The 55,411-nt window shown below is 69.2% G+C and carries 51 protein-coding genes and 1 pseudogene; 35 read left to right on the forward strand and 17 right to left on the reverse strand.

Annotation, left to right across the window (positions count from 1 at the left end):
- Window positions 1–428: 428 nt before the first annotated feature.
- Complete coding sequence (locus tag ACFPN1_RS12980; RefSeq protein WP_386755525.1) at window positions 429–1,556, forward strand: serine hydrolase domain-containing protein; 1,128 nt, start codon at window positions 429–431, stop codon at window positions 1,554–1,556.
- 224 nt (window positions 1,557–1,780) lie between these two features.
- Here ACFPN1_RS12980 and ACFPN1_RS12985 read toward each other — a convergent pair whose 3' ends face one another.
- Window positions 1,781–2,587, reverse strand: coding sequence for a S1 family peptidase (locus tag ACFPN1_RS12985; RefSeq protein ID WP_386755526.1), 807 nt, complete (start codon window positions 2,585–2,587; stop codon window positions 1,781–1,783).
- Window positions 2,588–2,697: 110 nt separating this feature from the next.
- Between ACFPN1_RS12985 and ACFPN1_RS12990 the strand changes: the two genes are divergently transcribed.
- On the forward strand, window positions 2,698–3,309 hold the full coding sequence (locus ACFPN1_RS12990) for a GyrI-like domain-containing protein (RefSeq protein ID WP_386755528.1): 612 nt from the start codon (window positions 2,698–2,700) through the stop codon (window positions 3,307–3,309).
- 47 nt (window positions 3,310–3,356) lie between these two features.
- Here the strand turns inward: ACFPN1_RS12990 and ACFPN1_RS12995 are convergent, their stop codons facing one another.
- Window positions 3,357–4,079 (reverse strand): glycoside hydrolase family 25 protein, encoded by a 723-nt coding sequence (locus ACFPN1_RS12995; protein WP_386755529.1) that lies wholly within the window; start codon window positions 4,077–4,079, stop codon window positions 3,357–3,359.
- A gap of 237 nt (window positions 4,080–4,316) precedes the next feature.
- On the opposite strand from ACFPN1_RS12995, the gene ACFPN1_RS13000 reads away from it, so the two are divergent.
- The 7 genes from ACFPN1_RS13000 to ACFPN1_RS13030 all read left to right on the forward strand — a co-directional run bounded on the left by ACFPN1_RS13000 (window position 4,317) and on the right by ACFPN1_RS13030 (window position 8,934).
- Window positions 4,317–5,348 (forward strand): NADP-dependent oxidoreductase, encoded by a 1,032-nt coding sequence (locus ACFPN1_RS13000; RefSeq protein WP_386755530.1) that lies wholly within the window; start codon window positions 4,317–4,319, stop codon window positions 5,346–5,348.
- 62 nt (window positions 5,349–5,410) lie between these two features.
- Window positions 5,411–6,052 carry a hypothetical protein gene (locus tag ACFPN1_RS13005; RefSeq protein ID WP_386755532.1) on the forward strand — a complete coding sequence of 214 codons (642 nt, stop codon included), beginning with the start codon at window positions 5,411–5,413 and terminating at the stop codon, window positions 6,050–6,052.
- A gap of 5 nt (window positions 6,053–6,057) precedes the next feature.
- A complete protein-coding gene (locus tag ACFPN1_RS13010) occupies window positions 6,058–6,516 on the forward strand; it encodes an Hsp20/alpha crystallin family protein (RefSeq protein ID WP_386755723.1) in 459 nt (152 codons plus the stop codon).
- 56 nt (window positions 6,517–6,572) lie between these two features.
- A complete protein-coding gene (locus ACFPN1_RS13015; protein WP_386755533.1) occupies window positions 6,573–6,839 on the forward strand; it encodes a hypothetical protein in 267 nt (88 codons plus the stop codon).
- 242 nt (window positions 6,840–7,081) lie between these two features.
- Complete coding sequence (locus ACFPN1_RS13020) at window positions 7,082–7,960, forward strand: CPBP family intramembrane glutamic endopeptidase (protein ID WP_386755534.1); 879 nt, start codon at window positions 7,082–7,084, stop codon at window positions 7,958–7,960.
- Window positions 7,961–8,080: 120 nt separating this feature from the next.
- The gene (locus ACFPN1_RS13025) at window positions 8,081–8,377 is read left to right on the forward strand and encodes a hypothetical protein (protein WP_386755536.1); all 297 of its coding nucleotides are present in this window, start codon (window positions 8,081–8,083) and stop codon (window positions 8,375–8,377) included.
- Window positions 8,378–8,553: 176 nt separating this feature from the next.
- The gene (locus ACFPN1_RS13030; protein ID WP_386755537.1) at window positions 8,554–8,934 is read left to right on the forward strand and encodes a VOC family protein; all 381 of its coding nucleotides are present in this window, start codon (window positions 8,554–8,556) and stop codon (window positions 8,932–8,934) included.
- A gap of 114 nt (window positions 8,935–9,048) precedes the next feature.
- Here the strand turns inward: ACFPN1_RS13030 and ACFPN1_RS13035 are convergent, their stop codons facing one another.
- Window positions 9,049–9,312 carry a hypothetical protein gene (locus tag ACFPN1_RS13035; protein ID WP_386755538.1) on the reverse strand — a complete coding sequence of 88 codons (264 nt, stop codon included), beginning with the start codon at window positions 9,310–9,312 and terminating at the stop codon, window positions 9,049–9,051.
- 380 nt (window positions 9,313–9,692) lie between these two features.
- Here ACFPN1_RS13035 and ACFPN1_RS13040 point away from each other — a divergent pair, with 380 nt between their 5' ends.
- From ACFPN1_RS13040 to ACFPN1_RS13050, 3 genes are all read left to right on the forward strand, one after another.
- Window positions 9,693–10,580, forward strand: a complete 888-nt coding sequence (locus ACFPN1_RS13040; RefSeq protein WP_386755540.1) for a metal-dependent hydrolase — start codon at window positions 9,693–9,695, stop codon at window positions 10,578–10,580.
- 324 nt (window positions 10,581–10,904) lie between these two features.
- Complete coding sequence (locus ACFPN1_RS13045) at window positions 10,905–12,494, forward strand: hypothetical protein (protein WP_386755541.1); 1,590 nt, start codon at window positions 10,905–10,907, stop codon at window positions 12,492–12,494.
- 249 nt (window positions 12,495–12,743) lie between these two features.
- Window positions 12,744–14,435 carry a tetratricopeptide repeat protein gene (locus ACFPN1_RS13050; protein WP_386755542.1) on the forward strand — a complete coding sequence of 564 codons (1,692 nt, stop codon included), beginning with the start codon at window positions 12,744–12,746 and terminating at the stop codon, window positions 14,433–14,435.
- 127 nt (window positions 14,436–14,562) lie between these two features.
- On the opposite strand, the gene ACFPN1_RS13055 is transcribed toward ACFPN1_RS13050, so the two are convergent.
- A complete protein-coding gene (locus ACFPN1_RS13055; RefSeq protein ID WP_386755544.1) occupies window positions 14,563–15,729 on the reverse strand; it encodes a c-type cytochrome in 1,167 nt (388 codons plus the stop codon).
- 653 nt (window positions 15,730–16,382) lie between these two features.
- Between ACFPN1_RS13055 and ACFPN1_RS13060 the strand changes: the two genes are divergently transcribed.
- Together ACFPN1_RS13060 and ACFPN1_RS13065 are read left to right on the forward strand one after the other, a co-directional pair.
- Entirely contained in the window at window positions 16,383–17,018 is a 636-nt protein-coding gene (locus ACFPN1_RS13060) for a hypothetical protein (RefSeq protein WP_386755545.1), read from the forward strand.
- A gap of 8 nt (window positions 17,019–17,026) precedes the next feature.
- Complete coding sequence (locus ACFPN1_RS13065; RefSeq protein ID WP_386755546.1) at window positions 17,027–17,728, forward strand: helix-turn-helix transcriptional regulator; 702 nt, start codon at window positions 17,027–17,029, stop codon at window positions 17,726–17,728.
- Between the two features lie 112 nt (window positions 17,729–17,840).
- On the opposite strand, the gene ACFPN1_RS13070 is transcribed toward ACFPN1_RS13065, so the two are convergent.
- Window positions 17,841–18,311: a BON domain-containing protein gene (locus ACFPN1_RS13070; protein ID WP_386755548.1), complete on the reverse strand. Its 471-nt coding sequence runs from the start codon at window positions 18,309–18,311 to the stop codon at window positions 17,841–17,843.
- Window positions 18,312–18,556: 245 nt separating this feature from the next.
- Here ACFPN1_RS13070 and msrB point away from each other — a divergent pair, with 245 nt between their 5' ends.
- From msrB to ACFPN1_RS13095, 5 genes and pseudogenes are all read left to right on the forward strand, one after another.
- Window positions 18,557–19,006: a peptide-methionine (R)-S-oxide reductase MsrB gene (gene msrB / locus ACFPN1_RS13075; RefSeq protein WP_386755549.1), complete on the forward strand. Its 450-nt coding sequence runs from the start codon at window positions 18,557–18,559 to the stop codon at window positions 19,004–19,006.
- A complete protein-coding gene (gene msrA / locus ACFPN1_RS13080) occupies window positions 19,003–19,524 on the forward strand; it encodes a peptide-methionine (S)-S-oxide reductase MsrA (protein ID WP_386755550.1) in 522 nt (173 codons plus the stop codon). The genes msrB and msrA overlap by 4 nt, the downstream gene beginning before the upstream one ends.
- A gap of 304 nt (window positions 19,525–19,828) precedes the next feature.
- Entirely contained in the window at window positions 19,829–20,149 is a 321-nt protein-coding gene (locus tag ACFPN1_RS13085) for a hypothetical protein (protein WP_386755552.1), read from the forward strand.
- Window positions 20,150–20,247: 98 nt separating this feature from the next.
- Window positions 20,248–21,231 (forward strand): annotated as a pseudogene (gene cysK, locus ACFPN1_RS13090) (cysteine synthase A); the annotation flags it as partial.
- Window positions 21,232–21,240: 9 nt separating this feature from the next.
- A complete protein-coding gene (locus ACFPN1_RS13095) occupies window positions 21,241–21,756 on the forward strand; it encodes a glutaredoxin domain-containing protein (RefSeq protein ID WP_386755724.1) in 516 nt (171 codons plus the stop codon).
- 108 nt (window positions 21,757–21,864) lie between these two features.
- On the opposite strand, the gene ACFPN1_RS13100 is transcribed toward ACFPN1_RS13095, so the two are convergent.
- The gene (locus ACFPN1_RS13100; RefSeq protein ID WP_386755553.1) at window positions 21,865–22,134 is read right to left on the reverse strand and encodes a hypothetical protein; all 270 of its coding nucleotides are present in this window, start codon (window positions 22,132–22,134) and stop codon (window positions 21,865–21,867) included.
- Window positions 22,135–22,306: 172 nt separating this feature from the next.
- Window positions 22,307–22,717 (reverse strand): RcnB family protein, encoded by a 411-nt coding sequence (locus ACFPN1_RS13105; RefSeq protein ID WP_386755554.1) that lies wholly within the window; start codon window positions 22,715–22,717, stop codon window positions 22,307–22,309.
- A 286-nt stretch (window positions 22,718–23,003) separates the two neighbouring features.
- On the opposite strand from ACFPN1_RS13105, the gene ACFPN1_RS13110 reads away from it, so the two are divergent.
- Window positions 23,004–24,251 (forward strand): RCC1 domain-containing protein, encoded by a 1,248-nt coding sequence (locus ACFPN1_RS13110; protein WP_386755555.1) that lies wholly within the window; start codon window positions 23,004–23,006, stop codon window positions 24,249–24,251.
- 42 nt (window positions 24,252–24,293) lie between these two features.
- Here the strand turns inward: ACFPN1_RS13110 and ACFPN1_RS13115 are convergent, their stop codons facing one another.
- Genes ACFPN1_RS13115 through ACFPN1_RS13125 form a run of 3 tightly spaced genes read right to left on the reverse strand, consistent with a single transcriptional unit; the run spans window position 24,294 to window position 27,135 of the window.
- On the reverse strand, window positions 24,294–24,683 hold the full coding sequence (locus tag ACFPN1_RS13115; protein ID WP_386755556.1) for an STAS domain-containing protein: 390 nt from the start codon (window positions 24,681–24,683) through the stop codon (window positions 24,294–24,296).
- Between the two features lie 18 nt (window positions 24,684–24,701).
- Window positions 24,702–25,124, reverse strand: coding sequence for an ATP-binding protein (locus tag ACFPN1_RS13120; RefSeq protein ID WP_386755557.1), 423 nt, complete (start codon window positions 25,122–25,124; stop codon window positions 24,702–24,704).
- A 4-nt stretch (window positions 25,125–25,128) separates the two neighbouring features.
- The gene (locus tag ACFPN1_RS13125; RefSeq protein WP_386755559.1) at window positions 25,129–27,135 is read right to left on the reverse strand and encodes a SpoIIE family protein phosphatase; all 2,007 of its coding nucleotides are present in this window, start codon (window positions 27,133–27,135) and stop codon (window positions 25,129–25,131) included.
- A 193-nt stretch (window positions 27,136–27,328) separates the two neighbouring features.
- Here ACFPN1_RS13125 and ACFPN1_RS13130 point away from each other — a divergent pair, with 193 nt between their 5' ends.
- On the forward strand, window positions 27,329–28,447 hold the full coding sequence (locus ACFPN1_RS13130) for a GGDEF domain-containing protein (RefSeq protein ID WP_386755560.1): 1,119 nt from the start codon (window positions 27,329–27,331) through the stop codon (window positions 28,445–28,447).
- Here the strand turns inward: ACFPN1_RS13130 and ACFPN1_RS13135 are convergent.
- Window positions 28,444–28,854: a YciI family protein gene (locus ACFPN1_RS13135; protein ID WP_386755561.1), complete on the reverse strand. Its 411-nt coding sequence runs from the start codon at window positions 28,852–28,854 to the stop codon at window positions 28,444–28,446. The genes ACFPN1_RS13130 and ACFPN1_RS13135 overlap by 4 nt on opposite strands.
- Before the next feature lie 174 nt (window positions 28,855–29,028).
- On the opposite strand from ACFPN1_RS13135, the gene ACFPN1_RS13140 reads away from it, so the two are divergent.
- Both ACFPN1_RS13140 and ACFPN1_RS13145 read left to right on the forward strand, forming a co-directional pair.
- Entirely contained in the window at window positions 29,029–29,499 is a 471-nt protein-coding gene (locus tag ACFPN1_RS13140) for a hypothetical protein (RefSeq protein ID WP_386755563.1), read from the forward strand.
- Between the two features lie 111 nt (window positions 29,500–29,610).
- Window positions 29,611–31,005, forward strand: coding sequence for a M20/M25/M40 family metallo-hydrolase (locus ACFPN1_RS13145; RefSeq protein WP_386755564.1), 1,395 nt, complete (start codon window positions 29,611–29,613; stop codon window positions 31,003–31,005).
- 932 nt (window positions 31,006–31,937) lie between these two features.
- Here ACFPN1_RS13145 and ACFPN1_RS13150 read toward each other — a convergent pair.
- Complete coding sequence (locus tag ACFPN1_RS13150) at window positions 31,938–32,477, reverse strand: DUF6630 family protein (protein WP_386755565.1); 540 nt, start codon at window positions 32,475–32,477, stop codon at window positions 31,938–31,940.
- Between the two features lie 134 nt (window positions 32,478–32,611).
- Here ACFPN1_RS13150 and ltaE point away from each other — a divergent pair, with 134 nt between their 5' ends.
- The 7 genes from ltaE (at window position 32,612) to ACFPN1_RS13185 (ending at window position 46,793) form a co-directional block, all read left to right on the forward strand.
- Entirely contained in the window at window positions 32,612–33,628 is a 1,017-nt protein-coding gene (gene ltaE, locus ACFPN1_RS13155) for a low-specificity L-threonine aldolase (RefSeq protein ID WP_386755566.1), read from the forward strand.
- Window positions 33,629–33,956: 328 nt separating this feature from the next.
- Window positions 33,957–35,504 (forward strand): M4 family metallopeptidase, encoded by a 1,548-nt coding sequence (locus ACFPN1_RS13160; protein ID WP_386755567.1) that lies wholly within the window; start codon window positions 33,957–33,959, stop codon window positions 35,502–35,504.
- A gap of 82 nt (window positions 35,505–35,586) precedes the next feature.
- Entirely contained in the window at window positions 35,587–41,754 is a 6,168-nt protein-coding gene (locus tag ACFPN1_RS13165; RefSeq protein ID WP_386755569.1) for a hypothetical protein, read from the forward strand.
- Window positions 41,755–41,907: 153 nt separating this feature from the next.
- Window positions 41,908–43,110 (forward strand): TIGR03032 family protein, encoded by a 1,203-nt coding sequence (locus tag ACFPN1_RS13170; protein WP_386755570.1) that lies wholly within the window; start codon window positions 41,908–41,910, stop codon window positions 43,108–43,110.
- Window positions 43,107–43,553: an EF-hand domain-containing protein gene (locus ACFPN1_RS13175; RefSeq protein WP_386755571.1), complete on the forward strand. Its 447-nt coding sequence runs from the start codon at window positions 43,107–43,109 to the stop codon at window positions 43,551–43,553. The genes ACFPN1_RS13170 and ACFPN1_RS13175 overlap by 4 nt, the downstream gene beginning before the upstream one ends.
- A 37-nt stretch (window positions 43,554–43,590) precedes the next feature.
- Window positions 43,591–44,121, forward strand: coding sequence for a hypothetical protein (locus ACFPN1_RS13180; RefSeq protein WP_386755573.1), 531 nt, complete (start codon window positions 43,591–43,593; stop codon window positions 44,119–44,121).
- A gap of 56 nt (window positions 44,122–44,177) precedes the next feature.
- Complete coding sequence (locus ACFPN1_RS13185) at window positions 44,178–46,793, forward strand: winged helix-turn-helix domain-containing protein (RefSeq protein ID WP_386755574.1); 2,616 nt, start codon at window positions 44,178–44,180, stop codon at window positions 46,791–46,793.
- A 163-nt stretch (window positions 46,794–46,956) separates the two neighbouring features.
- On the opposite strand, the gene ACFPN1_RS13190 is transcribed toward ACFPN1_RS13185, so the two are convergent.
- Window positions 46,957–47,364, reverse strand: coding sequence for a hypothetical protein (locus tag ACFPN1_RS13190; RefSeq protein WP_386755575.1), 408 nt, complete (start codon window positions 47,362–47,364; stop codon window positions 46,957–46,959).
- 269 nt (window positions 47,365–47,633) lie between these two features.
- On the opposite strand from ACFPN1_RS13190, the gene ACFPN1_RS13195 reads away from it, so the two are divergent.
- Both ACFPN1_RS13195 and ACFPN1_RS13200 read left to right on the forward strand, forming a co-directional pair.
- Window positions 47,634–49,319 (forward strand): M28 family metallopeptidase, encoded by a 1,686-nt coding sequence (locus ACFPN1_RS13195; protein WP_386755577.1) that lies wholly within the window; start codon window positions 47,634–47,636, stop codon window positions 49,317–49,319.
- A 214-nt stretch (window positions 49,320–49,533) separates the two neighbouring features.
- Window positions 49,534–50,796, forward strand: a complete 1,263-nt coding sequence (locus ACFPN1_RS13200) for an aminopeptidase (RefSeq protein WP_386755578.1) — start codon at window positions 49,534–49,536, stop codon at window positions 50,794–50,796.
- A gap of 71 nt (window positions 50,797–50,867) precedes the next feature.
- On the opposite strand, the gene ACFPN1_RS13205 is transcribed toward ACFPN1_RS13200, so the two are convergent.
- Complete coding sequence (locus ACFPN1_RS13205) at window positions 50,868–51,455, reverse strand: DUF3016 domain-containing protein (RefSeq protein WP_386755579.1); 588 nt, start codon at window positions 51,453–51,455, stop codon at window positions 50,868–50,870.
- 216 nt (window positions 51,456–51,671) lie between these two features.
- Between ACFPN1_RS13205 and ACFPN1_RS13210 the strand changes: the two genes are divergently transcribed.
- On the forward strand, window positions 51,672–52,190 hold the full coding sequence (locus ACFPN1_RS13210; RefSeq protein WP_386755580.1) for an EF-hand domain-containing protein: 519 nt from the start codon (window positions 51,672–51,674) through the stop codon (window positions 52,188–52,190).
- Between the two features lie 624 nt (window positions 52,191–52,814).
- Window positions 52,815–53,321, forward strand: coding sequence for a DUF1993 domain-containing protein (locus tag ACFPN1_RS13215; protein ID WP_386755581.1), 507 nt, complete (start codon window positions 52,815–52,817; stop codon window positions 53,319–53,321).
- Between the two features lie 43 nt (window positions 53,322–53,364).
- Here the strand turns inward: ACFPN1_RS13215 and ACFPN1_RS13220 are convergent, their stop codons facing one another.
- Window positions 53,365–53,907: a hypothetical protein gene (locus tag ACFPN1_RS13220; RefSeq protein WP_386755582.1), complete on the reverse strand. Its 543-nt coding sequence runs from the start codon at window positions 53,905–53,907 to the stop codon at window positions 53,365–53,367.
- Between the two features lie 207 nt (window positions 53,908–54,114).
- On the opposite strand from ACFPN1_RS13220, the gene ACFPN1_RS13225 reads away from it, so the two are divergent.
- The gene (locus tag ACFPN1_RS13225; RefSeq protein ID WP_386755584.1) at window positions 54,115–54,567 is read left to right on the forward strand and encodes a PepSY domain-containing protein; all 453 of its coding nucleotides are present in this window, start codon (window positions 54,115–54,117) and stop codon (window positions 54,565–54,567) included.
- Window positions 54,568–54,670: 103 nt separating this feature from the next.
- On the opposite strand, the gene ACFPN1_RS13230 is transcribed toward ACFPN1_RS13225, so the two are convergent.
- Together ACFPN1_RS13230 and ACFPN1_RS13235 are read right to left on the reverse strand one after the other, a co-directional pair.
- The gene (locus ACFPN1_RS13230; RefSeq protein WP_386755585.1) at window positions 54,671–55,024 is read right to left on the reverse strand and encodes an RcnB family protein; all 354 of its coding nucleotides are present in this window, start codon (window positions 55,022–55,024) and stop codon (window positions 54,671–54,673) included.
- 62 nt (window positions 55,025–55,086) lie between these two features.
- Window positions 55,087–55,401, reverse strand: a complete 315-nt coding sequence (locus tag ACFPN1_RS13235; protein ID WP_386755586.1) for an RcnB family protein — start codon at window positions 55,399–55,401, stop codon at window positions 55,087–55,089.
- Window positions 55,402–55,411 lie beyond the last annotated feature (10 nt).

Genomic DNA, 55,411 nt, shown 5'->3' on the forward strand with positions numbered 1-55,411 from the left:
GGTGTTCTACAACCGCGTTCGCCTGCATTCGGGGTTGGGTTATCGATCACCGATGCAGGCCGAGCGGGAGTATCAATCGGTCAGGGCTGTATCCTGACTACCTGTCTGTGGAATGCGGGGCAGTCCAACCTGACCCTATTTCCACTTATTTCCAAAAGTGAACTACTTCCTCGCGTGAGCCGCACGAACTGGGAACAAGGGCGGAACAAGGGAACAAGAGGGAACAAGGGGGCGGAGGCAATTAACTCGGATCAACAAAAGGGACGGAAGTAATTGATCCCCATCCCGCCGGTGAAACCTCCATTCCCCTAACAGCATCGCCATTGCACCGCAATGTGCAAAACCGCAGTGGCCGTCGAAGTGCCCGAATGGGCAAATTGCACGGGTATCCGCGCTCAATTCCGAGGCGCGTCCAGATGGGGTGGTCGATGCGTTTACGTGTTCGTGTGGCTTGTGCGGGCCTGCTGCTGGCGACTTTCGCGACGACCTCGGCGGTCGCCGGTGAACTCGATGCGGTGCTGGCCCGCGCGATGGACGGGAGCCGCACGCCGGCGGTGGGCGTGGCGGTGATCCGCGACGGCAAGGTGGCCGATGTCGCCGTGCGCGGCGTCCGTCGCAACGACGCGGCGGAAGCGGTGACGCCCGGGGATGTCTGGCTCATCGGTTCGACCAGCAAGCCGATGACGACGGCGCTGATCGCGAAGCTGGTCGAGCGCGGCACGCTGTCGTGGGACGCGCCCTTGTCGTCGATGCTGCCCGAACTGGCCGCGTCGATGCGCGAGGACTATCGCGCCGTGACGCTCGTGCAGTTGCTGTCGCATGGCGCGGGTTTGCCGGAGAACCTGCGCGATCTGAGCCATGTCGATCGCTACTTCACCGACACGCGGCCGCTGCCGGAGCAGCGCCTGGCCTACATCACCGAGGCGCTGCAGGATGCGCCGGTGGCCAGGGAAGACGCGGCGTTCTCCTACAGCAACACCGGCTTCCTGATTGCCGCCGTCATCGCCGAGCGCGCCACCGGCAAGCCGTTCGAGACGCTGATGCGCGAGGAAGTGTTCGTGCCGCTGGGCATGGACAGCGCCGGCTTCGGACCGACGAGCGATGGACAGATCCGCGGCCATCGCGATGGCAAGCCCGTCACCGTGCTCGCCCGATCGGACGACGGCGTGCCGATGCTGTTTACCGCCGCGGGCAACATGCACATGAGCCTGCGCGACTGGGCGCGGTTCTGCATCGACCAGCTGGCCGGTGGCCGCGGCAACGGCACGTTGCTCAAGCCCGAGTCCTACCGTCTGATGCAGACGGCCCGACCCGGCAGGCCCGCCGGGCTCGACTGGGGCGTGCAGCCCACCATCGCGGGACGCCGCGGCCCGGTGCTGGCGCACGGCGGCTCCGACGGCAACTGGCTGGCGTGGGTTGCGCTGTTCCCGCGCGAGAACAGCGGCGTACTGGTCGTCGCCAATGCAGCCGATGACATGGATGGCGACAAGGTCACGCACGCCGCGTTGGCGGAACTGCTTCCGACCTTGAGCCCGGCCGACAAGAAGCCGGACTAAGCCCTGCTCAGTCCGCGCATAAGGGCGCGCACAAAGGGAGTGGGTTCATTTGCTCGCTCGGGCAAATGAATCTGCTCCCCTTCGCCAACACACCAGACATTTGCGCTGACCAGCTCGAAGGCGGCAGCGCAGCCGGCCGTGAACGCGCACCCCAGACGCCGCGAGGGCATCGTGGACTTTCCTGCAGCAGAGGGACTGCTCCGGACCCCAGACCGCCGCTGCACTTACGACTGCGCCGAGATGACCCCTTCGATCCAGTCCCGGTAATGGCTCAAGCGCACATTGCAGCTGACCTGACCATAGCGCCCCGGCACCCGGACGGTGCTTTGCGGATCCGACCATGACGTCAGTCCGGCGAGCAGCCAATCCTTTCCGGTCCGGATCAGGACAGGGCCGCCGCTGTCGCCGCTGCCGGATCCGCCTTCGAGCGGTTGGGCGTCCGAGTCCTTGTCGAACAGGTAACACAGCCAGTGGCCATCGGCGCTGGTGACTTTGTTGTACGCGCGGCGCAATTCCGTGCGGTGCGGGTCGCTGAATTGGTACCCGTCGACGCCGTTACCCGTGGCACCTTTGCCGATGATCTCGACGACCTGGCCGAACTCGTCGTCGCTCGTATTGATCGCGACCGGCGGGATGTCGGTCACCGGTTGCGCCAGCTTGAGGAGCGCAATGTCATCCGAGGAGGCGAGCAGCACCCGGAAAAGCGTCCAGTCCCAGGTGTCCAATGCGTGATCGAGCAACGCTTGCGGCGGCTTCCTGTAGCCGGGATGGATCACGACACGCTCGACATCCCGGGACACGCCGCCGATCGTGATCTGCCTGATTTCAGGTTGCCAGGTGATGGCATGCGCGGCGGTGACCACCCACTGCGGTGCAATCAGCACGCCATGGCCTTCGCCGGGCATGTCGGCCAGAGCCGGAAACCCGGACGCCGGAACGCGATACTGCGCATCGGCGACGTCATCCCGAACGACGATCGCGCTGGCACTGAAGGAGACGAGCAGCAGTGCGAGCAACAAGAGGCGGGTCATCTGAAGTTCCTTTGGCGGCGTCTTCGCGAAGGATAAGGGCTCAGGTCGGCGACCGCCCTGGTCCACGACTAGAATGCCCCGCTGCCGGAAGGGCGAACGTGGGCAACCGCATGAAGAAGATCGATCTGAAGCAGGAGCTCAGGCATCTGTACCGCCCGACCGCGCGCGAGGTCGTCCGGGTGGACGTGCCGGCGTTGCGCTTCCTCATGATCGATGGCGCCGGCGATCCCAATACGTCGCCGGCGTATGCGCGTGCGGTGGAGGCGTTGTTCTCCGTTTCCTACACGGCGAAGTTCAAGGTGAAGAAGGCGCGGGGCATCGACTACGCGGTGATGCCGCTGGAGGGGCTGTGGTGGTCCGATGACATGTCGGCCTTCCTCACCAACGACCGCGCGCAGTGGCAGTGGACGATGATGATCCTGCAGCCGGACTTCGTCGCCGCGCAGACCATCGCGGACGCCATCGAAGAGGTGCGCAGGAAGAAGGCCAATCCCGCGGTGGACACGCTGCGGCTGGAGACCTTCACGGAAGGCCCGTGCGCGCAGACCCTGCACGTGGGCCCGTTCGACCAGGAAGGCCCGACGATCCAGCGTGTGCATGCGTTCATCGCGGCCCGCTCCGCGCTGGCGGGAAGGCATCACGAGATCTACCTGAGCGACATCCGCCGCGCGCACCCGAGCCGGTGGAAGACGATCATTCGACAGCCGATGCAGCGGGACTGAATCTGCGAGCGTTCGGTCTTTCTGCTCGCTACGCTTTGCCGCCCGCCTCACGCCCCCGGCGGCGCGTCTTCCTTCGCGTCGGCCGTTGCCGCAGGCAGGCGCAAGGCCTCCAGTCCCGCGCCGTCGCCGTTGAACACGCTGCCGTCGATCGGTGCGGCGGTGCCCGGGGGTTGCCAGGTTTCGGTGTACTGCCAGAAGGTCCATGCGGACCAGCCGTCGGGCACGGTCGGCGCAGGGACCTCGTACTGCGCAACCCACAGCGGGCGGCCGGGAAAGTGCTCGCGCATCGCGTGGTCCCAGAAGTTGGGGCCGGTGTAGATGATGGCCGGCCGCCCGTAGTGCGCTTCGAGCGCAGCGAGGAAGGCCTCGAACTGGACGTGCAGATCGCCGTCGACGGGCTCCTTGATCCGTTCGATGTCCACCACAGGCGGCAGGTCGCCCGGTTGCAGGTCGACGTTCCTGATGAACCACGCCGCCTGCGCCGAACCGTCGTCGTTGGTTTCGTAGAAGTGGTAGGCGCCGCGCAGCAGTCCGGCATCCTTCGCAGCCTGGAAGGTGTCGGCGAACGCCGGATCCAGGTAGTCCAGTCCGTCGGTCGCCTTGATGAAGACGAAGCGCACGTCGCTCGCGGACAGCGTCTTCCAGTCCACCGCGGCGTTGTGGTGCGAGGTGTCGACGCCGCGTGGTCGATCCGGCGGCGTCGCGTCGCCGGCGTTCGCCTGGAATGCGCAGAGCGTGGTGGCCAACAGCAGCATGCGTAACGTTGTCATCCGGACATCCCCGTTTCTTCCGTGGCGCCGGACGGTAGCACCGGCGGCGGCGTGCCGACAATGCGGAATTGCGGCGGCGAGGCGATCGACTGAACGCGACGTACGAACGGCGGCGCCTGGTTGTCCCGGATGACGGATGCTTTTTCCCGGCAACGCGGCCTTATCGCGGGGGCGTTGCGCACACACCATGACGGCATCGACGGCGCTTGCACGCCGGATTCATTGAGGAGCAGATCGATGTCGCAACACAGCCAGGTCAATCGCCGCGTGGTGCTTGCCGCGCGCCCGCAGGGTTTGCCGAAGCCGCAGGATTTCCGGCTCGACCAGACCGACATCCCGAAGGCCGGCGAGGGCCAGGTGCTGCTGCGCACGCTGTACCTCTCGCTGGATCCGTACATGCGCAATCTGATGGACGAGATTCCTCCGGCGTACGCGCCCTCGGTGGCCCTGGGCGAACCGATGGTGGGCGGCACGGTCAGCCGTGTCGTGGCATCGCAGCATCCGAACTTCCGTGTCGGCGAGCTGGTGCTGGGCAACGCGGGCTGGCAGGACTACGCGGTGTCGACGGGCGAGGACCTCACGGCGCTGGGCGATCTGGTGCAACCGTCGCTGGCTTTGGGCGGTTTGGGGATGCCGGCTTTCACCGCTTACGTCGGCCTGCTCGACATCGGCCAACCCAAGCCGGGCGAAACCGTGGTCGTCGCCGCAGCGACGGGCGCCGTCGGTTCGGTGGTGGGCCAGATCGCGAAGCTCAAGGGTGCGCGCGTGGTCGGCATCGTCAGCGGCGTCGACAAGTGCCGTTACGCCGTGGAGGAACTCGGCTTCGACGCCTGCCTGGATCGTCGCGATCCGCAACTGGCGCAGCAACTGGCGGCCGCGTGCCCCGCGGGCATCGACGTGTATTTCGAGAATGTGGGCGGCGAAGTGTTCGATGCCGTGCTGCCGCTGCTCAACGTCGGCGCGCGCGTGCCGGTGTGCGGCGTGATCGCCCATTACAACGATGCCGCGCCACCGGCCGGACCGGATCGTTTGCCGGGCACGATGACCACCGTGTTGCAGAAGCGCATCCGCGTGCAGGGCTTCGTCATCCTCGACCACTACGCCGAACGCTTCGACGCCTTCCGTCGCGACATGCAGGCGTGGCTGGCCGCGGGCCGGATCAAGCTGCGCGAACACCGCGTGGACGGATTGGAGAGCGCCCCGGAGGCGATGATCGGCCTGCTCGAGGGCCGCAACTTCGGCAAGGTGGTGGTGCGCGTGGGCGAATGAGCGAGGGGCGTAGGCGGGTTTCAACCCGCGGCCTTCAAATCGCCCGGCTCCCGCAACGGTCATTGCGGACCGCAGGAGCGGATGGCGCCTGCGGCATCGTTGCGGCTGGCCGGCGGCAAGGCGCACGCGCCGATGCAACGATCGCCGACTCCTTCGCCGCGGCGTCGTTCTCGTTCACCACGCGCATCTTCATCAGCACGCTGGCCTACAACCGCAACGACACCACCTCGCAGTGCAATGGCGCGATGAACACGCCGAGCGGACTGCAATTGGTCAGCACGATTGTCAGCGGCAATACCTGCAGCCTGGGCGACGATCGCGATATCCGGGGGCTCACCACCGACGTGCAGGGCGATCACAACCTGATCGGTCGGGCCAACGTGCCGGTGCCGGCCGACACCATCGCCGCGACCGATCCGCGCCTGGCGCCGCTGGCCGAGAACGGCGGGCCGACGCGCACGCGCCTGCCGCTGGCCGACGGCCCTGGGGCAACGGCTGCATCAAAAAGCCGTTCGGGTGTGATGCTCCGGCTGCGCGAAAGGGGCAGGTGTGCGTCGCATCTCGACATCCGCTCCACATCCCTGAATCGATTTTCAACGCGGGGACGTCGCGCGCCATGCGCTCTTGAAAACGCGTCGGGAAAACCTACTCAAGCGGCCGGACGGAATCGACCGTCCCCTGCCAATTGGAGACACCAGCCATGAACGAAATGGTTCGCTATCCCCAGTGGCCCGCACAGGGTTCGATCAAGGATCCGGTCAAGCAGATCTTCGACCGACTGTTCGAGGGGAACCTGTTCCAGAACGCCGACGAGTCGTCGGTGGTGACCAGCCAGTGGGTGCCGCGCGTCGACATCCGCGAAGACGCCGATCGCTTCCTGTTGTACGCCGACCTGCCGGGCGTCGATCCGGACGACATCGACGTGCAGATGGACAAGGGTCTGCTGACGATCAAGGGCGAGCGCCGCCAGGAAGGCGGTGCCGACGAGCGCTATTCCCGCATCGAACGCCGGCACGGCGTGTTCCATCGCCGCTTCGCGCTGCCCGACAGCGCCGATCCCGAGGGCATTTCCGCTTCGGGCCACAACGGTGTGCTCACCATCACCATCCCCAAACGCCCGGAGTCCACGCCGCGCCGCATCCAGGTCGGCACGGTGGTCAACAACTGACCTCGCGCGCTGCCAGGCCATCTGGCAGCCTTCGTCTGTTGCGATGGAGGAGTGGGATGGACCAGAACACCGAAGAAGCCATCTGCGGTCTGCAGGCGCAACTGCATATCCAGCGCGTGATGCTGCGCGCGCTGATCGCCACGCACCCGCATCCCGAACGGTTGCTGGCGGCATGGCGCGAGCAACTGACGGAAGCGGAGGCCGCCGGATCGGCGACGGATGCGCGCCGCAGCGATTACCTGGCCGAGTACTGCCGTCTGTACGCGGAAGACTGGACTGCGGAACTGGCCGAGCTGGCAGTGCCGATGCCCAGCGTGGAGTGAAGGCCGCGCCGCTGCCGGAACCCGAGGTTCCCGGCAGCGGCGCCTGCCGTTGCGCGACGGCGCCGACCGCTACGCGCAGGCGGTTGCCGGGTTCAGAAGCCTCCAGTCGCGCGCAACCGCGTGCATGCGTGCCTGGCGAAAGTGGCGCCGCCTGCGTCGTGGTTGCAATGACCTCCTGCACATTCCGGCGCAGCGAGAGCGCCAGCGACAATGCGCGGGAATCCGCTGGCATGGAGCGCGTCTTGAGACAGATCTTCTTCGATCGCGGGCACCGCCTGCGCAATGGCTGGTGGGTGCTGTTGTTCCTGGGTCTCGTATTCGTCACGCGTTTCGCGTACACGCCGCTGTCGCACTCCCTGCAGGGCCTGGGGGTTGGCAAGCCGTGGCTGGAGCCGCTGGGGTTCGTATTCCTCCTGCTGGTCACGTGGATCTGCACGCGGCTGCGCAAGGAGCCCTTGTCCAGCGTGGGCTTCCGCCTCGATCGGCGCTGGGCGAAGGAAGCCGTCGCGGGCGTGCTGCTGGGTGTCGTGTCGATGCTGCTCGTGGTGGCGATGATGTGGGCATCGGGCGCGGTGACGCTGCAACTGGATCCGGCGCGTAGCCTCGGCGCGCTCGGCAAGGGGCTGTACCTGTTCGCGGCGGTGGCGTTGTTCGAGGAGACGCTGTTCCGCGGCTTCATGTTCCAGCGCCTGGTGGATGGCACGGGCGTGTGGTTCGCGCAGATCGCACTCGCGCTGCTGTTCGCCGTCGCGCACTGGGGCAATCCGGACATGCACGGCGCGACCAAGGTGTGGGCGTCGCTCGACATCGCGCTCGCGGCGGCGATGCTCGGCATGGCCTGGCTGCGCACGCGCAGCCTGGCGCTGCCGGTGGGCATGCACCTGGGCTGGAACTGGATGCAGGGCCACGTGCTCGGCTTCGACGTCAGCGGCGTGGATCTGCCGGGCTGGTTCTTGCCGCAACTGCTGGACCGGCCGGCGTGGATGACGGGCGGCGGTTTCGGTCCGGAGTCGACGGTGTTCGCGGTGGTCGTGGACCTGGCGACGCTGGTGCTGCTGTGGAAGTGGAAGGGCAGCGCCGCGGCGGCACCGGAGAACGGATTGCGCCTGCAGCCGGCGTAAGCGCGGCGAGCTCGCGCCGGCGATGGCGAGTTGCTCGCCGCTGCGCGCGGTGCGGCACAATCACCGCGCCGGAGCCCTGCGACGCACGGGCTCCCGCTTCCATCCGCTGCCGGAGACCGCATGAAAAAGCCCGCCGTCGTTGCGCTGCTGGTCCTGGCGCTGATCGTCCCGGTCGCGTTGTTCTGGTGGCTGTCGATGCGCTACGCGTTGGGCGCGGCAGCTGCGATCGCGGTTGCCGCAGGCTGGGCGCTGAACATCGCCTGGGCGTTCGCCGCGCAGGCGCCGGCAGCCGCGGGCCCGGCGCAGGCGCAGGACAACACGCGCGCGATCGCGGCGCGTTTCGGCTGGGTGTGCCCGACGGTGCTGGTGCTGCTGACGTGGCTGGTGTGCCGTTTCGTGCTGCCCGTGGCGGCGTGAGGGACGCAATCGGGCGGTGGTGTCGCGGCGTGCGTCGCGGGCATGACCCGCTCCTACCGGCTCGACCGATCCCGCCATTCCCGTAGGAGCGCCCCATGGGCGCGACCGCCGGATCCATGCACCCTGCGCAGGCGCGCCGCGCGCGACGACCTTTTCGATCACAACCGGAGCACACCATGAAGCGAGTCACGGGCATCGGCGGCATCTTCTTCAAGGCGGACGATCCCGCGGCGCTCGCCGCGTGGTACCGCGATCACCTGGGGCTCGACGTGACCGGCTGGAACGGCGCGATCTTCAACTGGGGCGGGGATGGCAGTCCGGCGGGCATGACCATCTGGAGTCCGTTCGCCGCCGACACGACCTACATGGCGCCGAGTACCGCGTCCTTCATGATCAATTTCCGCGTCGCCGACCTCGACGCGCTGCTCGCCGCATTGCGCGACGAGGGCTGCAACGTGCTCGATCGCACCGAAACCTCCGAGCAGGGCAAGTTCGGCTGGGTGCTCGATCCGGAAGGCAACAAGGTCGAACTGTGGGAGCCGCCGGCGGGGCAGTGAGTCGTTCGCGCGATCGGCAACCGCACGCACGCATGCGGGCCTGATGGCTCGCGAAGACTGCACCCGCGCGTTGGTCGCGCCCGTGGGGCGCTCCTGCGAAAGCAAGTGGCGTGATCAGCCGAAGCCGATGGCGCCGGCTTCCGCGTGCCAGCCGCTGTCGAGGAAGTCGACCAGATCGTCCCAGCGGTAGGGGACGCGGCCGAGGAAGGATTCCAGCTGCGATCCCACCATGCGCCGGTTGTCGTCGTTGAGATCCAGCAGGCGCAGGCGCAGGTATTCGTCTATGAAGAAATCGACGTCGTGCACTTCACGCAGGGAGACGTACACGCGGTCGATCGGTCCTTGGTAGTGCTTGCTCGCACCGCTGTTCCAACTCATGGGCGCACCTCGGGGCGGGGGACGGACAGCGGCGTGCACGCTACACCGCCGCGTCCGCGGTGGCTGCATATAACGCTGTGGACAACCGGTGCACAGCCGCGCGGACGCGGGATTTTCGGGGAAATTGCCGCTTGCGGATGCGGCCTCACCCGTTCGGGGGGCGGGCCGGCACGGCGGCTTGTTGCAGCGCGGCGCGCGCGCTGCGTGTGGCGCCGACGGCTGCGACACCGTCCTGGCAGTCGCCGCATCGCATGTTCCTGGCGATCCGCCCGCGGTTGCGCGCATTCGCTCGGGCTCTTGCCCCGCGCGACCAAGGCGAGTAGATACGCAACTGGCGCGTGGCCGATGGTCCCCGTTCCTCTTCTTCAAGGACGAAGCGCATGGCACGACAGGAAATCCAGCCCAGAACCTTCGTGGCCACCTTTTCGCAACGCACCCCGCGGCACTGGTGCGGCGGCGACGCGGCGCTGACCCACATCCTCAACACCTACACGCTGGTGGTTCCCGGCAACGAGGGCTACTACATCCGCACGCTGCGACGCTGCCTGCCGCGCCTGGACGACCGCGAGGCGATCGCGATGGTGTCGCGCTTCCTGCAGCAGGAAGGCCAGCACGGCGCGGGGCATCATCGTTACTGGAGCGTGCTCGAACTGCAGGGGTATCGCTTCCGCCGCTTCGTGCGCGGCGTCGATGCGCTGCTGTACCGTTTCCTCGAGCCGATCACGCCGCTGCCGGTGCGGTTGTCGATGGTCGCCTGCGTCGAACACGTCAACGCCTATCTCGGTCACGAGTTCCTCGCGCAGCGCATCCTCGCCGAGGCCGACCCGGACCTGCGCGCGCTGTTCGAGTGGCACTTCGCCGAGGAGATCGAGCACAAGCACGTGGCCTTCGACGTGCTGCAGCGGTTGTGGCCCGCCTATCCGCTGCGCCTGCTGGGCGCGGCGCTGGTGCTGCCGCTGTTCTACCTGCTGATGACCGCGGGCATGGCATACCTGCTGTGGCAGGATCGTTTGCTGGGTTCGCGCGCGACGTGGCGCCAGTTCGGACGGCACCTGTTCTCGCGCGATCACATGCTGCGACGCAGCTTCGAGCATGTGCGCAATTACCTGCGTCCGCGCTTCCATCCCTGGCAGCTCGACGACAGCGCGCTGGCGCGCGAGGTGGTCGAACGAGATCGCAGTGCGGCGCAACCGCGGTTGCGCGAAATCGCAGTGACGGGTGGCGCGGAGAAAGAGGCGAAGGTCGCGCGGGGCGTCGAAGCCGGATAGCGCACCTCGTAATGACACCTGCCCGGCTGGCGTGCCGTGTGCGCCGGCGGATGTGTGCGCGTGGTATCGGTTTGCTGCCAACGCGAGTTGCCGCAGCGTGCGTGCGGGCGTATACAGCACGCACGGGGGAAGCGCCGAAACCGCAGTACATGCAGCTTTGCAGGTCGGGCCTGCGCAATGCAACCGACCTGTCGGACAGGATGTCCTGCGCATTTCAACCGCTCGACAGCCACACGAGACCATCATCGAGGAGAGCAGCCACCGCGCATCCCGCGTCCACGCCGGCAGGTACGCCGGACCATCGTCTGCATCAAGGAGGAAGTCATGCACGTGCACGTCAGGACGTTGCTGTTGGCAGGTGTCGCCGTGATCGCTGCCGCCGGCCTGTGGCAGTACTCGCACGCCGAGTCGTTGAAAGCCGATGCCGCCGAGGCATCGCAGGCCGCCACCACCACGGCGACACCGTATGCACCGCCGACTGTCGGCACGCCCGCGGGCTATCGCGGCTTTGCCGGCAGCTATGCGTATCCCGCGGAGACGCCGCCACCGCCTCCCGGCGGCTATCCGTGGACCCAATCGCTGAAGGGCCAGCCGATCACGCCGCAGACCGCGGGCGCGTACGTGGATCTGCTCAAGCAGTACATCGGCGACGACATGGTGCGACTGCTGTCCGATCCACGCATGGAAGGCCAGCCGTCGGCGTGGGATCCGGCGAAGCTCGGCTGGTACAACCAGCCCTGGCTGGCGCCGATCCGCGACGGCATCCACGGCACGTACATGGGATCGAGCTGCTTCTCGCCGGTGCTGTTTCCGAAGTCGGGACTGAAGTCGCCGTTCACCACCTACGTGCTGGTGTTCTACAACGACGTCGCCGGCCGCTCGCTGCAGCGCGTGTGGGGCAGCACCTCGATGTCGCCGGATCTTTCCAACAACATGCCGCAGTTCGATGAGGGATCGATCATCGTCAAGGCGGCGTTCTCCACCGCCGATGCTGCGACCTGGCCGCCGATGCAGGGCGCGCTGCCCTGGACGATCTACACGCCGGCATTCGATTGCGACTCGCAGAGCTTCGCATCGACGCCGTCGCAGTTCGCGGTGAACTTCTTCCAGTTCGACATCATCGTGAAGGACTCGCAGGCCGCGCCGAAAACCGGCTGGGTGTTCAGCACGCTGACCTTCGACAACAGCGTGGCCGCCTCGACCGGCACGCCGGCGGGCGATGCGTGGCAGCGGATGGTGCCGCTGGGCGCGATGTGGGGCAACGATCCGCAGGCGACGAAGGCCGGCGATCCGCTGCTGGAGAACTGGATCAACCCGGCCGCGCCGCTGTATGCCACCGAGACGCTCGGCTGGGGCGGGCGTCTGTCGGGTCCCAACGACGGTGCGCAGCAGAATCCGCCGTACGTCATCTGCACCGGCGCCGGCTGCGATCCCAAGGCCACGTGCAAGGATCCTTCGACGTGCAAGCTGGTCGACGTAGGCGGCCCCAACCTCGCGATGTCCTCGTGCATGAGCTGCCACGGTGTGTCGCAGTACGCGATGGCCTCGTTCCTGCTGCCCACGCCGCTGGCGAAGATCAGCGCCACCGGCCAGCCGGTGCCGGCCAGTTCGCAGGGCAATCTGGTGTTCTTCGAGGAAGGATCGGCGGACTGGATGCGCTGGTTCCAGAGCCGGCCGGGCACGCAGCCGCAGGATCCGAACAACCGCCAGGTGCTGGCCGCCGCGGACTACGCGATGAACTTCCCCTTCAAGTCCCTGCAGTACTGGGCGAAGGAGGTCTGCATCAACCAGGGCAACCCGGACAAGGCGCCGGCGTGCAGCGCGCTCAACAACCCGACCAAGGCGCTGCTGATGCAGGAACTGCGCGAGGCCGAGCAGACCAACTACCAGGGCCGGAAGTTGCGGATGCGTTGAGAACGCCACACCGGACTGCATTGCTGCGGCACATCGTCGGCGGATGAAGGAGGGTGGTTCTTCTCCGCGCCGCAGCGGCGATACGTGCATCGCTCTTCTCCCCGCTCGCGGGGAGAAGAGTTACGCGGGGCAGATGACCGCCGGGCCTCCCCCGATCGGGTGAATGGCGGCATTCGCCCGCGATCGCCGATTGCCTCGCGTGCGGGCCGGGCGTAGAAAACCGGATCCCTACTGGCGCGGGGTTCCACCATGAAACGTCTGTTCGTCGTCTTTCTGGTCGTGTTCGTGGCCGCCGCCGGCCTGTCCTGCCTGCGCAGGTCCGAATCGCCGCCCGCCGCCTCCGCGCCGCCGCTGCCGCCGCAGATCGTCGGCGCGACCCTGCTGGAGGGGCTGGGCGACTACCACTTCCCGATCACCACCGCGCGACCCGAAGCGCAGCGCTGGTTCGACCAGGGCCTGATGCTGACGTACGGCTTCAACCATGACGCGGCGGAACGTTCGTACCTGCGCGCGGCGCAGATCGATCCCGATTGCGCGATGTGCTGGTGGGGCGCGGCGCTGGTGCTGGGTCCGCACGTCAATGCGGCCATGGATCCATCCAGCAACGCGGCCGCCTGGGAGCGCCTGCAGAAGGCGATTGCGCTGGCGCCGCAGGCGACGTCGCGCGAGCAGGCGTTCATCCGCGCATTGTCGGCGCGCTACGCGCAGAACCCGCCGCAGGATCGCAAACCGCTCGACGCCGCCTATGTCGAGGCGACGCGCGAGCTCGTGCGGCAGCTGCCCGACGATCTCGACGCGGCCACGCTGCACGCCGAGGCGATGATGGACACGCAGCCGTGGGACTACTACGACGCGAAGCTGCAGCCGAAGGGCCATACCGCGGAGATCGTGTCGATCCTCGAGTCGGTGATCGCACGCAATCCCGATCACGCCGGCGCGCTGCACCTGTACGTGCATGCGGTCGAGGCGTCGGCCGACCCGCAGCGCGGCGCGGCCGCGGCCGATCACCTGCGCACCTTGATTCCGGCGTCCGGCCATCTGGTGCACATGCCGGCGCACATCTACTCGCGCGTGGGCCGCTGGCACGACGCCGTGCTGGCCAACCAGGTCGCGATCGCCGCCGACGATGCCTACCTGGCCATCTGCCGTGGCAACACCAAGGGCGTGTACCCGCTGGGGTACGTGCCGCACAACCATCATTTCCTGTGGTTCGCCGCGAGCATGGAAGGCACGCAGGCGCTGGCGAAAGCCGCGGCCGAGCACACCGCCGAGCGCACCGACCTGCCCGAGCTGATGCGCCAGCCGGGTTATGCCGGCCTGCAGCAGTACTGGCTCACGCCGTGGTTCTATCGCGTGCGTTTCGGGCAGTGGGACGAGATCGCCGCCGCGCCCAATCCCGCCCCGGACCTGCCCTATGTCACCGCGATCTGGCATTACGCGCAGGGCATGGCGGCGGTGCGGCAGAGGCGACTGGGCGACGCCGACGCGCACCTCAAGGCGCTCGCGCAGGGCGCGGCCGATCCGGTGATGGAAACGCTCACGATGTGGGACCGCTATCCCTTGTCGCATTCGGCGCGGATTGCCGAACGCACGCTCGCCGGCGAGCTGGCCAGCGCGCGTGGCGACAGCGCTGCCGCCATCGCGGCACTGCGCGAAGCGGCGACGATCGAGGACCGCATTCCCTACGACGAACCGCCCGGCTGGCATGCGCCGACGCGGCAGACGCTCGGCGCCCTGCTGCTGGTGGCGAAGCAGCCGAAGGAAGCCGAAGCGGTGTATCGCGAAGAGCTGCAGCGCAATCCCGACAACGGCTGGTCGCTGTACGGCCTGGCACAGAGCCTGCGCGCGCAGAAGCGCGAGTCCGAGGCGCGTGCGATCGACACGCGCTTCGCCACGGCATGGCGCAACGCGGATATCACGCTGACGTCCTCGCGGCTGTGAGTAGCGCGAACGCTGGCGGCGCCGTGTCAGTCGCGGGCATGGCTCGCTCCTACCGCAGGGATCGCTGCGCTGGAGCGCCGCGTGGGCGCGATCCACGACCTCACCCACGCTTCAGTGCGGCCGGTTGCTACAACGTCTTCAGGAACTCGACCAGGTCCGCGCGCTGCTGGCTGGTGAGGTGCAGCTGCCGCACCCGGTCGTAGTGCGCGACCACGTCATCGAGCGTCGCCGCGCTGCCGTCGTGGAAATACGGCGGGTGATAGCGCAGGCCACGCAGCGGTGTGGTGCGGTAGGCCTTGTTCACCGTGCGCGCGGCATAGGCGCCGTCCGTGCCGGTTTCGGTCGCGCCATGCAGGCGCCCGCTGTTGTTGTCGGTGCCGGTGTAGCCCATGTGGCAGCCGATGCAGTTGTCGTTGAAGACCACGCGGCCGCGTCGTGCCGCGGCGACATCGTCGGCGGGCGACGCGGGCGCGCGCAGGCTGAGCTGGTAGGCGCGCAGCGCCGGCAGTTTCGAGGTCACCATGTCCGGCGACTGGCGGATGTCGATGCCCAGGCGCGGATCGCGGAAATTGCCATGGCCGCCCATCTGGGTCACGGCGACGTACGCGTTCCAGTACGACACCGGGCCGTCGCCGGTGTAGGTCTCGTTGCGGATGCCGAGCAGGCCGTACGCTGGCGGCAGCACCAGCGGCGTGTTCAATCCGTCGATGTTGAAGCGCGGGTCGTACTTGCCCGGTCCCCAGCTGTTGTAGACGACCTTGGCCGCGGGCGGCACCGCCGGCGACAGCGCGATGATCCGGCCCGGATCGAGGTCGCGATTGGGCCAGCCGTCGAGGCGATGGCCGATGCCGGGCTGCACCGCGTCATCGACGGTGGAGTGGCACAGTGCGCAGGTGATGCCCAGGCGGGTGATGCGGTTGTTCGCATCGACAGCGGCGTGCACGCCGACCACCGCATCGAGCTTCAGCAATGCGACGGTGACCGCCGGATCACCGAGGTCGGCACCGTCGAGGATGCCCGGCGGCAATGCGTCGGCGTCCACCTTCAGGCCCACCGCGAGCGCGGTGATCGGATCGAGGTCCTGTACGACCTCGTGCATGCGCAGCGTATCGGTCCACTGCTGCTCGTCGCCGAAGGTGTCGTAGCGGAAGATGCGCTGGCCCTCCGCGATCATCTGTGGCGACAAGTTGTTGCCATTCGACGTGGCTGCGTGCGCCTGCGGGATCTCGCCGCAACCGCTGGCGAAGGTCGACAGCGCGGCGCACAACAGCGCGGAAAGCATCGTGCGGGACATGGCGGTTCTCCGTCCTCTGACGATGTCAGGACGCTACGCCTGTTTCTGCGACGTTGGTGTGGTGGCGTGTGTAAAGCCGCGCGTGTGTGACTGTGTGCTGGCTGGACATTGGGATGTGCGCGATACGGCAGCGATGTGCGGCCTTCGTTCCCGATGCGATGGCGGGTCATGCGATTGCAGTTGTCGATGAGCCAGGCAGCTCATGTCCGTGATGCGGCTGTGTTGCTGAAGCGACGCGTTACGTCCGGGGGCGTTGCCATGGCGGTGTGATGTTGTGGGTGGTCCTCCCACTTCGCTGCGCAACGCTCGGGACGAACGGGTCTGTTGCAGCGCGTAGTTCGCCTGTGGCCGTTGGGCTGCGTGCCGTGGGTGGTCCTTCGACTCCGCTTCGCTACGCTCAGGGCGGACGGTGGGAAGGAGTGTTGCTTTCGGTCAAGAGCCATGCCCTCAACTCCTGCCGTTCGCCCTGAAGCTACGGGCGGCAGGCCCGGAGTCGAAGGGCGCGTGACGAAGCGAGGGGATCTCCGTGGGTGGCGCGGTTCGGGTAGCGGAATATGCCGCTAAAACCACTTTACACATATTCAACTTGTGAATATGTTCCGGTAGTGCCCGAATGCCCCTGTCGCGGTGTGCGACCGAACAGGAGCGAACCCATGAAATACCTGACCTTTCTGTTGATCTCCGGCCTGCTGGTGCCGCCGGCCGTGCAGGCGCACGACGCCGCGCACGACGGGCCGCCCGCGGCCGCGGCGCCCGCGCCGAAACTGCAGGCAACGCTGCGCACGCTGTGGCACGGCCATGTCGAGCAGACACGCGCGTACGCGATGGCGGTCAAGGCCGGCGATGCCAAGCGCAGCGAGGCGGCGGCCAATGCCGTTGTCGCCAATGCGAAGCAGTTGTCCGACGCGGTCGCCGGCTTCTACGGCAAGCCCGCCGGCGAACGCATGCTCGCGCTGCTGGCCGGGCACTGGGGCGCGGTGAAGGCGATGACCGATGCCGAACACGCGGGCCGGCGCGACGCGTTCAATGCGGCGATGACCACGCTCACGCAGAACGCCGGCGAGATCGCGGTGTTCCTGTCCGGCGCCAATCCCTATCTGACGCAGGACGCGGTGCGCGGATTGCTGATGGCGCACGGCGCGCACCACGCCGCGCAGATCGGCGAGATCATGCGCGGCGACAGCGTCGCCGAAGCGAAGACCTGGACCGCGATGCAGAAGCACATGGACGTGATCGCCGACGCGATGGCCGGCGCGCTGGCGAAGCAGTTTCCGCAGAAGGTGAGCTGAGCGGACGCATGGCCGAACTGCGCCACCTCGGTACCACCCAGCAGGCGCTGCTGCGGCATCTGCTGCAGCAGCCCGACGGCATGGCGGTGGAAGCGCTGTGCGAGCGTCTGCGCATCAGCCACAACGCGGTGCGCCAGCACCTCACCGCGCTGATCGCGAAGGGCTGGGTCGAACGCACCACGCCACGCGCCACCGGCGGGCGTCCGGAAGCGCGCTTCCGCCTCACCGCGGAGGCGAACGTGTTGTTTCCGCGCAACTACGCGCAGATCGCCGGCGCGCTGATGGAGGGCGTGATCGCACGCCTGGGCGACGAGGGCGCACGCGAGCTGCTCGTCGATCTCGGCCAGCAGCTGGGGCATGCCGAGCCGCCGCCGCAGCCGGACGCGTCGCGCGCGCAGGTCGCCGAAGCGCTCGCGAAACGCATGGACCAGCTCGGCTACGAAGCGATCGCCACGCAGCGCGGCGGCGAGGCGCAGGTCGAGGCATACAACTGCGTCTTCCACGCGCTCGCGCGCGCGCATCCGGACGTGTGCCGTTTCGACCTCGCCTTCATGGAAGCGGCCGCGGCGCACCGCATCCACCACATGGAATGCATCGTGCGCGGCGGCCAGGTGTGCCGCTTCCGCATCGGCGAGGCGCGGCCGCGGCTGCCGGCGGACGAACCCGGCGCCCAGCCGCACACGACGGAACCGGCGACGTACCGCGATTGAGCAGCTGCATCAGCGTCGCGTTCGGCAGTGTTGCGGAAACGCCATGTATGCGCGCAGCGCAGGCGCGGTTGAATAGGACCGCGGGCTCAGGCGCAACGCGACCCGACCCGCGTCAATGCCGTGCCACCGCGCCCGGTTCCGCCCCGCTTTCCGCCCTGCCTTCCGGCGACAGCCGGTTCTCGATCACTTCCACGCCGCGCATGGCCGCCACCGTCGCGAGCAGCGCCTTGATCTCCGCCGCGTCGGCGTGTCCGCTCAGCACCACGTGGCCGTCGTGCACCTGCACCTCGACCTGCCCGGCGTGCTCCACGACGTGGCCGAGCCGCGCGCGGATGCGGTCGCGCAGGCGCTCGTCGTCGAGCGGTTCGCGCGACAGCGCGTCGCGCGTCTTCGCCATCGCCCCGCGCGCGCGATCGGCGGCGTGCCGGGCCCTCGCTTCGACCTGCGCGCCGGCCCCGTGCAGCACCGCGTCGCGGCGGTCGCGCACCTGCGCGCGGCGCCGGCGGCCCACGATCGGGTCGAGGTAGTACATGACCAGCGCGCCTGCCGCGAAGGCCGCCGCCATCCTGAATGTGACGTTCATGAGTTCCTCCGGTGGCCACAACCGCGACAGGCTGTCACGGCGCACGGAAAATCCATGCGAACGCCGCCACGCAAGCGGCCGTGGCACGCGCGCACCCGCGGCGCGAATCGCAAGCCGCCCACGCGCCCTCCTTTCGATGCGCGTGCGGCCTTGGAGATCGCGGCGCCGGGCCCCATCTGGAGGAAGCCCGTTCTTCGTCTTTCCGGCCCGCGCCTGCCGCGCCGGCCGGCTGCACAGGAGCTCCCATGAACGCCTACCGCAAGACCCCCGAGGCCGTCGCGAAACTGACCCCGGAGCAGTACGCCGTCACCCAGCAGAGCGCCACCGAGCGTCCCGGCACCGGCGCCTACCTGCACAACAAGCGGGCGGGCATCTACGTCGACATCGTCTCGGGCGAGCCGCTGTTCGCCTCTTCGAGCAAGTACGAATCCGGCTGCGGCTGGCCGAGTTTCACCCGGCCGATCGCGCCGGCGAACGTGCGCGAACTGCGCGACACCTCGCACGGCATGATTCGTACCGAAGTGCGGTCGGCCCACGGCGACAGCCACCTCGGCCACGTCTTCGAGGACGGGCCCGCGGATCAGGGCGGGCTGCGCTACTGCATCAATTCGGCGGCGCTGCGTTTCATCCCGCGCGAGGAGATGGCCGCGGCGGGCTACGGCGAGTACCTCGATCAGGCGGAGGATGTGCGATGAGCAATGAAGTGCGAAACCTCGAGCGCGCGATCCTCGCCGGCGGCTGCTTCTGGGGCGTGCAGGAACTGCTGCGGAAGATGGACGGCGTGGCGTCCACGCGCGTGGGCTACAGCGGCGGCGACGTGCCCAATGCGACCTACCGCAACCACGGCACGCATGCCGAAGCGGTGGAAATCCTGTTCGATCCGGCGCGGCTGGGCTATCGCGAGTTGCTGGAGTTCTTCTTCCAGATCCACGATCCGACCACGCGCGATCGCCAGGGCAACGATCGCGGCAGCTCGTACCGCTCGGCGATCTACTACACGACGCCCGAGCAGGAACGCATCGCCTTGGACACCATCGCCGATGTCGATGCGTCGGGGCTGTGGCCGGGCAAGGTCGTGACCGAGGTCGCGCCCGCGGGCGATTTCTGGGAAGCCGAACCCGAGCATCAGGACTATCTGCAGCGCTATCCCGACGGCTACACCTGCCACTTCGTGCGGCCGGGCTGGAAGCTGCCGCGGCGCGCGGCGGTGTGAACAGCCGACCGCGATGATGGCGAAAGGCGGGCGCAGGTCCGCCTTTTTTGTTCGCGTGAACCCGGACCGGACGCGGCACGGTGCGTCGACGGATGTCGCATCCGCCTGTCGCCACGGAGTCGCGTTCACATCGCGAAGCGGACCGCGCGTAACGGGCGCAGCGCCCGCAACATTCGTGACATTCCGGCGCCCGCCGGACACCCGCCACACTGCGCCGGAGCAATCGGTCGCGGTATGGCGGGCCGACTGCGGGTATCTTCCCGCGTGGACTCGACGGCGCCCGGCGCCAGGAAAGGGGAACACGATGGCTCGAAGGACACCGCGCGCGCTGGCCGCGCTGCTCGCACTGGCCGCGACCGCCGCCGTTCACGCGGCCGGCCCGGCCCAGCCGGCACCGGCGGCGACGGCGGGGGCACGGCCGGCAACGGCCGCATCGGCGGAACAGGACGAGGAGCAGGCCGCGCGCGAACTGCGCCAGGCCGCGCTCAAGGTCCAGCAGCGCCTGCGCGCGCAGCACAAGGCGCGCGAAGCCGCGCGTCGCGACGAGACGAAGAACGAACGCTGCATCGGCAACCAGCGCATGCGCCGCGTCGCCAACGGCTGGGTCGACGCCGGCAACTGCTGAGCCGCGCCACGGCGCCGGCGCGCGCGCCGTGGCCTTCCCGCCGCGCGCGCGACGTTCGCCCCGGCAGGCGCGCGGCCCGGTCGCGCGGGAGCCGGGCGATGCGCACGAACCGCTACGACAACATCCTCGCCACCGTCGGTGGCACCCCCGTGGTGCGGCTCGACACGCTGTCGCCGCCCGGCGTGAAGGTCTACGCCAAGCTCGAGGCGTTCAACCCGATGGGTTCGGTCAAGGACCGGCTCGCGCTCGGGATCATCGAGGACGCCGAACGCCGCGGCGCGCTGCAGCCCGGGCAGACGGTGATCGAGGCGACCAGCGGCAACACCGGCATCGGCCTGGCGATGGTGTGCGCGGTGAAGGGCTATCCGCTGGTGGTGACGATGGCGGAGAACTTCAGCGTCGAGCGGCGCCGGATGATGCGCTTCCTCGGCGCGAAGGTCGTGCTCACCCCCGCGGCGCTGAAGGGCAGCGGCATGCTCGCCAAGGCGGTGGAACTGGCGCAGGCGCACGGCTGGTTCCTGTGCCGGCAGTTCGAAAACGAGGCCAACGCCGACATGCATTCGCGCACCACCGCGGTGGAGATCCTCGCCACGTTCGAGGGCGAGCGGCTCGACGCCTTCGTCACCGGCTACGGCACCGGTGGCACGCTCAAGGGCGTGGCACGCGTGCTCAAGGCGCAGCGGCCGCAGACGCAGATCGTGGTGTGCGAGCCGGACAATTCGCCGATCCTCGGCAGTGGCCTGCCGCAGCCGCGTGCGGCCGACGGCAGCGTGCGCGACAGCCATCCCGCGTTCCGTCCGCACCTGATGCAGGGCTGGTCGCCGGACTTCATTCCCAAGCTCGCCGAGGACGTGATCGCCGCGCAGTGGATCGATCGCGTGTTGCCCATCAACGGCGCCGACGCGCTGCGGCTGGCGCGCGAACTGGCGCAGCGCGAGGGCATCTTCTGCGGCATTTCCGCCGGCGCGACGCTGGCCGGCGCGCTGCAGCTCGCAGCCGAAGCGCCGCCCGGCGCGAACCTCCTGTGCATGCTGCCCGACACCGGCGAGCGCTACCTGAGCACGCCGCTGTTCGAAGGCGTCGGTATCGACATGACCGAAGAGGAACTGGCGATCTCGCGCTCCACGCCGGGCGCGCGCTTCGATGCGCCGGCGCCGGCACCGACGCCGGTCGTAGCAGCGAAACAGGACGCCGCGCCGGTCACCACCGTGGCGCCGGAAGTCGAGGCCTTCGTCGCGCAGCTGCTGGCCGATCGCGCGCAGCCGCTGGTGCTGTTCGCGCTGGAGTGGTGCGAATTCTGCTGGTCGTTGCGCAAGCTGTTCGCGACGCTGGGCGTGCCGTATCGCTCGATCGACCTGGATTCCACCGCGTACCAGCGCGACGACCGCGGTGGACAGATCCGCGCGCTGCTCGCCGCGCGCACCGGCAGCCGCACGATTCCGCAGGTGTTCCTCGGCGGCCGCTGGCTGGGCGGCTGCACGGAGACGCTCGAACTGGCGAAGGACGGGCGCCTGCAGGCCTTGCTGACGGAACACGGCGTGGCCTGCGACGACAGCGTGGCCATCGATCCGGCGGCGCTGCTGCCGGCGTGGCTGCAGCCGCGGTGAAGTGCATATGCGCGCGGATGCGGCAAAGACACACGCGCGTTGTGACGTCGCAGGTGATCGGACGCCAGTGGCGCCCGTGGGGCGCTCCTGCGGGTGGACGGTTGTTTCTCAGGCCCCGGATACCCCGAGCGTGCCGCTGGAGGCATCCACCTCGTTCAACGACCCCAGTCGATGGCTCTTGTGTGCGCGCGCGAGCGCTTCGTCGATCTTCTCGCGGTGCGGATTGGCTTCCCAGCGTTCGACCTTGAAGACGTCGGCGCGCGGGTTCTGGCGGATGATGTCGGCGTCCTGCAGCCACTTCCAGTCGCCGGGCATGAACTCGTGGTGCAGCGCGAACGCCCGCGCGCTGGCGTAGCTGTGCGAATAGATCAGGTTCATCGGTGGCCCCCGTAGCGATGCGTCGGCACGCCGCGCCGGCGCGCCTTGCGCGTATTAACGGAGCAGCCGGCGGGGCTGTCATTCCCCTGCGTGGGGGAGGGCTCGCGGCACGGCCAGGCCCCGCGCGGCGGGGCCTGTTGCCGGTTGGATGCCCGCGAGTTGCTGGCCCAGGCTAGTAGCCCAGTGCCTCCACGATCAGCCCGGTCGCGATTTCGACCAGCAGGTAACGGTCGTCCACCGGCCGCACCCAGCGGTAGCCCGGCGGCGGCGGGCTCAGGTGGTACACGCGGTAGTCGTCGACGTAATAGCGCGGCTCGACCTCGCCCCAGACGATGCGGTCGCCCCGCTTCCAGGCCTGCTTCCGCCAGCCCAGGTGGCGGCCGTTGTCGTGGCGGCCATGCTCCTTCCAGTCATGCTCCCTCCAGTCATGTTCCTTCCCGCCATGCTCCTTCCACTCGTGGTGGCGGCCGTCGTGGTGGCCGCCGTCGTCGGCAAGGGCCGGCGCGGCGGCGAAGGCCAGCGCCAGCGGCAGGGCGATCAGCGCGTGCCTGCGGATGTGCTTGCGGAGGGTGTGCGTGTTCATGGCTCACTCCTGCGTCCTGTCCGTGCGCGCACATGCTGGGCGCGCGATGGTGAACACGGCGGAACACCGCACTGAATCGCGCGCAACGATTCAGTGCCGCGAAGAGCGTGTGAAAACGCCACGCGCGGCGTGCGCGCATACCCGCTCGTGCACGCATTCACGCGATGGGTTCAGCCTCGGCTGTCCGGCGATGCGGGGTTCTCGCGTGACTCCTGTTACGGTCGGAACGTGCGGTGCACGCCGGCACGCGTCAGGCACTGGGGCCTGCGCTTCGGAGGGATTCGGAATGGGGTCGCGCAGTCTGGTCTGGTCGCCGTCGTTATCGTTGTCGCTGTCCTCCCTGTGGTCGTCGTTGCAACGTTCGCGTCCGCGCGCGCCGCGCCGGCGCGGCGCGGCAGTCGCGCTGCTGCTGGCCGCCTGCCTGGCGTGGTGGCCCGCGCTGGGTTTCGCGCAGGGCAGCGTGGTCGCGTGGGGGCTGGATCTGGATGGACAGACGACCGTGCCGGCGGGCAGCGACGATGCCATCGCGATCGCCGCCGGGCACCTGCACAGCCTGGTGGTGCATGCCGACGGCCGCGTCAGCGCGTTCGGCACCAATGCGTTCGGCCAGACCGACGTGCCGCCCGGACTCGCCGGCGTCACCGCGGTGGCGGGCGGCCTGTTCCACAGCCTGGCGCTGCGTGGCGACGGCACGGTGGTGGCGTGGGGCGGCAATCCCGACGGCCAGACGCAGGTGCCCGCGGGCCTGTCCGGCGTCACCGCGATCGCGGCCGGCGCGCAGCACAGCCTCGCGCTGAAATCCGACGGCACCGTGGTGGCCTGGGGCGACGACCTGTTCGGCGAGTCCACCGTGCCCGCCGGCCTGTCCGGCGTCACCGCGATCGCTGCGGGGCGCTTCCACAGCCTCGCGCTCAAATCCGACGGCACCGTCGTCGCCTGGGGCAGCAACCTCAACGGCGAACTCGACGTGCCGGCCGGCCTCGACAACGTCGTCGCGATCGCCGCCGCCAACGTGCTCAGCATGGCGCTGCGCGCCGACGGCACGGTGGTGGTGTGGGGCGATTTCGACAACCCGCGACCGGTGCCGGCGGGCCTGGACAACGTGGTCGCGATTGCCGGTGGCATCAACCACTGCCTCGCGCTGCGCGCGGACGGCACGGTGGTGGCGTGGGGGTTCGACAGCGACGGCCAGGTCACCGTTCCGGCGGGCCTGACGGGCGTCACCCGCATCGCCGCGGGCGGTTACCACAACCTCGCGCTGCGCGAGGAGCTTTCGCCGGAACAGGCGCTGCGCGACTTGCGCGACGACCTCGCTGGCGTGCGTGCGTTCCCGCTGCGGCGCGCGATGCGGTTGCAGCTCGACCACGCCCTGCGCGCGCTGGGGGCGCAGCGGCGACCGAAGGCATGCCTGCATCTGCGTGGCTTCGCCGTGTTGAGCGCGGTGGCGCGACGCACGCACCAGCTCAGCCGCGCGCAGGGCGACTACTTCATCGCCCAGGCGGCGGATATCCGTGCGCTGATCGGTTGCCGCTGAGCGCTGGCGGCGTCGTTGAAGGCGCCGTCGCGTTCGTCGCGATCAGTCGTCGTCCTCGCGCGAGCCTTCGAGCACGCGCCGCTGCATGAGGTCGAGGTAGGCGTCGGCCTCGGCGACGCTGGTGAAGATCTCGCTGAGCGGCACCGCCTTCACCACGTCGAACACTTTCTGGATCTGCGGCTGCGGATTGGCGACGACGACCTTGCCGCCGCGCGCGGCCAGCGCCTTGCGCGCGAGCAGGATCGAGCGGATGCCGGCGGAACTGATGTAGTCCAGCTGGGCCAGGTCGAAGACCAGCGAAGACGTGTCCGCCGCGAGCAGGGGCGCGAGTTGCCGGTCGAGTTCGCCGTAGGTGTGCGTGTCGAGGCGGCCGCCGAGGGCGACGCGCTGGCTGCCGCCGCTGGGCGGATCGATGCGGATGGTGAAATTCATGGCGGTCTCCGTGGCGGTTCAGTCCGTGGGCGTCCGGCGCATCAGCGTGACGTGCAGGACGTTGTGATGTCCTTCGCGCGCGTAGGCGATCTCGTCGGCGAGGGTGCGGATCAGGTGCACGCCGAGGCCGCCGAGCGGGCGCGCGGCGATGTCGGCATCGAGGTCCGGCGGCGGGTGTTCGAGCGGATCGAACGGGTCGCCGTCGTCGCGGAAGCACAGGGCGATGCGGTCGGGACGGATCGCGATCTCGACCAGCACTTCGTGCTCGCGGCCCGGCCGGCAGCCGTGGTCGATGGCGTTGCACAGCACTTCCTCGCTGATCAGCTGGATGTCGTGCGCGAGCGCCGCGGCGATGCCGGCGCGCGCCAATGCTTCGTCGATCGCGGCGAACAGGCTGGGCAGGAGTTCGCGGTCCTGCGGCGCGCGCAACTGGATCTGCATGCGGTTACTCCTTCGCCCCGGCCGGCGCCGCGGACGCGGTGGTCCAGCGCAGCGCCAGCGCGGTGATGTCGTCCGACTGCGGCGCATCGCCGGCGAAGGCGTGCACCGCGGCGACCAGGTTCGCGCACAGCGTGGCGGCGTCGTCGCCCGCGTGCAGCGCCTGGAGCAGGCGTTGCGTGCCGAAGGCGCGTTCGCCCGCGGCCAGCGCTTCGGTGATGCCGTCGGTGTAGGCGACCAGCGCATCGCCCGGCTGCAGGCGTCCGCGCCAGACCGCGTAGTGCTCGGTCGCCTCCAGGCCGAGCGGCGGTCCGTTGGCGAGTTCGACGAAGCCGGCGCTGCCGTCCGCGCGCAGCAGCACCGGCGGTTCGTGCCCGGCGCTGGCCAGCGCGAGTTCGCCGCTGCGCGCATCGATCACGCCGCACAGCACCGTGGCGAACATGCACGCGTCGTTGCCGTGCACGAGCCGGTGCGCGGCGCGTCTGAGCGCGTCCGCCGGCGTGCCGCCCAGGCCCGCGGCCACTTCCAGCACGGTCGCGGTGCGTGCCATGAACAGGGCCGCCGGCACGCCCTTGTCGGAGACGTCGCCGATCGCGAACCACAGCGTGTGGCTGTCGCGTTCGACGAAGCTGTAGAAGTCGCCGCCGACCGCGGTCGCCGGCTCGAGCACGGCGGTGGCCTGCAGACGCCAGCCGTCCTGCGCGAGTTGCCGCGCGCCCGGCAGCATCGACAGCTGGATGTCGCGGGCGATGCCCAGTTCGCTGTCGAGTTTCTGCCGCGCCGCACTCATGTCCTGGATCTCGATCAGCTGCCGCTTGATCGAGCCGCGGGCGTTGTCGAACGCGCGCGCCATCACTCCGACCTCGTCGCGGCGGTCGGTCTGGCGCAGCGGATAGTCGAATTCGCCGGCGGCGAAATGGCTGGCCGAGCCGGTGAGGTCGCGCAGCGGCGTGGTGATGCGTCGCGCCAGTCGCCGCACTGCGAGCGTGGCCAGGCCCAGTGCGATCAGCGCGAACGCGCCCAGCAGCGTCACCGTGCGCTTGAGGTCGGCGAGGATGGCATCGTGCGACAGCGCCAGTTGCAGGCTCCAGCCGGTGTCGCCGATGGGTTCGAGCACCGAGGTGCGCGTTTCGCCGGTGCCTGGCAGCGTGTGGGTCATTTCGAGGCGTTGCTGCGCGGAGCGCGCGGCTTCCAGCGGCTGCAGGTCGCTGCGGCCGCGTTGGGCGATGAAGCGCGCGAGCGTAGTCCTCAGCGCGACGCCCCGATCGGGGTGCAGCACGATCGTGCCCTGCGGTGCGAACAGCGCGGGCCGCTGGCCCGGAATGCGATTGAGCGGTTCGACCAGTTCTTCCCAGCGCTCGATCGGCACGTCCAGGCTGACCATGCCCAGCGTGGCGCCGTCGCGCCCGCGCAGCGGCAGGTTGAGCGTGGTCATCCAGCGGCCGCCGGCGGTCTCGTTGAAATACGGTTCCGACCACCACGGCGCGCGTGCGGCGAGCGTGCGCCGGTACCACGCTTGCCGGCGGAAGGCGTAGCCGGCCGCGATCAGGTCGCGATCCCGCACGCCGCGGCGCGCGACGCCGGCGTAGTAGGCCATCGGTTCGCCGTCGGGCAGCACGCCCGGCTCCACGGCGATCAGTCCGCCCACCGCGCTGGCATCGGCATCGAGCATGGCTTCGAGCAGGCGCACGGTGGCGGTGCGATCGGGCCGCAGGCTGTCGAACAGGCCGATGATGCCGTCGCCGGTGATCCGCACCGAGGTCATCGCCGCATTCACCCGCGCGGCGGTCTGCGCGGCTTCGTAGCGCGTGCGTGCCCGCGCGCCTTCGACGATCTGGTGGCGCGCGAGCAGGAAAGCGGCGACGAAGCCCGTCGCGAGCAGCACGCCGACCAGCGTGCCGAACCACAGCATCATCCGCGTGCGCAGGCTGTCCTGCCAGGGCACGACCGGCGGCTCGCCATGGGCCTGCAGCCATGGCCGTTCGAGCAGGGAATCGTGCGCGATCCGATCCATCGGGCTCCCCCGGGGCACGCCCGGCAGCATACGCCTGCCGCGCGGCGGGCGAGCTGCGACCTCGCGCACGTTCCGCGCCGCCGGTGGCGGTGCTGCCGCGTCGTGCGGCGATCGGCACCGCGCATGGGGCCTCGATGGCAACCGCTCCACGCCAGGCGTAGATTCGGCCCGACCCGTGTGGGGCGTGGAGGGCATGGCGAGCAGGGATCCGAAACCGGGGTGGCCCGCAGTACCGGCGGAAAACGCCGGCGATGCGCCGACGCCGGCCGCGATGCTCGCGGAGATCCTCGCCCAGGTTTCGCGCGAGGCGCTGCAGGGCGAGGATCTGGATGCGGTGCTGCGCGGCATCGTCGACTGCCTGGTGCAGCGCCTGCCGGTGGCGATCGCCAGCATCATCCTGCTCAACGACGTCGGCACGCATTTCGAGCGCGAGGTGTACGCCGGCGAGCTGCTGCTGGTGCAGCCGGAACTGGACAACGACTGGCCGGTGACGCTCGGCGCCGCGGGGCGCTGCGTGCGCACCGGGCAACCGCTGCTGGTCACCGACGTCGAAGGCGATCCGGATTACGTCGCCGGCAACCCGTCGGTGCGGGCCGAGTATCTGGTGCCGATCCGCCACCGCGCGCGCCTGCACGGCGTGCTCAACATCGAAAGCACCGACGCCGGCTTCTTCACCGCCGATGTGTGCGCGGTCTTCGATGCGGTCGCCGACCAGATCGCCGGTGCGATCCACCTGGCGCGCATGGCCGACCAACTGGAGGCGGCCAACCGCAAGCTGCGGCAGCTGTCGTCGATCGACGGCCTCACCGGCATCGCCAACCGCCGCCGCTTCGACGAGCAACTGCAAGCGGACTGGGCGCGTTGCGCACGCGAGCGGCAACCGCTGGCGCTGCTGCTGGTCGACGCGGACCGCTTCAAGGCCCTGAACGACGCCTGCGGCCACCTGTACGGCGACGAGTGCCTGCGCCAACTCGCGCGCGTGTGCGCGCAGCTGGCCGATGGCGAGGAAGACCTGGTGGCGCGCTATGGCGGCGAGGAACTCGTGCTCCTGCTGCCGCGGCGCGATGGCGCGGCGGCAGGGCTCGTCGCCGAGCAGCTGCGCGCGCTGGTCGAGGAGGAAGCCATGGCCCACCCGAGCTCGACGGTGGCGCCGGTGGTGACGGTGAGCATCGGCGTCGCCGCGCTGGTGCCGCGTCCGCAAGGGTCGCCGCAGCAACTGATCGCCGCGGCCGATGCGGCGCTGTACGCGGCCAAGGCCGGCGGGCGCAACCGCGTGGAGCACCCGCCGGTGGCGGGTGCGGAGGACGGCTAGAGCGCCTCGCTGCCCACCGCGTGGTGGGGCTTCGCGGCGCCGACGCGGTGGCGCACCGCGTCCATGTCGCGGATCGGGCGCACTTCGATGCTGCCGGTGCGCGACCAGGGGAATTCCGCGGCGATGCGCACGGCTTCCTCGAAGCTGTCGGCCTCGATGAGGTTGAAGCCGGCGAGCATTTCCTTGGTTTCCGCGAACGGCCCGTCGACCACGGTGGTGCGGCCGTTGCGGGTGCGGATGGTGCGCGCGGTCGCCGGCGCCTCGAGCTGGCGCGAACCACACAGCTTGCCTTCTGCGTGCAGCTCGTCGGCGTGCTCCAGGCAGCCGCGCATCATCGTGTCGTACTCCTCCGCGGGGACCGCGTCGAGCAGGGTGGTGTCGGTGTAGACCAGCATCAGGAATTGCATGGGGTGTCCTGTCGCGTGGGGAAGGGGAGGATCATGCCCGGCCGGCGCGCCGGCAGTGTGACCAAAACCACGATACCGCCCCCGGCCACTGCACCGCACGGGACTACCGGCACACGGCGCCGGAGCGGGCCGAGGGAATACACTCCGGTGCTGTCTCCTGGGCCGGAGCTGTCAATGCTGAGTCGTATCTTTCCCGGGCGGGTCGACAACCGCTTCCGCGGGCGCACGCTCGCGCTGTGGTTGTTCGTGCCGCTGGCGCTGCTGAAGCTGGCGCTGGGCCTGGTGCATATCCTGCGCGCCGACGGCGGCGCGCAATCGGTTTCCACCATTCCGCTGGACACCTATCCCGCCGGCGCCAGCCAGAACGTGATCGCGCTGATGGCGCGCATGGGCGCGGAACAGGTGCTGCTGGGCCTGCTCTTCCTGGTGGTGCTGCTGCGCTACCGCGCGCTGGTGCCATTGATGTTCCTGCTCGCGGTCGCGCATTACGCGCTGTCGCAGGTGGTGGCGACGATGAAGCCGCTGGCGCTCGCCGGCGTCTCCGGCGCGGCCACGATGCACATGGTCATCGGCGTGGTGAGCATCGCCGGACTGCTGCTGTCGCTGTCGGGCCGCGGTTACCGCCGCACCCTGTCTTCCCTGTGATCCGTGGCCGTCATCCGTTCCCGTGAGCCGGTCCCCGTGACCGCTCCGTTCCGTTCCGCGCACGACGTACCCGTCCCGGGTGCGCCATCGCGCCTTTCCCGAGGACATGCAATGCGTATCGCGATACTCGCCGCCGCCCTGTTCGCCGCTTCCACCGCCGCCGCCGCGGACAATCCCTGGCACGCAAAGGCGCGCGACCTGTTGCAGCACTCCGTCGCCATTCCGACGGTGGCCGGGCGCGGCAAGGTGCCCGAGCTCGCGCAGTACCTCGCCGACCAGTACAAGGCGGCCGGCTGGGCCGCGGACGACGTGCACGTGATGCCCTACGACGCGACGCCGGAAAACAAGACCGCGGCGCTGATCGTGCGCTGGCCCGCCGCCGGCAAGGCCACGGCCAAGCCCATCCTGCTGCTGGCGCACATGGACGTGGTCGAGGCATTGCCGGCGGACTGGTCGATGGATCCCTTCACGATGGTCGAGAAGGACGGCTACTTCTACGGCCGCGGCACCAGCGACGACAAGATGGGCGTGGTCGCGGTGACCACCGCGCTGATGCAGCTGCGCGCGCAGGGCTTCAGGCCGAAGCGCGACATCGTCGTGCTGTTCACCGGCGACGAGGAGACCACCGGTCGCGGCGCCACGCTCGGCGCGACCCAGTGGCGCTCGCTGCTCGACGCGGAATACGGCCTCAATGCCGACGGCGGCGGTGGCGGCTTCGACCACGATCGCCAGCCGATCGGCTTCACCCTGCAGACGGCCGAGAAGACCTACGCGGACTTCGCGTTCACCACGCACAATCCCGGCGGCCACAGCTCCAAGCCGCGCCCGGACAACGCGATCTACGAGTTGTCCGATGCGCTCAATCGCCTGGCCGCGTATCGCTTCGAACCGGCGCTCAACGCCACCACGCGCGCGTACTTCACCGAGCGGCAGAAGCGCGAGCACGGCGCGCTGGGTGATGCGATGCGCGCGTGGCTGAAGAATCCCGCCGATGGCGCCGCAGCCGACGTCATCGAAGCCGACACGACCGAAGTCGGCCTGACCCGGACGCGCTGCGTGGCCACCATGCTCGCCGGCGGCCACGCGCCGAATGCCTTGCCGCAGACGGCGAAGGCGACGGTGAACTGCCGCATCCTGCCGGGCGTGTCGCCCGATGCGATCCGCGACGAATTGCAGAAGATCGCCGGCGCGAAGGTGGAAGTGACGCGGCTGGACGACAACAGGACGTCGCTCGATTCGCCCCTGCGCCCGGACGTGCTCAAGGCGTACACCGACAGCGTGCACGCGCGCTTTCCCGCCGCGCCGGTGATCCCGGAAATGAGCACGGGCGCCAGCGATGCGCGGCCGTTCCGCGAGGCCGGGATTCCGGTGTACGGGGTCGACGGTTCGTGGGGCATCGTCCCCGACGACATGCGCGCCCACGGCCGCGACGAACGCCTGCCGGTGCAGGCGCTGGGCGACGACGTGGATCACTGGGTGCGGATGGTGAGCGAACTGGCGGGATGAGGGATTTTTTCCCTCTCCCCACAGGCGGGGAGAAGATGAAAGGTGTTTTTCCTCTCCCCGCTTGCGGGGAGAGGGTGCCCAACGGGCGGGTGAGGGGCGGCGAGCGGAGCGAGCTGCTGTTGTTGTTGCTTTTGCCGTTGCTTTGTCAGGTTCTTCCGGGAAGCAAAAGCCAAGGCAACTCGCTGCGCTCGCTCCCCCTCATCTGCCCTTCGGGCATCTTCTCCCCGCAAGCGGGGAGAAGAGGAAAGATGTTTTCCCTCTCCCGCTTGCGGGGAGAAGAGGAAAGATGTTTTCCCTCTTCCGCTTGCGGGGAGAAGAGGAAAGATGTTTTCCCTCTCCCCGCTTGCGGGGAGCGGGTGCCCAACGGGCGGGTGAGGGGCGGCGAGCGGAGCGAGCTGCTTTTGCTTTTGCCGTTGCTTTGTCAGCTTCTTCCGGGAAGCAAAAGCCAAGGCAACTCGCTGCGCTCGCTCCCCCTCATCTGCCCTTCGGGCATCTTCTCCCCGCAAGCGGGGAGAAGAGGAAAGATGTTTTCCCTCTCCCGCTTGCGGGGAGAAGCGGAAAGATGTTTTCCCTCTCCCGCTTGCGGGGAGAAGCGGAAAGATGTTTTCCCTCTCCCGCTTGCGGGGAGAAGAGGAAAGATGTTTTCCCTCTCCCCGCTTGCGGGGAGAGGGTGCCCAACGGGCGGGTGAGGGGCGGCGAGCGGAGCGAGCTGCTTTTGCTTTTGCCGTTGCTTTGTCAGCTTCTTCCGGGAAGCAAAAGCCAAGGCAACTCGCTGCGCTCGCTCCCCCTCATCTGCCCTCCGGGCATCTTCTCCCCGCAAGCGGGGAGAAGAGGAAATGCTGGGATGCTCCGGCGCGCGCGGAGAAGCGGAAATGCTGGGCGCGCTCCGTGCAGGGAGAAGAAGAAAAGCGGCAACTCCGCGGAATCTCCGCTTACCCCGCCCCCGGCCGCACATGCAGGCCCAGCGCCGCGGCCACCACCGGCAGCGCTTCGTCGTCGCGCTGGTGGGTGATGAAGCCGGCGTGGTGCTCGCCGCCGGCTTCGTAGGTCCACAGCGTGTAGTGGTGTTCGCGCAGACGGTCGAATGCGGTGGCGATCAGCGACGGCACTTCCGCATCGGAGAGGAAATCCTCGTCGGCCGGATCCTCCACGCCCCAGTCGATGCGCAGGTTGAAGCGCGCGGCGAGTTCGTCCAGCACCTCGATCAGGCCCGCCGGATCCTCGTTCTCGACGAAGAAGCCCGACTTCCAGTCGATCACGTCGCGTAATGCCTCGGCCGCCTCCGTGCCCTCGTCCAGCGCGTCGCGGCAGGCGGCGAACTGCTGCATCGCCGCATCCTCGTCGCCCGGGTTGATCAGCAGGAGCAACTGCCACGCCAGTGCTTCAATGGCGGCGTCTTCGTCGATGTCGGCCTCGGGATCGAACGCGCGGGCGAAGTTGTCGTCCGGGTCGTAGTCGCGCTGCGTATTCATGGTTCGAACCTCCTTGCGGGGCACAGGATAGGCCCATCGCGTCGCGCCGGCGGCGGCGAGCGGGCAGAAACCGACACACGGCGCGCAGCCAGGGCCCGCTATGCTGCGCAGCCGTTTCCTTCACGCGCCACGCCATGACTCCGATCGATCTGCGCAGCGACACCGTCACCCGCCCCACCGCCGCGATGCGCGAAGCGATGGCGCGCGCCGAGGTCGGCGACGACGTGTACGGCGAGGATCCGACCGTGAACGCGCTGCAGGAACGCCTCGCCGGCGAGCTGGGCTTCGAGGCCGGACTGTTCGCGCCCAGCGGCACGCAGGCCAACCTGCTCGGCCTGCTGTCGCACTGCCAGCGCGGCGACGAATACCTGGTCGGCATGGATGCGCACACCTACAAGTACGAAGGCGGCGGCGCCGCGGTGTTCGGCTCGATCCAGCCGCAGCCCGTGCTGCATGCCGCCGATGGCACGCTGCCGCTGGACGTGGTCGCGCAGGTGATCAAGCCGCGCGACCCGCATTTCGCGCGCACACGCCTGCTGTGCCTGGAGAACACCTGGCACGGGCGCGCGCTGCCGCACGCCTATCTGCGCGAGGCGCGCGCGTTGTGCGACCGCCACGGCCTCGCGCTGCACCTCGACGGGGCGCGCCTGTACAACGCCGCCGTCGCCGATGGCGTGGCGCCGCGCGAAATCGCGTGCCACTTCGACAGCGTCTCGGTGTGCCTGTCCAAGGGGCTCGGTGCGCCGGTGGGCTCGGTGCTGCTGGGCACGCGCGCCCTGATCGATGAGGCGCGACGCTGGCGCAAGGTCGCCGGCGGCGGCATGCGCCAGGCGGGGATCCTCGCGGCCGCGTGCCTGCACGCACTCGACCACCACGTCGCGCGCCTGGCCGACGACCACCGCCGCGCCGCCGAACTGGCCGCGGGCCTGCGCGGCCTGCCCGGCATCGACGTCGTCGCGCAGCACACCAACATGGTGTTCCTCGACATCCCGGCGCCGCGCCTCGCCGCGCTGAAGCAGCACCTGGATGCCGCCGCGGTGCGCGTGTCCATCGGTTACACGCCGCGGGTGCGCCTGGTGACACACCTGGACGTCGACGATGCCGGCATCGCCCGCGCGATCGCCGCGTTCCGGAGTTTCGCCGTCGAGTAAGGGCACGCAGCGCACGCCGATGTGCGCACGCGTGCTGCGACGCAGCGGCCTCCTGCGCGGTTCGTGCGCAGGCCGCACCGGATCGGCATCGGCCCGTCGTCGCCCGCAGCGGTGCGGATCCCCCAGTCAGCCACGGTTCCCCCGCCATCCCGCGCCTGAGGCCGTCCGTCACCCCGGCCAGCCATATCCGCTGACCCTGTGCGCCCCCCCGGATCGGGGGGGCGCGTGCGCGCGGGGGCATTGGTTCACTTGGGCCATAGGGCGGCTGCGACGGCAGCCGGAGCGTCGCTTTCCATCGCGACATGACGGACACAGGGGACCGGATCGGATGAAGCTGAAGCACGGGGCGTTGTCGTTGGCGTTGTTCGCGGCAATCGGAGGGGCGCACGCGGCGGATCGCGGCGGCGCGGTGGAACGGGCCATCGACCACCTGCGCGAACACCGCGCGGCGGCACGGGTCTCCATGCGCGATGGCTTCATCGCCCGCGATGTGCTGGTCGATGTCGACGGCAGCGAGCACGTGCGCTTCGATCGCACCTACGCCGGCCTGCCGGTGATCGGCGGCGACGTGGTGGTGCATTCGCGCCACGGCCGCTATCGCGATGCGAGCCTCGGCCAGGCCGAGCGCATCGACCTCTCGATCACGCCGACGCTGCGCGCGGACGAGGCGATCGTCGCCGCCGGCACCGAATTCGGTTCCGATTTCGCCGGCCTGCCGGAACAGCGCCTGGTGGTCTACGCGCGTGGCAAGGGCCGCGCGCAGCTGGCCTGGCAGGTGCGCCTGCACAACGCGCAGGCAGACATGACCTACATCGTCGCGGCGAACGCCCGCGCGGCGCGCATCCTCGACCGCTGGAGCAACCTGGAAACCGCGGCGGCGACCGGTTCGGCGCGCACGCTGTATTCCGGCACCGTCAGCATCGGCACCAACACGGTGACCGGCGGCTACGAGTTGCGCGACGTGCTGCGCGGCAAGAGCTACACGATCGATGCGTCCAACAGCCGCACGTCCGGCCGCATCTACAAGGACACGGACAACACCTGGGGCGACGGCACCAACGCCGATCCGCTCACCGTCGCCGCCGAGGCCCATTACGGCACCGCGGTGACCTGGGACTACTACCTCAACATCCACGGCCGCCACGGCATCGCCAACGACGGACGCGGCGCCTACAACCGCGTGCATTACGGCCGCACCTACAGCAACGCGTTCTGGAACGACGGCTGCTTCTGCATGACCTACGGCGACGGCGACGGTGTCGTCACCGGGCCGCTGGTCTCGCTGGACATCGCCGGCCACGAGATGAGCCACGGCGTGACGTCGCGCTCGGCCGGCCTGATCTATTCGGGCGAATCCGGCGGGCTCAACGAAGCCACGTCCGACATCCTCGGCACGATGGTGGAGTTCTACGCCAACAACACCCGGGACACGCCCGATTACCTGATCGGCGAGCAGATCTTCAAGGACAACGTCGCCGGCAGCCCGCCGCAGCGCGCGCTGCGCATGATGTACAAGCCGAGCCTCGACGGCCGTTCGCCCAATTGCTACGTCAGCACGATCGGCAACATGGACGTGCACTACTCCTCGGGCGTCGCCAACCACTTCTACTACCTGCTCGCCGAAGGCAGCGGCAAGAAGACCTACAGCGGCATCGACCACACCTCGCCGACCTGCAATGGCGCCACGCTGGCCGGCATCGGTCGGAGCAAGGCGCAGCGGATCTGGTACCGCGCGCTGACGGTGTACTTCACCTCCACCACCAATTACGCCGCCGCGCGCGTGGCCACGATCAGCGCGGCCAACGATCTGTACGGCGCCACGTCGACGGAAGCCAAGGCCGTCGCCGCCGCGTGGACCGCGGTCGGCGTGAAGTGAGCCGCCGGCACGAGCACGAGCACGGGCGTCCGGCAGGGCGCCCATACGCATTCCAATAACAACGTTGCGCCCAGGGGAAGCAATGATCGGTAACGTCAGCCATACGGCCGCCAGGTCGAGCGGCACGCGTACGTCGCGTGCCAACGCAGCACCCGCAGTCACTCCGATCGTTCGCGCGATCCGCAGCGCGATGGCCGTGTCGGCCACCGTGCTCGCCCTCTCGGCGCCCGGTGCCTTTGCCGGCACTCCCTGCAGCCATGCCGCGCAGGCGGCGACGCTGCTGTGCAATGCCGACTTCGCGCGTGCCGATACCGTCGGTGCGACGCCGGTCGATCTGACCTGGGTCGCGGATGGTGACGTGCCGGCCAGCGTGTTGCCGGCCGCACCGGAGCAGGGCGGCCTGGCCTGGTCCGTCGATGCGGCGCACGTCGCGACCGCCGCGGGCATTGCGCCGGCCGAGGCGTTCGACGATCCGGCGTGGATCGATCAGGCCAACGCGGATTTCTCTGCGTTCGACTGGATGTCCTCCGGCGCCGATATCGGGGCCGGTTCGACGTTCCTCACGACCAGCAACGCCAGCGACATCAGCGTCCGTGGCGTGAATCCCGCCGTCGGCCTGTACCTGGGCGACGACGCCGTCAGCCTGGACAACAGCGCCGGCATCAGCGCCAGCGCCGATGCCGACGGCGCCTCGGCGTATGCGACGGGCGTGCGTGCATTCGCCTCCGTCGACGATGCGAGCATCGTCAACGGCGGCACGATTTCCGCCGACGCGACGGCCACGGGGTTCCTCGCCTACGCCACGGGCGTCTTCAACCAGGCCGTATCGGGGGATGCGAGCCTGGTCAATGATGGCACCATCGCGGCGGACGCCGAGGGCGCCACGTGGACGTTCGCGTTCGGCGTCTACAACATCGCCTCGGTCTACTACGACAGCTCGCACGTCGACAACCACGGCTCGATCAGCGCGACCGCCAATTCCGGCGGTATCGACTACCAGCGCGCCTGGGCCGCCGGCGTGCGCGTGAGCAGCGGCTACGCCTTCGAGAGCTACTACAACCCGCAGCCGTCCGGGCACGACGATGTCCTGCTGACCAACAGTGGCGACATCCATGCCTCCGCCAGCGTCGACCGCAGCGGCAGCAACGCGCTGGCCTGGGGCGCGATCGCCCAGGCGCTGAATGCCGACGGCACGGCGGCGATCGAGAACGACGGCACCATCGACGCCTACGCGCGCGCCTCGGCCACCGACGGCGGCGTCTACGCCGTCTTCGCCGATGCGTTGGGTGCCTATGCCACCAGCATCGACGGCGCCTCGTCGATCACCAACCACGGCGACATCCTGGCGACGACCCGCGTCACCGGCTTCGGCTACGCACGCTCGATCGGGGCGAAGACCGGCTACCTCAGCTCCTCGGACGCCAGCGACGGCTACATCCACAACGCCAGCCACATCGGCGCATACGCGAACACCGATGCGGGCTACGCCAGCGCGATCGGCGCCTCGACCGGCGAACTCAATGGTGTCGGGCACGCGCTGGTCGACAATGCCGCTGGCGCGACCATCACCGCCTCCGCCGACGCCGCCGGTTACGGCGAAGCCAAGGCCATGGGCATCAGTGCGCGCAGCAACGACGGCGCGGACGTGAACAACGACGGCGTGATCACCGCCTATGCGCGCACCGGCGGCATTGCCGACGGGAACGAGGACAGCGCCGCGGCCCGCGGCATCTTCGCCAATGCCATGCACGGCGGCGAGGCCCATGTCAGCAACCAGGGCGATGTGTACGCGACGGCGGTCGCCGGCGGCGCCGATGCCGAGGCCTTCGCCCTCGCGACCGGCATCCACGTGATCTCCTACGACACCGCCAACGTCGAGAACGCGGGCGATGTCGTCGCCACCGCGCAAAGCCTGGGCGACGCCTACGCCTACGGCGCGATCAGCACCGGGTACCACTTCGGTTATCTGACCAACACGGTCGACGGCAGTCTCGTCGCATCGGCCGTGTCGCTGGACGGCACGGCCCTGGCCGTGGGCGCCTACGCCGCGGGCGGCGATGTCGCCTCGCTCGCCAACTACGGCGACATTTCCGCCGCCGCCAACAGCGTGAACGGCGACGCGCAGGCCTACGCGGCCTTCGTCTACGGCACCTTCAACGGCATTGGCGTGCTGGTCAATGGCGGCCAGCTGGATGCGAGCGCCGTCGCCGGCGACGGCGGTGCCGCCGACGCCACCGGCGCGTACGTCATCGCCAATGTCGCCAGCGTCTTCAACGACGCCAGCAGCAACGCGTTCGCCACCGCCGGCGCGGGCGGCACGGCCAACGCGCGCGGCGCGCGCGCCTACGGCATGTATTCGTCCGTCTCGAACTATGGCGAGCTGCGTGCGATCGCCAACGCCGGCGAGGGCGGTACGGCCGACGCGACGGGCGCGAGTTCGTTCGGCTACTACGGCGCGAACGCGTACAACGCCGGCGATATCCTGGCCGCGGCCACGGCGACCCATGGCGTCGCCAGCGCCACCGGTTCGTACTCGCTGGGCGTGATCTTCAGCGCGTACACGACCAATGCCGGTTCGATCCAGGCCATCGCCAACGGCGACCAGGCCCAGGCTATGGGCGTGCTCAACGGTTCGACCTACATCGGCAACGCCGTCACCGTGAACGACGGCGACATCACCGCCTCGGCCGTGGGCGGCCTGGCGCCCTACGGCGAAGCCGAAGCCATCGCCTTCGGCGTCTACAACTTCGCCCAGTACTACGATTCGGTGGTCGACAACCGCGGCTCGGTCTTCGCCTCGGCGACGGCGACGACGCCGATCGATCCGACCGAGGGCTTCCTGCAGGCCAAGGCCATCGGCGCGATGGCCCTCAACGGCTACGGCATCGGCGACACGCTCGTCACCAACTCCGGCGAGATCGGCGCGACTGCCATCGTCAGCACGGGCTACGCGGTGGCCTGGGGCGCCGTGGTGCAATCGCCGGGCGTCTACGCCGGCATCGCCCAGGTCGACAACGACGGATCGATCTGGAGTTACGCGCACGTCGATGTGGGCATGGCGATCGCATCCGGTGCCTACACGCTCAACCTGTTCGGCGCATCGGAGATCGTCAACCACGGCGACATCGTGGCCACCGCGGATTCCGAAAGCGGCATCAGGGACGTGAGCCTCAACTTCTCGGTCGCCTACGGCGCGCGGTCGCGCAGCTATTACGGCGCGGCCTCGGTGGCCAATTACGGCCACATTGAGGCGAACGCGTCGGTGTACGGCGGCATCGCGTATTCCTACGGCGTGGTGGCCTCCGGCCTGGAGACCTCCGTGCACAACGCGGCCGGGGCCGACATCACCGCGGTAGTCGAGGCCGAACGCTTCGGCGGTGCCTTCGCCAACGGCGTCACCGCCGGCGGCATGTACGGCGTGGACGTCACCAACGACGGCACCGTCACCGCCTACGCGATGGCGCGCGGTTACCCGGGTTCCTACGGGGCCTCGGGCGCGACCGGCATCCTCGCCACAGGCAGCTTCATGGGCGACGCCACCGTGGTGAACAACGGCGTGGTCAACGCCATCTCCCTCGCCGAGGACGCATCGAGCATGCTCGGCGGCGGCGCCGGCGCGGCCGGCATCGATGCCTACGGCAACGCGGTGGCCGTGGTCAACGCGGGCGACGTCAACGCGATCGCACAGGCGGAGTTCGGCGTGGTCGGCGCTTCCGGCATCAACGCGCACGGCAAGTACAGCAACGACATCACCAACGCGGCCGGCGCGAGCATCTTCGCCTACGCCTCGGCGGGCACCCTGCCCGGCGACCCGGATCCGGCCTTCGCGGTCGCCTGGGGCACGCAGACCTGGGGCTCGGACGTCGCCACCACGTACAACGCCGGCAGCATCGTCGCGCAGGCGGTGGCCACGCCCGACGGATCGCACGGTGGCGGCGCGGCGGCCTACGGCAGCAGCGTCGGCCACTACTCCGGGATCACGACCAGCGCGCTGGTGAATCTCGGCGACATCGAGGCCATCGCGCAGGCCGACTTCGGTTACGCGACCGCCTACGGCGCCTTCGTCCACGGCCTGGACGCCGCCACGCTCGCCAACGACGGCAGCATCCGTGGCAGCGCCATCGCCGAAGCGGGCAACGCGTTCGCGGTGGGCAGCCACGCCTACGCCTTCAACGCGTCGGTGACCTACAACTGCGATGCGTACGGCTGCGACTGGTCCAACCCGATGGTCACCATCGAAGGCGGCGATGCCAGCATCGACAATGCCGGCGACATCCTCGCCACCGCCAGCGCGACGGGCGGCATCGGCTACACCTACGGGGCGTCGACGTTCGCCGCGTTCGCCGCCGGCATCAGCAACACCGGGCACATCACCGCGGTGACGCAGGCCGACGATGCGCTGGCCACGGCGGTGTTCGCCACCAGCTTCTACCGCGATGCCGGGGTGGTGAACGACGGCGACATCCTCGCCGTGGCCGACGGCACGACCAGCGCGGCCGCCACCGGCGTCCGGATCACTGCGACCGAAGGCAACGCCAGCGTCGCCAATGCCGGCACGATCACCGCGGCGGCCTACGGCAGCGATGCGGTCGCCACCGCGGTCTCGCTGGAATCGGGCGGCATCAACCTGCTCGACAACACCGGCACCATCGCCGCCATCGGCGACGGCGAGCGGATTGCGATCGCGGCCGGCACCGGCAGTGCCGACCTGCGCAACGCCGGCACCGTGATCGGCGCGATCCGCGCCGGCGACGGCGACGACCGCTTCGCCAACGGCGCGGGCGCGATGTGGCACGCGGTCGGCGAATCCGACTTCGGCGCGGGCGACGACCACATCCTCAACCTCGGCACGCTGTTCCTGGACGACGCCGCGATCCGCCTGGGCGGCTACGCGAGCGGCAACACCTTCGACAACCTCGGCACGATCTTCGTGGCGGGCGCCGACAACGTGATCGACATGGACAACCCGTTCGCGGTCACCAACGACGGCGTGATCAGCTTCGTCGACGGCGCGGCCGACGACGTGCTCAGCATCGTCGGCGACTTTGCCGGCGAGGGCGCGATCAATGTCGACGTCAGTGGCCTCGACCAGGCCGGCGACCGGGTCTACGTCGACGGCAGCGTGATCGAGCCGACGCTGCAGACGATCAACGTCAACCTGCTCGACCTGCCGGGTGCGGCGCAGTTCGAAGTGCCGCTGCTGCAAACCACGGGTACCGTCGACGGCGAGTTCGTGCTCGGCAACGTGAACTACGCGCCTGGCGGCTTCCTGACGATGGACTTCCGCCTCAACCAGAGTGCCGACACGGTTTCGCTCGGCGTCGACGTGGCCGGCCTCAATGCGACCGGTGCGCTGGCCTCGAACATCGCCCCGGGCGTGCACAGCCTGGTCAATGCACAGGTCGGCACGTGGCGCCAGCGCATGGGCGTGGTGCCCACCGCGATGGGCGAAGCGGGCCTGGCGCCGTGGCTGCGCGCCTTCAGCGACAGCGGCGACGTCGATCCGCAGCGCAGCGCCAACTTCGGCGGGGACGGCGCATTCGGCTTCCACCAGTCCAACCACGGCTGGGAACTGGGCCTGGAAACGCGGCCATCCGCGCACCTCGCCATCGGCGCCCTGCTGGGCACGTCGGAAGGCAGCCAGCACATCGACGGCGCGGGCAGCGACCGCTTCGACGGCAGCAGCTTCGGCCTGTATGCGACCTGGTTCGCCGACAACGGCTTCTACCTCGACGTCTCGCACCGCTGGACCGGTGTCGACGCGCGCCTGCGCTCGGCGGAAACCACCTACGAAACGCAGGCGTCGGCGCAGTCGACCAATGTCGAAGCCGGCCTGCGTGCGTGGTCGCTCGGCGGCTTCAACGTGGTGCCGCAGCTGCAGTACACGCACACCCGCATCGCCGACATCGATGCGCTGAGCAACGGCCAGGCGGAATTCGTCAACGACGGCGGCACCTCCTCGCGGGCGCGGCTGGGCGTGGCGTTCGACCGCACGTTCCAGCGCGGCAGCTTCGCCCTCACGCCGTACGGCGCGCTCAGCGTCGTGCACGAGTTCGACGGCGAATACGCGCAGTCGATCAACGGCGGCCTGCTCGGCACAAGCAGCCTCGACGGCACCAGCGCGATGGTCGAACTCGGCCTGGGCGCGCGCCGCGGCGGCTGGTCGCTGAGCGGCGGGGTGAACTGGACCGACGGCGGCGCCCTCGACAGCGTCGCCGGTGGGCAGGTGGTGGTGCGGTACGGCTGGTAAGCGTCAACGCGCGGGTGTCGGTCCCGCGTGATCAGGTGTGTCCGCTGGCGTCGTCGCGCCGCATCGTTGGCCCCAATGGCACGGTGCACGACGCCAGCGGTTTTCAGGCAAGTCGCCGCGATCGGGGGCCCGGTCGCGGCAGGGAGCAGGCAAGTGGCAACAGACGACATGCGCGACAAGGGAGTCAGCGAAACCAGCGACAAGGAAGGCAACGAAGCGGTTCTGCAGACGGTGGGCGCGGAACCCGAAACCAGCAACAGTGCAGCGAAGGACGCCGGCGCGACGCCGCCGAAGAACCTGCTGCAGATGAAGGTGGAGAAGAGCTGCTCGCGCGGACTGGCCGGCTGGCTCGCCGCCAACCGCATCTCGCTGGCGATCTCCTCGTACCAGACCGGCCGGCTGTACCTGGTCGGCAGCGACAAGCAGGGGCGCGTCTCGTTCTTCGAGCGCATCTTCGAGCGCGCGATGGGCATCGTCGGCAACGCGCAGCGCATTTACCTGGGCGGGCTGTACCAGTTGTGGCGCTTCGAGAACGTGCTGCGTCCCAACGAGGTCATCCACGGCCAGTTCGATAAGTGCTACGTGCCGCGCAACGCGCAGACGATCGGCGACCTCGACATCCACGAGCTGGGCATCCGCAGCAACGGCAAGGTGGTGTTCGTCAACACCAGGTACTCGTGCCTGGCCGAGCTGAGCCAGACGCACAGCTTCAAGGCGATCTGGAAGCCGAAGTTCATCAGCAAGCTGGCGCCGGAAGACCGCTGCCACCTCAATGGCCTGGCGATGGTCGAGGGCCGGCCCAAGTACGTGACCGCGGTGTGCAGGAGCGACACAGTCGACGGCTGGCGCGACCGCCGCCGCGATGGCGGCGTGGTGATCGACGTGGAGACCGACGAGATCGTGTGCGAAGGCCTGTCGATGCCGCATTCGCCGCGCTGGGCCAACGGCAAGCTGTGGCTGCTCAACGCCGGCACCGGACACCTGGGCTGGGTCGACTTCGCGACGAAGCGCTTCGTGCCGCTGGCCTTCGTGCCGGGTTTCGCGCGCGGCCTGTCGATCATCGGCAACGTCGCCGCGGTGGGCCTGTCGAAGCCGCGCAACCAGCGCTTCGAGGGTCTGGAACTGGACGACGAACTGGGCCGGCGCGACGCCGACCCGTGGTGCGGTGTGCAGATCGTTTCGCTGGCGACCGGCGACGTGATGCACTGGATCCGCTTCGAGGGCGACATCAGCGAGGTCTTCGACATCAGCTTCCTGCCCAACGTGCGCAACCCGATGCTGGTCGGCCTGCGCACGCCGGACATCCGCGAGCTGATCACTTTCGAGCAGGACTTCGCGGTGGAGGAGAGCGCATGAGCACTGCCCGTTGCGGCACGGCGCTCGCGCTGTGCCTGCTCGCCGGCGTCGCCGCCGCAGGTACGCCGGCCGCACCGGGCGCCGCGCTGCTGTCGCCGACGGCGGTGTTCGCCGCGTGGGACACCGACAGGAACCAGTCGCTGTCGCCGGCGGAATTCAACGCCGGCTGGGCGCGGATCGAGCGCACCGCGGCGCTGCGTCAGTTGCGTGCGCAATTCGCCGCGCGTGACCGCAATCGCGACGGCGCCCTCGATGCCGGCGAATACGCGACGCTGGAACTGGTCCGCAAGGCCGGCACGAATGCGCCGCCGATCGCGCGCTTCGACAGCGACCGCAGCGGCGGCCTGCGCTTCGAGGAATACGTCGCGCTGGTGACGGCACTGGCGCCGAAGCCGGCCGCGGCGCCGGCGACGAAGGCCAACGCCAACGCGAAGCCCCGTTGACGGCTGCCGCCGTCGCACCATCAGGAAAGAGAGAGTCGTGTCAGTCGAGTTCGTATCCGTCTGGAAGCAGGTCACCCCGGAGCTGCAGGCCGAACTGGTCGCGTTCTGGTCCGCGCACAAGGCCATCGCCGATGCCGGCGTCGCCACCGCGCGTGCGCGCCAGGCCGTGTGCATCGCCCGCGATGGCGAGGGCCGTATCGTCGGCGTGGGCACCGCGTTCGTGCGCGTGCTGCAGCGCCTGCGCCAGCCCATGTACTACTACCGGCAGTTCTTCGCCCCGGAATACCGCGGGCAGGGGCAGGCCATGCCGTTCTTCAACCGCGCGCGGCAGATCCTGCAGGCGCACAACGCCGCGCTGCCGGTGGCCGAAAGCCTGGGCGTGCTGCTGGAAGTGGAAAGCGCGCTGCTCGCCACGCGCTACGACCTGGCCCATGTCGCCGCGGCCGATTCCACCTTCATCGGCTACTCGCCGCGCGGGCTGCAGCTGCGGGTCTCCTATTTCGAGGGCGCGCGCCTGCTCTCCCCGCTGGCGGCGTCGCCGCGCGATCCGATGGGCTCGCTGCCCTAGTCGGTTACCCTAGCGCGGACGCTCCGACGGCCCGCCGGTCCATCGCGATAGCTGCCATGTCCGAGTCCGAGTTCGTCCTGAAGACGACGCCACCGCGCATGCCGCGCCTGGCGATGGAGCGGCCGCGCCTGCTGCGGTACGCCGAACGCCTGCGCGATTGCGCCGCCGCCGCGGTCGTGGCGCCGGCGGGCTTCGGCAAGACCACGCTGCTGCTGCAGTGGCGGCAGCGCTGGCTGGAAGCGGGCGCGCGCGTGGCCTGGCTCGGCGTCGATGCGCAGGACGATCCGGCGCGCTTCACCGTCGGTCTGCTGCAAGCCGCGCGCAACGCCTGCGCGATCCGCGACACCCCTCCGTCCGGCAGCCCCGGCCTGGAGACGCTGACGCGCATGCTGTCGGAGGTGGCGCGCAACGGCGCGTGGACCGTGATCGTGATCGACGACGCCGAACGGCTGCCCGAAGCCACCGTGCGCCAATCGCTGCAGTACCTGCTGCTCAACGCGCCGGCCAACCTGCACATCGCGATCGGCTCGCGCGTGCCGCTGCCGCTGCGCACGACCGAACTGGTGGCCAAGGACAGCTTCCTGCAACTGTCCACGCACGACCTGCGCCTGCAGCTGGAAGAGTCCATGGTGCTGCTCGAACGGCGCCTGGGCGCGCGCCTGAGCGTGGACGAGCGCGCGTGCGTGCACGACGCGACCGAGGGCTGGCCGATCGGCCTGCAGCTGGCGATCGCGGCGATCGAGCACGAGGACGATGCGGCCGCCGCGGTGCGCACGCTGTCGGCGCGACGCGGCAGCCTGCAGGACTACTTCGTCGATTCGCTGCTGGCCGCGCTGCCGCCGCATGCCGCCGACGTGCTCACGCGCATCGCCATCCTCGATCACTTCAACCAGGAACTGTGCGACGCGGTGTCGGGCCTGTCCTGCGCGGACCTGCTGCAACAGCTGGTACGCGAGACGCCGATCATGATGGTCGGCGAGCGCGACGGCTGGCTGCGGCTGCATCCGCTGGCGCGCGACTTCCTGCGCGGACGCTTCGAGCAGCTGCCCGCGCCAGAGCGCGCCGCGCTGCACGCACGCGCCTCGCACTGGTACATGCAGAACGGGCGCCTGCACGACGCCGCCGACCACGCCCTCGCCGCCGGCGACGAAGCGCTGGCGCAGGAATACGCGGCCCGTGCGCTGTGGATGCTCGGCGCGTTGGGCAAGGTCGACGAGGCACGCGAATGGCTGCAGCGCCTGCCGATGGCGCTGCTGGAAAGCGATGCCGAACTGCGCCTGGGCGCCGCCGCGGTGCTGGCGTTCGGCAACCGCAATGCGGAAGCGCTGCGCATGGCCAGCGACGTGCTCGGCAATCCGCGCACCTCGCCGGCGCTGGCGGTGGTGGCGCGCCGCGTGGCGTCGACCGCCGCCGCCTATGCGGACCACCTGGGCGTGCTGGAAAAGCTGCTGGCGAGCTGGCCGCCCGTGCCGGCCGACGTCGATCCGCTGTACACCGCCAACCGCCTCAACGTCGGCGCGTTCGTCGCCCTGCACCGCGGCGACACCGGCGCGGCGCGCGCGCAGATCGCGCAGGCCGCGACGCTGGGGCGCGAAGGCTCGCTGCGCCTGGCCGCGGCGCTGGGCCAGATGCTGGTGGGCCTGAGCCACCTGTGGGACGGCAACCCGCGCCTGGCCGAAGAGGTGATGCGTCCCGCGTTGCTGCTCGCCGAACGCGAGGAAGGCCGCCGCAGCATGATCGCCAGCCTGCACGCGCCGGTGCTCGCGGCGGCGCTGCTGCAACTCGACCAGCAAACCGCGGCGCAGGCCCTGCTCGCCAACCGTCTCGACGTGATCGAGCGCTGCGGCTTCGCCGACAACATCCTGCTGGCGTACCGCACGCTGGTGTACGCCGCGCTGGCGCAGGACGACGAGCGTCGTGCGCTGAGCGTGCTCGACAGTTTCGATGCGGTCGCCCATCGTCGCGCACTGCCGCGCCTGCGCCTGCAGGGACTGGCCGAACGCGTGCGCCTGTTCGCGCTGCGGCAGTGCCTGCAGAGCGCGGACGAGGCGATGGTCGAGCTCGATGCGCTCGCGGCCGTGTTCGCGCAGGAAGAACTGCGCCCATACGTGCCGCACTACCAGCTGGTCGCGTCGGTCGCGCGCAGTTACGTCGCGCTGGAACGCAACGACATCGATGCCGCCGACAGCGCGCTCGACCGCGCCGCGACGCTCGCCGCGCTGCTGCGCCGCGGGCGCGATGCGCGCGCGGTCAAGGTCCTGCGCGCGGTCGTGGCGCGACGGCGCGGCAGCGACCAGGCCTTGCCGCTGTTGCGCGAGGCGATGAGCCTGGCCTCGTTGTCCGGCAATGCGCGCCTGCTCGCCAACGTCCATCCGCAGGCGCTGGAAATGGCGGCGGAAGTGGAGAACGGCGCGCTGCTGCCGAAGGCGGGCAGGCGCCGCCGCGCGTCGATCGATGCGTCCGCGCCTGGCGCCTCGGGCCTGCTGACGACGAAGGAAGCCGAGATCCTGCGCCTGCTCCAGCGCGGCATGTCGAACAAGCGCATCGCGCTGACGCTGGACATCGGCGGCGAAACGGTGAAGTGGCACCTCAAGAACCTGTTCGCCAAGCTCTCGGCCGGATCGCGCGAACACGCGGTGGATCGCGCGCGGTTGCTGGGGCTCGTGAAGTAGCTCGGGGAGCGTGGCCCGGATAAGCGCAGCGCATCGCGCCGCCAGGAATGTAATCCGTGATGATCCCCACCGCGCCGCAGCGCGGGAGAAAAATCGGCCTCCCTTGGAGTGTTCCTGCTCGCGGGAGCGTATTCCCCGGGTGCGGCCTGCGGCCTTGCCCGGGCTACGGCTCCTGCAACGCCACCTGCTTGTGCGTGTCGGCCTCGCGCGGGGCGTCGACGGTCGCCTCGTCGCGCGAAACGGTGGTCGTCGGCGCGTGTCGCGGAGCGGCATCGAGGCCGGACGCGCGCTGCTCGCGTGCCGACTGCTCGGCCGATGCGATCAGCGCATCCATCACCAGACCCATCAGGCTGCGCTTGCCGCGAGCGCGCGATGGCTCCGCCGGGGCGGCTGCAACGACCGCATCGCGCGCCGAGGTGTCGGCGCGTGGCGCGGCCGTGATCGGCTCGTGCGTCTGCGCCGCGAGCGGCAAGCACGCGCCCGCCAGCGCCAGCCACAGCAGCCACGTCACCGACGCGAACCGGATCGGGTACGGCGGAAGCCTGGACGGAAGGAAGCTGGAACGACGCATGAGTCTGTTCCATCGACGCCACACGGGCGGATGCGGGCAGCGTGGTCCCTGCCGGCGTGCATGCGCGTGAATCGGCGTCGCGGCGGCGTGAACGCCGGCCGCAGCGCCCCGTTTCGTTGCGACCGGATCAGCAAGGTGGGCGGAGCGTGACGGAACACGGGAAAAACCATGCCGAATCGGGCGTGAGGCCGTGCCACAAGTCATCGGCTCGCGCACCGTGCACCGCTGCTACCATCGAACGCCTTGTCCCGCCGCTTTCAAGGTGCCGCATGAACCGTCCTTCCCGGAATGCACTCGCCGCATCCGTGTTGTCCCTGGCCGTGGCGTTCGCGCTGCAGCCCGCGCTGGCCGCGAATCCCCAGGCCCCGAGCTTCGATCCGCACCGCCTCGCCGAAGAAGTGAAGACCTTGTCCTCGGATGCCTTCGAGGGCCGCGGTCCGGCCACGCCGGGCGAGACGAAGACGGTCGAGTACGTCTCCGCGCAGATGCAGGCCGCCGGCCTGCAGCCCGGTGGCGACATCAAGGACGGCAAGCGCACCTGGACGCAGGCGGTGCCGCTGCTGCGCGCCGAAATCACCGGCACCCCGACGCTGACGATGAACGAAGGCGGCCAGGCGCAGGCGCTGACGCAGGGCGAACAGATCGCCGTGCGCGCCGCGCTCAACGGCGATACGCACGTCAGCATCAAGGACGCGCCGCTGGTGTTCGTCGGCTACGGCGTGAAAGCGCCCGAGCGCAACTGGGACGACTTCAAGGGCATGGACGTCAAGGGCAAAGTCATCGTTGCCCTGATCAACGATCCCGATTTCGAGACCGGCAAGGGCGACTTCGGCGGCAAGGCCATGACCTACTACGGCCGCTGGACCTACAAATACGAGGAAGCCGCGCGCCAGGGCGCCGCCGGCCTGCTGATCGTGCACGAGACCGATCCGGCCTCGTACGGCTGGGCGACGGTGAAGAATTCCAATACCAACACCATGTTCGACGTCGTGCGCGACGATCCCAAGGCGGTGCACGCGCCGCTGGAAGCCTGGATCCAGCGCGACTTCGCGGTGAACCTGTTCAAGAGCGCCGGGCTCGACTTCGAGGCACTGAAGAAGCAGGCGCAGATGCGCGACTTCCAGCCGGTCGAGATCAAGGGCGCGACGTTCAGCGCCGACTACGACGTCGATTCGAAGGTCATCACCTCGCAGAACATCGTCGGTTTCATCGAAGGCAGCAGGAAGTCCGACGAATACGTGATCTACAGCGCGCACTGGGATCACCTCGGCGTCGGCGAGCCCGATGCCAGGGGCGACACGATCTACAACGGCGCGGTCGACAATGCGACCGGCACCGCCGCGTTGATCGAGCTGGGCCGCGCCTTCGCGCACGCGAAGCAGAAGCCGGAACGCTCGCTGGTGTTCCTCAACGTCACCGCGGAAGAAAAGGGCCTGCTCGGTTCGGAGTACTACTCGTCCAAGCCGCTGTATCCGCTGGGCAAGACCGTCGGCGTGATCAACATGGACGCGCTCGATCCGCACGGACCGGCGCGCGACTTCAACATCTCCGGCAGCGCGAAGCTCGAACTGCTCGACCAGCTGGTGGCCACCGCGAAGCAGTGGAACGTGCGCTACTCGCCGGATCCGAAGCCGGAAGCGGGCCACTTCTTCCGTTCCGACCACTTCCCCTTCGCCAAGCGCGGCGTGCCGGCGATTTCGTTCGGTTCGGGCGACGACCGCGTCGACGGCGGCACGGCCGCGAGCAAGCAGTGGAGCGAGATGTACACGCGCGACCGCTACCACCAGCCGGCCGACGAATTCGACGCGGCCTGGCCGTTCACCGGCATGGCGCGCGACCTGCAGATCCTGTACACGCTGGGCAGCGACCTGGCGAACTCGAACGCCTGGCCGAACTGGGGCCAGGACTCCGAGTTCCGCGCCGCGCGCGATGCCAGCGCGGACGCACGCAAGTAACGGCGACCTGCACGCACGCACGAAAGCCCCGCCACTGGCGGGGCTTTTCGTTTGCGGCGTCGCCACCCGATCAGGGGACGTTGCCTCGCCAGGGCATTGATTGCAGGGAAGTTGCGCCGTGCGCGCGCCGCGCCGCGCATCCGGGCCTGGCCGTTGCCGCGGCAGCGCCGCGTTGGTCGGGGTGCTCGCCCATACAGGCACCTGGAGCGCACCGATGAACCCTCGTCTGATCGCGACTGCACTGTCCGCGGCCACCCTGGCCGCGCTTGTGTCCTGCCAACGCTCCGCGCCGCCGGAAGCCACCGCGCCGGCAACGGCAACGCCCGCGCCCGCCAGCACCGCCGCACCCGCGGAGCCCAAGGCGGCCTACACCGACCTGGAACAGCTGGCGCAGCGCGTGGTGACGCAAAGCGCGGCGGTGAAGGAAGGCGAGGTCGTGCTGATCACCGGCCGGCCGAGCGATGCGGAACTGCTCGAGAACCTCGCCGTCAACGTACGCAAGGTCGGTGGCCTGCCCTTCATCGAATACAGCAGCGACCGCCTGGCCAAACGCCTGTTCTTCGACGTGCCGGAAAAATACGACACCCAGGCCGACACGCTCGGGAGCAAGCTCGCCGACATCGTCGACGTGCAGATTTCCCTGGGCAACAACGCCACCCAGGATCTGTTCGAAGGCGCCGATCCCAAGCGCATGGCCGCGCGCGGCAAGGCGGCCGAACCGGTGGCGCAGAAGTTCCTGCGCAAGGTCCGCAACGTGGAGATCGGCAACAACCTGTATCCGACGCCGTGGCGCGCGAAACAATACGGCCTCGAAGAGGACGCCCTGGCGCGCACGTTCTGGAACGGCGTCAACCTCGACTACAGCGAACTGCAGGCGCGCGGCACGCAGGTGAAGGTCGCGATCGCCGGCGGCAACGAGGTGCACATCACCAACCCCAACGGCACCGACCTCACGCTGAGCGTGAAGGGGCGTCCCGTGCTCACCAGCGACGGCGTGGTCAGCGCGGAGGACATGAAGGGTGGCGCCGCCGCGGCCGCGGCCTACCTGCCGGCCGGCGAGGTCTACGCCACGCCGGTGGCCGGCAGCGCCCACGGCAAGGTGGTGAGCACGCTCAGCTACTTCCGCGGCAAGGAAGTGAACAACCTCACCCTCACCGTCGACGGCGGCAAGGTGACGGCGATGACCGGCGAGGGCCCCGGTTACGCCGGACTGAAGGCCGAATACGACGCGGTCGACGACGCCCGCAAGGACGACGTGGGCTTCGTCGACGTCGGCATCAATCCCAACGTGACGCTGCCCGCGACGAGCAAGGTCGGCACCTGGGTGCCGGCCGGATCGGTCACGGTGGGCACCGGCTTCAACGTCTGGGCCGGCGGCAGCAACTCGGTGCCGTACGGACTGACGTTGTTCCTGCCCGGCAGCACGCTCACGCTCGACGGCAAGCCCATCGTCGAGAACGGCACGCTGAAGCTCTGAGCAACGCGCGCAAGCGCAAGGAACAAAGGCGGCCTTCGGGCCGCCTTTGTTGCCTCAGGGCGCAGCTGTTCCTAGCGCGCGGCGCTGCGGCGGTCGGCCGGGAGTTCGCTGGCGATCCAGCGTTCGAGCAGGCGCTTCTCGAAGCGCAGGGGGTCGTATCCGCGGCCGACGGTCGAATCCATCAGGAAGCCGGCGTCCATGAGCTTGCGCTCGCCCTGGTCGATCACGGCGCCGTTCGCATCGGTATGCGTGAAGGCAAGGGTGATGCGCGGCGGATAGATGTCGCGCACGAAGCGGGTGTCGTAGAAGTCCGGCCCGCGCCACGGCTCGAAATCGCCGGCGCGATCGATGTCGGTGATGCGGATCTGCAGCCGTTCGCCGGCCCGCAGGCGCGGTGCCGCGTAGTCGCGCAGGTGCCGGGCGAGCTGCGCGACCCAGTCGCCGCGACGCGATTCGACGCGGTTGTGGCTGTAGCGGATCTCGGTGAAGCCGGCCGGATCGTCCCAGCTGACGCTGACCGGTCCCTGTTCGGGCAGGCTGCGGGGCGCGTCGGCATCGGTGACGTAACGGATGCGCGCTGCGGCCGCGTGCGGCGCGAGCAGCCCGGCGCAGGCCAGCGCTATCGCGAGCAGGCCGGAGATTGGCGTGCGGAGTGTCATGGCGGATCTCCCAGATGACCGGTCGATACCGGCATTGTCCTCCCCGGCCGCGTCGCATTGAAGCCGCAAACCCGGCGGATCGGCGGGCCGGCGCCGCTCGTTCATCCGCGAGTCGTTAACGCGACCTCACCTGCACTCCGCTTCGCGCTAACAAATGGCTTCGCACACTGGGCGGTGGTCAGTGACAGCCGCATCCCGCGGCCACGGAGGTCAGGCATGAACGATGCAAAACGCAGCTACGTGATGGGCGCCGGATCGGCGCTGCTGTGCGCGATGGCGCTGGGCGCCGCCGCATGGGCGGGCGATTCGGGCAGCAAGTTCAGGATGATGGATACGAACAACGACGGCATGGTGTCGTCGGCCGAGCACGATGCCGCGATCGCGAAGATGTTCGGCGAGATGGACGCGAACGGCGACGGCAACGTCACCGCCGCCGAGATGGACGCGCGCCACATGAAGAAGGAGGCCGCGTCGAAAGGGATGACCAGCAACGATGCGGCGATGGACACCGGCGCGATGCACCGGGAAATGTCCTCGTCCGAGAAGATCGCGAAACTGGACACCAACGGCGACGGCATGCTGTCGGCCAGCGAGCATGAGGCCGGCGCACGCTCGATGTTTTCGGAGATGGACACCGACGGCAACGGCAGCCTGTCGCGCCAGGAGATGGACGCCGGCCACGCGGGGATGATGAAGGAGAAGGGCAAGACGACGTCGCCGGACAAGTCGCCCTGACCGTGAACCCGGGCGCTGCGCGGCGAAGGCGTGCGTGGAGATCGTGGATGGTCGCGCACACCACGCCGCCGGTGCCCGGCCGACCGGACTCGCCGGCGCCGGCGCCAGAGCGCCCGGATGCGCCGGCGCGTCCAGACGAGCCACCGGCACCGACACCGCCGTCACCGGATCGCGAGATTCCGGTACGGCCGATGCCGCGTCCGCAGCCGCCGCCGCCCGAAGCCCCCGTCCCCGATGAACCCGAGCTCCGGCAGCCGCCGGCGCACGATCCGGTGCCGCCGGCGCCGAAGGGACGGGCGACCGATCGTCGCGTGCCTGCAGTGTGTCGATCAACGGAATCGCTCCGCGTCACGTGACAATCGCTTTCGGCTCTCTTCGCATCGCGGCGAGCGGGCAGTTGGCGGGAGGAGTGAGCGTGCGTGCGTCGCGCATCGGACGTACGCGCAGGTCGGACGTACGCGCAGACACCTCGTCGTCGCATGCGCATCGTCGCGGCAGCGCAGACTGCCTGCGCATTGCCGGCACGCGGCCCGCAGGCGGGATACGTCGTCCCGGATTTCGCGGCTAATCGGCCGTAGAGCCACCGGCTAAGCTGCGCGTCTTCCCGAATTGCGGAGCCCGCCCATGTCCTTCTCGATGTATGACGCGTCCATTCCGGTGTTCGTGCGCACGCTGCGCAACCTCGACCGCGTGCTCGCCAAGGGCGCGGCCCATGCGCGCGACAAGGGCGCCGACCCCGCGAACCTGCTGCAGTCCCGGCTGATCTTCGACATGCTGCCGCTGGTGCGACAGGTGCAGATCGCCAACGACATGGCCACGCGCGGCGCGGCACGCCTCACCGGCCAGGAAGTGCGCAGCGTCGAGGACAACGAGACCACGTTCGAGCAGCTGCAGGCGCGCATCGCCGCCTCGATCGCCTACCTCGATGGCTTCACGCCCGAGCAGTTCGCGGACAGCGAGACCCGTGCGATCTCGTTCAAGACTCCCCGTTCCGAACAGAACTTCGTCGGCCGCGATTACCTGCTCGCCTACCTGCTGCCCAATCTGTTCTTCCACACCAGCATCGCCTACGCCCTGCTGCGGCAGGCAGGCGTCGCCATCGGCAAGGCCGATTACCTGGGCGAGAACTGAGCCTGCGCGGGCGCGTCCTGGCGACGCGCCCGCTCCGCGCCGTTCACTTCACCGGAATCATCAGGTGCTGGTACGGCGTGCCGGGCCACATCACGTACGGCACCGAGGTGTCGGGATCGGCGTCCTTCGGATACATGTCGTAGAACGCCGGGTCGGCGCCCACGATCATCACGTGCGGTCCGGTCTGCACCCAGTGGTTGCTGGCGGTCGGTTGCTCCGCATACGGATCGGTGTTGCTGGCATCGGTGCCGCCGGCCAGCATGTACATGAAGCCGATCTTGCCCGTCGCAGGCGGCTTGTGTTCCATCCAGGCGTGCGCCCACTCCATCGCGGCCGCATCCATGCACATCGGATCGGGGCCGGGCGTGCCGGGGTTGTCGGCCATGCAGGTGAAGCCGTTGGTGCCGGCGCGCACGGTGCGCATGCCGTCCTTCTCCATCGCGACGATGGTGGCGTTGGCGGCGACCTTGGCGGGCGCGGCCTGCATCGCGCTCGCGATCATCTTGCTGTCGGCGGCGGCATCGGCCGCCCATGCGTTTGCGCTCAGCACCGCGAAGACGGCGAGCGCGAGTATCGATCTGGACATCGAAGGCTCCTGACAGATGGGCACTCCCTCGTCGCGCATTGTCGAGCCATGGCGCGGCCATGCTGCGTCCCCCGGTCGGGGGAGGGCGCGCGTCGTGACGTCATCTCGACATGGCCGAATCCGCGATGACCTGCGGTCGGGTGGATTCACCGGCGATTCGCGCGTGGCTGCGAAGACTGCGGGCACCCCCCACCGCAGGAGTGACGGATGAAGTCGAACCGCAAGCGCAATCCGGCCCTGGCCGCAGGCGCGCTCGCCGTGGCGCTGGCGTGCCTGGGCGGTAGCGCCTGGGCGCAGCCGCAACCGGGCCTGACCAGGGCCGAGGTGCAGGCGCGGCTCGAGGCGCAGGGCTACACGAAGATCAACGATGTGAAATTCAGCGATGGCGTGTGGAAGGCCGATGCGCGCAGTGCCAACGGCAATCGCGTGGACGTGCGCATCGATCCCGCGACCGGCGCGATCTACCCCGACGAGCAGGTCGCCAATCTCAGCGAAGCCGACGTGCGCGCCAAGCTCGCCGCCGCGGGCTACACCAACGTGCACGACGTCGATTACGAGGACGGCATCTGGAACGCGGAGGCCGACGATCCGCAGGGCAAGGACGTGGAACTGAAGATCGATCCGGCGACCGGCAAGGTGATCGGCAAGGAAAAGGACTGAGGATTGCCGGCGCATCGCTGTCGCGCGACGCCGTCGACGGCCGCGTCTGCAAAAACAGAAAGCCCCGCAGTTGCGGGGCTTTCTTTCGTCCGCACGCAGAGGATCAGTGGTGCAGCAGGATGTCGGCGATGATCCCGGTGGCGACGGCCACGAGGATGAAGCGACCTTCGTCGTCGCGCACCCAGCGATGGCCGCGCGGCGGCTGGCGCAGGTGGTAGTACGCGTAGTCGTCGACGTAGTAGCGCGGCTCCAGATACACCACTTCGATGCGGTCGCCGCGGCGGTAATCGCGGTGCTTCCAGTGCTTGTGCCGGCGGTCATGGTCGCGGTCGTAATCGCGATCGTAGTCATGGTCGTGGTGGTGACGATCGCCGTGATGACGGTGCCCGTCGGCCAGCGCCAACGGCGCGGTCAGCAGCAGAGTGGCAAACGACGCGGCGAGGATCAGGCGTTTCATGGGCGTACTCCGGGTGTGCCTGCAACTGGCCCGACGACGCATCGGCGCCGCGGGCCGATGGGTCAGTGGTGCAGCAGGATGTCGGCGATGATGCCGGTGGCCACGGCCACGAGGACGAAGCGGCCGTCCGGATGGCGGATCCAGCGGTGGCCCGGGGGCGGCGGCGCGAGGTGGTACACGCGGTAGTCGGTGACGTAGTAGCGCGGCTGCAGGTAGACGACGTCGATCTTCTCGCCCTTGTGCCAGCCGTAATGGTTGCCCGGCGGGTGATCGCCGTGGCCGCCATGACCGCCGTGTCCGCGCCCGTGGCCCTTGGCGACGGCGACCGAAGACAGCGACAGCAGCGCGAGCGAAACAGCCAGTAGCACGCGTTTCATGGTTCCCCCT

This window comes from Lysobacter yangpyeongensis, from assembly GCF_042655745.1.
GTDB lineage: Bacteria > Pseudomonadota > Gammaproteobacteria > Xanthomonadales > Xanthomonadaceae > Agrilutibacter > Agrilutibacter yangpyeongensis.

Excerpts from the sequence above, each read along its gene's own strand:
- ACFPN1_RS13195 (WP_386755577.1), top strand. The coding sequence starts at position 47,634 with ATGAACCGTCCTTCCCGGAATGCACTCGCCGCATCCGTGTTGTCCCTG.
- ACFPN1_RS13220 (WP_386755582.1), bottom strand. The coding sequence starts at position 53,907 with ATGTCCAGATCGATACTCGCGCTCGCCGTCTTCGCGGTGCTGAGCGCA.
- ACFPN1_RS13100 (WP_386755553.1), bottom strand. The coding sequence starts at position 22,134 with ATGAACCTGATCTATTCGCACAGCTACGCCAGCGCGCGGGCGTTCGCG.
- ACFPN1_RS13025 (WP_386755536.1), top strand. The coding sequence starts at position 8,081 with ATGAAAAAGCCCGCCGTCGTTGCGCTGCTGGTCCTGGCGCTGATCGTC.
- ACFPN1_RS12995 (WP_386755529.1), bottom strand. The coding sequence starts at position 4,079 with ATGACAACGTTACGCATGCTGCTGTTGGCCACCACGCTCTGCGCATTC.
- ACFPN1_RS13120 (WP_386755557.1), bottom strand. The coding sequence starts at position 25,124 with ATGCAGATCCAGTTGCGCGCGCCGCAGGACCGCGAACTCCTGCCCAGC.
- ACFPN1_RS13235 (WP_386755586.1), bottom strand. The coding sequence starts at position 55,401 with ATGAAACGCGTGCTACTGGCTGTTTCGCTCGCGCTGCTGTCGCTGTCT.
- ACFPN1_RS13050 (WP_386755542.1), top strand. The coding sequence starts at position 12,744 with ATGAAACGTCTGTTCGTCGTCTTTCTGGTCGTGTTCGTGGCCGCCGCC.
- ACFPN1_RS13160 (WP_386755567.1), top strand. The coding sequence starts at position 33,957 with ATGAAGCTGAAGCACGGGGCGTTGTCGTTGGCGTTGTTCGCGGCAATC.
- ACFPN1_RS12985 (WP_386755526.1), bottom strand. The coding sequence starts at position 2,587 with ATGACCCGCCTCTTGTTGCTCGCACTGCTGCTCGTCTCCTTCAGTGCC.
- ACFPN1_RS13225 (WP_386755584.1), top strand. The coding sequence starts at position 54,115 with ATGAAGTCGAACCGCAAGCGCAATCCGGCCCTGGCCGCAGGCGCGCTC.
- ACFPN1_RS13085 (WP_386755552.1), top strand. The coding sequence starts at position 19,829 with ATGGCTCGAAGGACACCGCGCGCGCTGGCCGCGCTGCTCGCACTGGCC.
- ACFPN1_RS13115 (WP_386755556.1), bottom strand. The coding sequence starts at position 24,683 with ATGAATTTCACCATCCGCATCGATCCGCCCAGCGGCGGCAGCCAGCGC.
- ACFPN1_RS13135 (WP_386755561.1), bottom strand. The coding sequence starts at position 28,854 with ATGCAATTCCTGATGCTGGTCTACACCGACACCACCCTGCTCGACGCG.
- ACFPN1_RS13130 (WP_386755560.1), top strand. The coding sequence starts at position 27,329 with ATGGCGAGCAGGGATCCGAAACCGGGGTGGCCCGCAGTACCGGCGGAA.
- ACFPN1_RS13055 (WP_386755544.1), bottom strand. The coding sequence starts at position 15,729 with ATGTCCCGCACGATGCTTTCCGCGCTGTTGTGCGCCGCGCTGTCGACC.
- ACFPN1_RS13230 (WP_386755585.1), bottom strand. The coding sequence starts at position 55,024 with ATGAAACGCCTGATCCTCGCCGCGTCGTTTGCCACTCTGCTGCTGACC.
- ACFPN1_RS13010 (WP_386755723.1), top strand. The coding sequence starts at position 6,058 with ATGGTTCGCTATCCCCAGTGGCCCGCACAGGGTTCGATCAAGGATCCG.
- ACFPN1_RS13095 (WP_386755724.1), top strand. The coding sequence starts at position 21,241 with ATGACCGAAGAGGAACTGGCGATCTCGCGCTCCACGCCGGGCGCGCGC.
- ACFPN1_RS12980 (WP_386755525.1), top strand. The coding sequence starts at position 429 with ATGCGTTTACGTGTTCGTGTGGCTTGTGCGGGCCTGCTGCTGGCGACT.
- ACFPN1_RS13200 (WP_386755578.1), top strand. The coding sequence starts at position 49,534 with ATGAACCCTCGTCTGATCGCGACTGCACTGTCCGCGGCCACCCTGGCC.
- msrB (WP_386755549.1), top strand. The coding sequence starts at position 18,557 with ATGAACGCCTACCGCAAGACCCCCGAGGCCGTCGCGAAACTGACCCCG.
- ACFPN1_RS13105 (WP_386755554.1), bottom strand. The coding sequence starts at position 22,717 with ATGAACACGCACACCCTCCGCAAGCACATCCGCAGGCACGCGCTGATC.
- ACFPN1_RS13145 (WP_386755564.1), top strand. The coding sequence starts at position 29,611 with ATGCGTATCGCGATACTCGCCGCCGCCCTGTTCGCCGCTTCCACCGCC.
- ACFPN1_RS13035 (WP_386755538.1), bottom strand. The coding sequence starts at position 9,312 with ATGAGTTGGAACAGCGGTGCGAGCAAGCACTACCAAGGACCGATCGAC.
- ACFPN1_RS13065 (WP_386755546.1), top strand. The coding sequence starts at position 17,027 with ATGGCCGAACTGCGCCACCTCGGTACCACCCAGCAGGCGCTGCTGCGG.
- ACFPN1_RS13125 (WP_386755559.1), bottom strand. The coding sequence starts at position 27,135 with ATGGATCGGATCGCGCACGATTCCCTGCTCGAACGGCCATGGCTGCAG.
- ACFPN1_RS13040 (WP_386755540.1), top strand. The coding sequence starts at position 9,693 with ATGGCACGACAGGAAATCCAGCCCAGAACCTTCGTGGCCACCTTTTCG.
- ACFPN1_RS13045 (WP_386755541.1), top strand. The coding sequence starts at position 10,905 with ATGCACGTGCACGTCAGGACGTTGCTGTTGGCAGGTGTCGCCGTGATC.
- ACFPN1_RS13070 (WP_386755548.1), bottom strand. The coding sequence starts at position 18,311 with ATGAACGTCACATTCAGGATGGCGGCGGCCTTCGCGGCAGGCGCGCTG.
- ACFPN1_RS13215 (WP_386755581.1), top strand. The coding sequence starts at position 52,815 with ATGTCCTTCTCGATGTATGACGCGTCCATTCCGGTGTTCGTGCGCACG.
- ACFPN1_RS13175 (WP_386755571.1), top strand. The coding sequence starts at position 43,107 with ATGAGCACTGCCCGTTGCGGCACGGCGCTCGCGCTGTGCCTGCTCGCC.
- ACFPN1_RS13205 (WP_386755579.1), bottom strand. The coding sequence starts at position 51,455 with ATGACACTCCGCACGCCAATCTCCGGCCTGCTCGCGATAGCGCTGGCC.
- ACFPN1_RS13150 (WP_386755565.1), bottom strand. The coding sequence starts at position 32,477 with ATGAATACGCAGCGCGACTACGACCCGGACGACAACTTCGCCCGCGCG.
- ACFPN1_RS13110 (WP_386755555.1), top strand. The coding sequence starts at position 23,004 with ATGGGGTCGCGCAGTCTGGTCTGGTCGCCGTCGTTATCGTTGTCGCTG.
- ltaE (WP_386755566.1), top strand. The coding sequence starts at position 32,612 with ATGACTCCGATCGATCTGCGCAGCGACACCGTCACCCGCCCCACCGCC.
- ACFPN1_RS13190 (WP_386755575.1), bottom strand. The coding sequence starts at position 47,364 with ATGCGTCGTTCCAGCTTCCTTCCGTCCAGGCTTCCGCCGTACCCGATC.
- ACFPN1_RS13000 (WP_386755530.1), top strand. The coding sequence starts at position 4,317 with ATGTCGCAACACAGCCAGGTCAATCGCCGCGTGGTGCTTGCCGCGCGC.
- msrA (WP_386755550.1), top strand. The coding sequence starts at position 19,003 with ATGAGCAATGAAGTGCGAAACCTCGAGCGCGCGATCCTCGCCGGCGGC.
- ACFPN1_RS13060 (WP_386755545.1), top strand. The coding sequence starts at position 16,383 with ATGAAATACCTGACCTTTCTGTTGATCTCCGGCCTGCTGGTGCCGCCG.
- ACFPN1_RS13165 (WP_386755569.1), top strand. The coding sequence starts at position 35,587 with ATGATCGGTAACGTCAGCCATACGGCCGCCAGGTCGAGCGGCACGCGT.
- ACFPN1_RS13210 (WP_386755580.1), top strand. The coding sequence starts at position 51,672 with ATGAACGATGCAAAACGCAGCTACGTGATGGGCGCCGGATCGGCGCTG.
- ACFPN1_RS13185 (WP_386755574.1), top strand. The coding sequence starts at position 44,178 with ATGTCCGAGTCCGAGTTCGTCCTGAAGACGACGCCACCGCGCATGCCG.
- ACFPN1_RS13140 (WP_386755563.1), top strand. The coding sequence starts at position 29,029 with ATGCTGAGTCGTATCTTTCCCGGGCGGGTCGACAACCGCTTCCGCGGG.
- ACFPN1_RS12990 (WP_386755528.1), top strand. The coding sequence starts at position 2,698 with ATGAAGAAGATCGATCTGAAGCAGGAGCTCAGGCATCTGTACCGCCCG.
- ACFPN1_RS13015 (WP_386755533.1), top strand. The coding sequence starts at position 6,573 with ATGGACCAGAACACCGAAGAAGCCATCTGCGGTCTGCAGGCGCAACTG.
- ACFPN1_RS13030 (WP_386755537.1), top strand. The coding sequence starts at position 8,554 with ATGAAGCGAGTCACGGGCATCGGCGGCATCTTCTTCAAGGCGGACGAT.